Annotated in this window: 37 protein-coding genes; 30 read left to right on the top strand and 7 right to left on the bottom strand. The window is 33.4% G+C overall.

Annotation, left to right across the window (positions count from 1 at the left end; genetic code table 11):
- On the top strand, window positions 1-612 hold a 612-nt coding region (locus OS188_RS13895), incomplete at its 5' end, for a T9SS type A sorting domain-containing protein (protein WP_267149458.1).
- A 166-nt stretch (window positions 613-778) separates the two neighbouring features.
- Here the strand turns inward: OS188_RS13895 and OS188_RS13890 are convergent.
- Window positions 779-1,402 carry a hypothetical protein gene (locus tag OS188_RS13890; RefSeq protein WP_267149457.1) on the bottom strand — a complete coding sequence of 208 codons (624 nt, stop codon included), beginning with the start codon at window positions 1,400-1,402 and terminating at the stop codon, window positions 779-781.
- Window positions 1,403-1,494: 92 nt separating this feature from the next.
- Window positions 1,495-2,079, bottom strand: coding sequence for a hypothetical protein (locus OS188_RS13885; RefSeq protein WP_267149456.1), 585 nt, complete (start codon window positions 2,077-2,079; stop codon window positions 1,495-1,497).
- 239 nt (window positions 2,080-2,318) lie between these two features.
- Here OS188_RS13885 and OS188_RS13880 point away from each other — a divergent pair, with 239 nt between their 5' ends.
- The 5 genes from OS188_RS13880 to OS188_RS13860 all read left to right on the top strand — a co-directional run bounded on the left by OS188_RS13880 (window position 2,319) and on the right by OS188_RS13860 (window position 7,648).
- Window positions 2,319-2,972 carry a succinate dehydrogenase cytochrome b subunit gene (locus OS188_RS13880; protein ID WP_267149455.1) on the top strand — a complete coding sequence of 218 codons (654 nt, stop codon included), beginning with the start codon at window positions 2,319-2,321 and terminating at the stop codon, window positions 2,970-2,972.
- A gap of 7 nt (window positions 2,973-2,979) precedes the next feature.
- A complete protein-coding gene (locus OS188_RS13875; protein ID WP_267149454.1) occupies window positions 2,980-4,890 on the top strand; it encodes a fumarate reductase/succinate dehydrogenase flavoprotein subunit in 1,911 nt (636 codons plus the stop codon).
- Window positions 4,891-4,989: 99 nt separating this feature from the next.
- Complete coding sequence (locus tag OS188_RS13870; RefSeq protein WP_267149453.1) at window positions 4,990-5,733, top strand: succinate dehydrogenase/fumarate reductase iron-sulfur subunit; 744 nt, start codon at window positions 4,990-4,992, stop codon at window positions 5,731-5,733.
- A 178-nt stretch (window positions 5,734-5,911) separates the two neighbouring features.
- Window positions 5,912-6,745 carry a universal stress protein gene (locus OS188_RS13865; RefSeq protein ID WP_267149452.1) on the top strand — a complete coding sequence of 278 codons (834 nt, stop codon included), beginning with the start codon at window positions 5,912-5,914 and terminating at the stop codon, window positions 6,743-6,745.
- Window positions 6,746-6,808: 63 nt separating this feature from the next.
- Window positions 6,809-7,648, top strand: a complete 840-nt coding sequence (locus OS188_RS13860) for a universal stress protein (RefSeq protein WP_267149451.1) — start codon at window positions 6,809-6,811, stop codon at window positions 7,646-7,648.
- 142 nt (window positions 7,649-7,790) lie between these two features.
- Here OS188_RS13860 and OS188_RS13855 read toward each other — a convergent pair whose 3' ends face one another.
- On the bottom strand, window positions 7,791-9,935 hold the full coding sequence (locus OS188_RS13855) for a M3 family metallopeptidase (protein WP_267149450.1): 2,145 nt from the start codon (window positions 9,933-9,935) through the stop codon (window positions 7,791-7,793).
- 294 nt (window positions 9,936-10,229) lie between these two features.
- On the opposite strand from OS188_RS13855, the gene OS188_RS13850 reads away from it, so the two are divergent.
- From OS188_RS13850 to OS188_RS13765, 18 genes are all read left to right on the top strand, one after another.
- A complete protein-coding gene (locus OS188_RS13850) occupies window positions 10,230-11,702 on the top strand; it encodes a T9SS type A sorting domain-containing protein (RefSeq protein WP_267149449.1) in 1,473 nt (490 codons plus the stop codon).
- Window positions 11,703-11,955: 253 nt separating this feature from the next.
- Window positions 11,956-12,345, top strand: coding sequence for a hypothetical protein (locus OS188_RS13845; protein WP_267149448.1), 390 nt, complete (start codon window positions 11,956-11,958; stop codon window positions 12,343-12,345).
- A gap of 33 nt (window positions 12,346-12,378) precedes the next feature.
- The gene (locus tag OS188_RS13840; RefSeq protein ID WP_267149447.1) at window positions 12,379-14,040 is read left to right on the top strand and encodes a tetratricopeptide repeat-containing sensor histidine kinase; all 1,662 of its coding nucleotides are present in this window, start codon (window positions 12,379-12,381) and stop codon (window positions 14,038-14,040) included.
- A gap of 1 nt (window position 14,041) precedes the next feature.
- A complete protein-coding gene (locus OS188_RS13835) occupies window positions 14,042-14,707 on the top strand; it encodes a DNA-binding response regulator (RefSeq protein ID WP_267149446.1) in 666 nt (221 codons plus the stop codon).
- A 680-nt stretch (window positions 14,708-15,387) separates the two neighbouring features.
- Window positions 15,388-16,434, top strand: coding sequence for a serine hydrolase domain-containing protein (locus OS188_RS13830; RefSeq protein ID WP_267149445.1), 1,047 nt, complete (start codon window positions 15,388-15,390; stop codon window positions 16,432-16,434).
- A gap of 331 nt (window positions 16,435-16,765) precedes the next feature.
- Window positions 16,766-17,167, top strand: coding sequence for a YcxB family protein (locus tag OS188_RS13825; protein WP_267149444.1), 402 nt, complete (start codon window positions 16,766-16,768; stop codon window positions 17,165-17,167).
- 558 nt (window positions 17,168-17,725) lie between these two features.
- A complete protein-coding gene (locus OS188_RS13820) occupies window positions 17,726-18,337 on the top strand; it encodes a hypothetical protein (RefSeq protein ID WP_267149443.1) in 612 nt (203 codons plus the stop codon).
- A gap of 547 nt (window positions 18,338-18,884) precedes the next feature.
- Entirely contained in the window at window positions 18,885-19,565 is a 681-nt protein-coding gene (locus tag OS188_RS13815) for a hypothetical protein (protein WP_267149442.1), read from the top strand.
- Between the two features lie 11 nt (window positions 19,566-19,576).
- Complete coding sequence (locus tag OS188_RS13810) at window positions 19,577-19,951, top strand: hypothetical protein (RefSeq protein ID WP_267149441.1); 375 nt, start codon at window positions 19,577-19,579, stop codon at window positions 19,949-19,951.
- 106 nt (window positions 19,952-20,057) lie between these two features.
- The gene (locus OS188_RS13805; protein WP_267149440.1) at window positions 20,058-23,129 is read left to right on the top strand and encodes a type I restriction endonuclease subunit R; all 3,072 of its coding nucleotides are present in this window, start codon (window positions 20,058-20,060) and stop codon (window positions 23,127-23,129) included.
- A 7-nt stretch (window positions 23,130-23,136) separates the two neighbouring features.
- Window positions 23,137-24,768 carry an HsdM family class I SAM-dependent methyltransferase gene (locus tag OS188_RS13800; RefSeq protein ID WP_267149439.1) on the top strand — a complete coding sequence of 544 codons (1,632 nt, stop codon included), beginning with the start codon at window positions 23,137-23,139 and terminating at the stop codon, window positions 24,766-24,768.
- Window positions 24,761-26,056, top strand: coding sequence for a restriction endonuclease subunit S (locus OS188_RS13795; protein ID WP_267149438.1), 1,296 nt, complete (start codon window positions 24,761-24,763; stop codon window positions 26,054-26,056). The genes OS188_RS13800 and OS188_RS13795 overlap by 8 nt, the downstream gene beginning before the upstream one ends.
- Window positions 26,053-28,083 carry an OLD family protein gene (locus OS188_RS13790; protein ID WP_267149437.1) on the top strand — a complete coding sequence of 677 codons (2,031 nt, stop codon included), beginning with the start codon at window positions 26,053-26,055 and terminating at the stop codon, window positions 28,081-28,083. Before OS188_RS13795 ends, OS188_RS13790 begins: the two co-directional genes overlap by 4 nt.
- Complete coding sequence (locus OS188_RS13785) at window positions 28,067-29,071, top strand: hypothetical protein (RefSeq protein WP_267149436.1); 1,005 nt, start codon at window positions 28,067-28,069, stop codon at window positions 29,069-29,071. The genes OS188_RS13790 and OS188_RS13785 overlap by 17 nt, the downstream gene beginning before the upstream one ends.
- Before the next feature lie 3 nt (window positions 29,072-29,074).
- Window positions 29,075-31,726, top strand: coding sequence for an McrB family protein (locus OS188_RS13780; protein ID WP_267149435.1), 2,652 nt, complete (start codon window positions 29,075-29,077; stop codon window positions 31,724-31,726).
- Window positions 31,719-33,092: an McrC family protein gene (locus OS188_RS13775; protein ID WP_267149434.1), complete on the top strand. Its 1,374-nt coding sequence runs from the start codon at window positions 31,719-31,721 to the stop codon at window positions 33,090-33,092. Before OS188_RS13780 ends, OS188_RS13775 begins: the two co-directional genes overlap by 8 nt.
- Before the next feature lie 85 nt (window positions 33,093-33,177).
- Entirely contained in the window at window positions 33,178-35,121 is a 1,944-nt protein-coding gene (locus OS188_RS13770) for a hypothetical protein (protein ID WP_267149433.1), read from the top strand.
- 53 nt (window positions 35,122-35,174) lie between these two features.
- Window positions 35,175-36,050, top strand: coding sequence for a viperin family antiviral radical SAM protein (locus tag OS188_RS13765; protein WP_267149432.1), 876 nt, complete (start codon window positions 35,175-35,177; stop codon window positions 36,048-36,050).
- 221 nt (window positions 36,051-36,271) lie between these two features.
- On the opposite strand, the gene OS188_RS13760 is transcribed toward OS188_RS13765, so the two are convergent.
- Entirely contained in the window at window positions 36,272-37,417 is a 1,146-nt protein-coding gene (locus OS188_RS13760; protein WP_267149431.1) for a saccharopine dehydrogenase family protein, read from the bottom strand.
- A gap of 443 nt (window positions 37,418-37,860) precedes the next feature.
- Here OS188_RS13760 and OS188_RS13755 point away from each other — a divergent pair, with 443 nt between their 5' ends.
- The 6 genes from OS188_RS13755 to OS188_RS13730 all read left to right on the top strand — a co-directional run bounded on the left by OS188_RS13755 (window position 37,861) and on the right by OS188_RS13730 (window position 44,692).
- A complete protein-coding gene (locus OS188_RS13755) occupies window positions 37,861-38,505 on the top strand; it encodes an alpha/beta hydrolase (protein ID WP_267149430.1) in 645 nt (214 codons plus the stop codon).
- A gap of 185 nt (window positions 38,506-38,690) precedes the next feature.
- Window positions 38,691-40,436: an amidohydrolase family protein gene (locus OS188_RS13750; RefSeq protein ID WP_267149429.1), complete on the top strand. Its 1,746-nt coding sequence runs from the start codon at window positions 38,691-38,693 to the stop codon at window positions 40,434-40,436.
- A 92-nt stretch (window positions 40,437-40,528) separates the two neighbouring features.
- Window positions 40,529-41,830, top strand: coding sequence for an amidohydrolase family protein (locus tag OS188_RS13745; protein WP_267149428.1), 1,302 nt, complete (start codon window positions 40,529-40,531; stop codon window positions 41,828-41,830).
- A gap of 25 nt (window positions 41,831-41,855) precedes the next feature.
- Window positions 41,856-43,160 carry an alpha/beta hydrolase-fold protein gene (locus OS188_RS13740; RefSeq protein ID WP_267149427.1) on the top strand — a complete coding sequence of 435 codons (1,305 nt, stop codon included), beginning with the start codon at window positions 41,856-41,858 and terminating at the stop codon, window positions 43,158-43,160.
- Between the two features lie 86 nt (window positions 43,161-43,246).
- Window positions 43,247-43,882: a SanA/YdcF family protein gene (locus OS188_RS13735; protein ID WP_267149426.1), complete on the top strand. Its 636-nt coding sequence runs from the start codon at window positions 43,247-43,249 to the stop codon at window positions 43,880-43,882.
- A 171-nt stretch (window positions 43,883-44,053) separates the two neighbouring features.
- Window positions 44,054-44,692: a CPBP family intramembrane glutamic endopeptidase gene (locus OS188_RS13730; RefSeq protein WP_267149425.1), complete on the top strand. Its 639-nt coding sequence runs from the start codon at window positions 44,054-44,056 to the stop codon at window positions 44,690-44,692.
- A 609-nt stretch (window positions 44,693-45,301) separates the two neighbouring features.
- Here the strand turns inward: OS188_RS13730 and OS188_RS13725 are convergent.
- From OS188_RS13725 to OS188_RS13715, 3 genes are all read right to left on the bottom strand, one after another.
- On the bottom strand, window positions 45,302-45,925 hold the full coding sequence (locus OS188_RS13725; protein WP_267149424.1) for a MarC family NAAT transporter: 624 nt from the start codon (window positions 45,923-45,925) through the stop codon (window positions 45,302-45,304).
- Between the two features lie 282 nt (window positions 45,926-46,207).
- A complete protein-coding gene (locus tag OS188_RS13720; RefSeq protein WP_267149423.1) occupies window positions 46,208-46,672 on the bottom strand; it encodes a tetratricopeptide repeat protein in 465 nt (154 codons plus the stop codon).
- Window positions 46,672-47,271 carry a superoxide dismutase gene (locus OS188_RS13715; protein ID WP_323370473.1) on the bottom strand — a complete coding sequence of 200 codons (600 nt, stop codon included), beginning with the start codon at window positions 47,269-47,271 and terminating at the stop codon, window positions 46,672-46,674. The genes OS188_RS13720 and OS188_RS13715 overlap by 1 nt, the downstream gene beginning before the upstream one ends.
- Between the last annotated feature and the right edge of the window lie 975 nt (window positions 47,272-48,246).

Genomic DNA, 48,246 nt, shown 5'->3' with positions numbered 1-48,246 from the left:
CTGGATGTAGGAGAGACTTATACCGTTTCGGTTGAAGGCGATACCAAAGGACCTTTTGATAATGATATTGTAGCTTTTATAGATTGGAACCAGAACGGTGTTTTAGATGATGCTGGGGAAGTGTATGAAATTGGTACTCTATTTGATTCGGTGGGAGACGATGGCGTTTCTGTAACTATGGATATTACAGTGCCTATGGATGCTATTGAGGGAGAAACACGTATTAGATTAACAAAAACATATCAAGATCCAGATTCTCCTGCAGGAATAGACCCTTGTGCTATCGAGTTTTATCCGTTTGGATATGGTCCATATGCCGGTTACGGGCAAGCTTTAGATTTTACATTAAATATTGGGTCTTTAAGTGTGGATAGTTTTGAAGCGAATGCTTTTTCCGTGTATCCAAACCCTATAAAGGATGTTTTAAACATTAAGTATAAATCAGCTCTGGAATCTGTGAAAGTTTATAATCTTTTAGGACAGGAAGTGTATTCTCAAAATGTTAGTTCTTCTCATTTAAAATTAGATTTATCGTCACTTCATACGGGTGCTTATATTGTAAAAGTTTTTGCAAACGAAGCTATACATAGCTTCCGTGTTTTAAAACAGTAAACTTAGAGAAAGATATAAAAAGGCCTTAGAGTTATAGGTTAACTAAACTGAACAAGAAGAAATTCTTGCTCAGTTTTTTTTGTGTCATATTTTTGCTTGTTGCCCAATAAAATAAAATAGTAACAGACTGATTTTTGCTGTTTGCGCTATTCTCTAAAGCAATTTGTTAATGCTGTGTAGAAGCTGATTCCGACATGTCGTCATCACGTTGATTGACCATATCCATGATTTCTTCTGGCGACAAATAATACTTTTTAATCCGTTGTTTATAAGACGGTGTGATTTCTGAATTATTAAGAATAAAATTCTTAGTTTTTAGTATATAAGATTCCATTCCATGAGCAACCGCATAAGTGTCGGCTGTACGTTCAGCTTCAATAATATAATTATCCGAAAACAAATATTTAATACCAAAACCAATCATATTCATATTACTGCGTTGCTGATAGTCCATAATATGTCCAAACTCATGGCCAAGCCATCCCACTAAAATTTTCGATGGAATATCTTTCGTGGAAAAGTTTTTATCGGAAATCTTAAACTTCTCACTAATAAAAATCACATATTCCCGATTCTTTTTAGATTTGAAAAAGCTGTTAAACTTGGGTTGGGCCTGCATGGTCGATTTCTTGATGTTTTTCTTAAACTTAATTTCAATGTTTACATCCTGCAATTCTGGATAAAACTCAAGAGTTGTAATAACTTCCTTTTCAATAGATTTTGGAGTTTGTATTTGGGTGTAACCGTTTAAGGTTATAAAAAATAGAATTAGAAATACGAATCGTTTCATAGTTAATATAGTATAACGAATTTCTTTTAAGATGCCAACAAGTTTTAATACTAATTAATATGTGTTTTTTAGAGATAGCATATAGATTAAATCTATTTAGCGGGTGTAATCATGATATGCGAACGATGTGTGTTTGCATCCATTAACCAGGGCATTCCAGGCAATCCAGGTTGGGTAGGTAGACCGGTTTCTTCCCCTGTCATATATGGGCGGTATAAGACATATCTAATATTACTGTTTTTTAATTCTCCGGTTTCAAAATTATAATCTTTTTCACTTCCAGTAACTACATAAACTGCAGCTGGCTCTTTAGGCATAACCAAAGTTCCTGCATCGATTTCTATTTTACGGATGTCTCTTTTTTCTACTTCAGAGTTTCCCTCTGCAAGCAACTCACGACCTCTAGCCATATACGGCTCTAGCTTGTCGCTGTAACAAGCCACACTAATACCTTCTTTGTTTGGGTTATCGGCTATGCAAATCATTTCGTTTGTGCCATCGCGTAAGGTAATAAGTTCTCCTTTTTGGTTGTAACCTAGTATTTTAGCGTCCTCCTGATACATGTCCGGGCAAGCAAGAAGCGCTGTTTTTATCTGACTTTCTGCTGAAGGAATCTTCGACTGTCCCAGGGCAGATGTTATACAAATGAGTGTTGATAAAAGAAATAAAGTTTTCATAATAAATTTTTTAAATGGACTGCTTAAGATACAAAATTTATAGACATTGTTTGGTTGATTTAGTTTCTAAATTAATATTGCCTTGAGTACAGTTGACAAAATTCTTCTTATTTAGAAAGACTATACGGTTTTAGACCTATATAAATCTTTTTTTAATCCTTATATTAGACTTCTTTAATCGGTTGATCTTGTAAAAAAAAAATAATATAAATCAACTGACTCTGTAAATTGATATGAGTATGTTTTATAGAAAAAATATTATAGCTGTTACAGGGATGTTTCTATGTGTTTTTCTGATTGTTCATCTATCGGCAAATGCTATTTTATTATTCCCGGAAACTACTGCCCGAACATTGTATAATTCTTATTCCACAACTTTAAGAGAAAGTATAGTTATTAAAATAGTCGCTTATTTGCTATACCTATCTATTATTTTCCATGTGGTTTATGCGGCTATCGTCACCTATAAAAATAGAAGATCTAAAAAGGATAAGTATATCATGAATCATAAGCATGAAACAAGTTCCTGGGCCTCACAAAATATGGGCCTATTGGGAGTACTTATTTTGATTTTTATAGTGGTCCACCTCGTAAATTTTTGGGCGAGAGTGAAATTAGGAATCGGAGAGAAAGTAGGCTTAGATGCCTATGGAAATATAGATGTTTACGAAGTGACTTATAGCTTATTTCACAATATCTATTATGTACTTTTTTATTCAGTTTTAATGATTCCCTTGGGTTTTCATTTGCATCACGGATTACAATCGGCTTTTAAAACATTGGGCTTTTATCATAAAAAGGGATTAGCTGTACTAGCTAAAATATCGCTTATTTATGCGATTATTATGAGTATAGGTTTTGCAATTATTCCCGTAATCGTTTATTTCAAATAGCTAAAACATGACATTAGATTCAAAAATTCCAGCAGGCAGATTGGAGGATAAATGGACAAGTTATCAGGCAAAATCCCATTTAATTAATCCAGCCAATAAAAAGAAACTCAACATCCTTGTTGTAGGATCTGGATTGGCAGGAGCGGGGGCAGCTGCAACCTTGGCAGAACTGGGCTATGAGGTGCAATGTTTTTGCTATCAAGATTCTGCACGCAGAGCGCATTCTGTGGCCGCTCAAGGAGGGATAAATGCTGCAAAAAACTATCAGCATGATGGGGATAGCGTTTGGCGTATGTTTTACGACACCTTAAAAGGAGGAGATTTTAGATCCCGAGAAGCCAATACCTACCGACTGGCAGAACTATCTGCACCTTTAATAGATCATTTTGTGCAGCAAGGCGTTCCTTTTGCTCGGGAATATGGAGGCGTATTGGCCAATAGAAGTTTTGGTGGGGTACAAGTTCAGCGGACCTTTTATGCCAGAGGACAAACGGGACAACAATTATTATTGGCGGCTTACTCACAATTATCAAAAATGATTCGCGCTAAAAAAGTGGAGATGTTAGCCCGGCATGAAGTGCTGGATATTGTGGTTATTAAAGGCAAAGCCAAAGGCGTGATTGCGCGAGACCTGGCTACAGGAGAGATTAAACGTTTTGCAGCCGATGCCGTGGTACTTGCCACTGGCGGATATTCGCGTGTGTTTAGATTATCCACTTTAGCTATTGGTTGCAACGGGAGTGCTATTTGGAAAGCTCATAAAAGAGGGGCTTATTTTGCAGCGCCTAGCTTTACGCAAATTCACCCAACAGCTTTACCACAAACCAGTGAGTCGCAATCCAAACTGACATTAATGTCCGAGTCTCTTAGAAACGATGGACGTATTTGGGTTCCTAAGAAAGAAGACGATAACAGACAAGCAAAAGACATCCCCGAGGAAGAGCGGGATTATTATTTAGAAAGACGCTATCCGAGTTTTGGAAACCTGGCACCTAGAGATATTGCATCGCGTGCAGCCAAAGAACGTATAGATGCTGGTTATGGCGTAGGACAATTAAAAAATGCCGTGTACTTAGATTTTAAGCATGCCATTAAAAAACTAGGGAAAGATGTGATCCAAGATAAATATGGGAACCTGTTTAGCATGTACGAGAAAATTACTGGTATTAATGCTTATGAAGAGCCGATGAAGATTTCGCCAGCAGCACATTTCTCCATGGGAGGACTTTGGGTGGATTACGAATTAATGACCAGCATTCCAGGTTTATATGCTATAGGGGAATGTAATTACTCCGATCATGGGGCTAACCGATTAGGCGCAAACTCCTTACTGCAAACCAGTATCGATGGGTATTTTATTTTGCCTAATACCATCAATAACTATTTGGAAGGAGAATTGAAAGAAACCCGTCCAGACGTTAATCATCCAGAATTTGTAAAAGTGGAAGATGAGGTTAAGTCGCAAATCGGTAAAATACTAGCTATAAATGGACATCGCACTACAGACGATTTTCATCGGGAATTAGGAAAAGTGATGTGGCAGGAATGTGCCATGAGCAGAAATAAAAAAGGTTTGCAAAAAGCGATTCTTCAAATTAAAGAAATTAAAGACGCATTCTGGAAAGAGGTTAAGGTTACAGGATATGATAATGAAATGAATCCCGAATTAGAAAAAGCTTTACGGCTGGCAGATTTTATTGAATTAGCCATTCTTATGTGTACAGATGCCTTAGAGCGCAACGAATCTTGTGGGGCCCATTTTAGGGAAGAATATCAAACGGAAGACGGAGAAGCTATGCGTAATGATGAAGATTATAAGTATGTATCTGTTTGGGAATACGATGCCGGAGATTTTAAGTTGCACAAGGAAGTTTTAGAGTTTGAATATGTTCAGCCAACGGTAAGAAGTTATAAATGACAGGACGATGAAACGAGCGTGTTCAAATTAGTAATACCGCATGAGGTCGGGTGGGTAACGAATAGCATGTGACCATTAAAAAACAAGTAACAAAAACACATGAAAATAACATTTAAAATATGGAGACAGGAGGGAGCCAATAGCGAAGGCTCTCTCAAAACCTACGACATCGATGGGCTTACAGAAGATATGTCTTTTTTGGAAGCCTTAGATCATCTCAATGAAAGGCTGGTTTTAAAAGGTGAAAAAGTTGTGGCCTTCGATCACGATTGTCGCGAAGGTATTTGCGGCCAATGCGGGGTGTTTATTAATGGTCGCGCTCATGGGCCTCACGACCATATGACTACTTGCCAATTACATATGCGAAGCTTTAAAGATGGAGACATTATTGTGGTAGAGCCGTATCGAGCAGGAGCCTTTCCGGTGATAAAAGATTTAGTGGTAGATAGAACTGCTTTTGATAGAATTATAGAACAAGGTGCATATATTACTGCAAAAACGGGTACAGCTGCAGAAGCCAACGCCATTCTTATCCCAAAAGAAGTTGCTGATAGTTCTATGGATGTTGCAGCTTGTATAGGATGTGGAGCCTGTGTGGCTACATGTAAAAATGCCTCTGCTGCCTTATTTACTTCGGCAAAAATAAATCATTTGAACAAATTACCTCAAGGTCATCCAGAAGCACATAAACGTGTTTTGGATATGACAAATCAAATGGCAATAGAGAATTTTGGTAGCTGTACCTTTACAGCAGCCTGTGAAGTAGAATGTCCTGCCGGAATTTCCATCAGTAGTATTGCAGAAATGAATGCCCGATATATAAAAGCAAAACTGTTTGAGTAGATAGCTGGTTTTAAATTAAAGACCAAACAAAAAAAAGTTGTAATTTAAACCAATTAATTTTCCATAAAGATTTTTATTTTAAGCTATCCTTTTTTTTGCGGATACCATTAAATCTGTTATTTTTAACATAGAAAATTAGGGTTGCAAACTTTAGATTCTCAATATCAAAGACTTACAAATGAGCAAAAACATACTTTTACCAACAGATTTTTCCGACAACGCCTGGAATGCTGCTTTATATGCTTTCAATTTATATGCAGAGCAAACCTGTACATTCCACTTTTTACATTCTACCAAATTACCAGTTTCGGCTTCGTATAGTATGTCTAATAAATTGACTCGTACTTTGACTAAGAATGGGATGAAGGACCTTTCAGATTTGAAGCAAAAAGCAATAGAAAGCAATCCAAATCCGAAGCATTCGTATACTGTAACTTTAAGTTCTTCCGATTTAAAAATAGCTTTAGAAGCCGTTATAAAAAAACGCGATATAGATGTGGTTGTTATGGGATCCAGAGGGATTACAAATTCGGCAGAGTTTATTTTTGGAAGTAATACGGTAAGCATTATAGGACGGGTGAAAAGTTCTGCTATTTTGGTAGTACCAGATAGATATGAGTTTGAAGTACCAAAAAATATTGCATTTCCAACAGACTTTACCCGTAATTATGGAGATGAACTTATTCCATTAAAACAATTGACTGATTTTTATAATTCAAACATTGAAATTCTTCATATTATAAGTCAGGAAAACCTTTCTGAAGCTTATGTTAATAATTTGAATCAATTAAAGGCTTCGTTAGAAAACCATACTTACAGTTTCCGGTATATGCCAAATTATATTAGCAAAGAACAAGCTGTAAAGGATTTTATTGAACAATTTGATATCGATATTTTGGTAATGATAAATTATCAACATAGTTTTATCGACAGTCTTATAAATGAACCTCTAATAAGAAGATTAGGTTTTCAACCGAGCATTCCATTTTTGGTTATTCCTTGTTTGGCCTGATATAAGTCATTTTGTAGACCGAGATAAAACTTTAATTTTACACCAGAATATCAAATAAATATCATGAAGAGACATCACATTTTAATACCTACAGATTTTTCAGACAATGCATGGACTGCAGCGCTTTACGCTTTAAATTTATATGCAAACGAGCCATGTACATTTTATTTATCTCATGCTTGGACTTTTTTAAATACCGGTGCCAGAACACACGTGCCTGAAAGTTATTTAAAACCACTTAGAGAAGCAGCAAAAGATAAATTAGAAAGTCTTAAAAACTTAGCTGAAATTGAAAGCAATGGTAGAGATCATGAATTTGAAACCCTGTTTTGTATGGGATCTCTTATGGATTCTATAGAGTTGTCTATTAAAGAGAAGGAAATAGATCTTGTTGTTATGGGGACTAAAGGAGCCACAGGAACTCAAGAATTTTTATTTGGAAGTAATACGGTAGCTATTATTAATAAAATGAGGCTTCGTCCGGTGTTATTGGTTCCAAGTAAGGCGACGTATGTAACTCCGACTAGCTTAGTCTTTCCTACCGATTTCAATAGGTTTTACGGGGAAGAATTAAAGTCGATAAAACATATAGCAGACTTACATAAATCTAAAATTGAAATCCTTCATATTAATAAAAAAGAAGAGCTCAACGATACACAGAACGCTAATATGGAAATGTTAGACAGCTATTTAGAAGGCTATGAGCATCATTTTAATTGGGTAACGGATAAAAAGAAGAAAGAACGAGCCATTACCAGATTTATTAAGAAAAACGATATCAATATTCTGACTATGATTAATTACGAGCATAGTTTTGTTGAAAATTTAATTAAAGAGCCTGTTATTAAGAAAATGGGCTACCATTCCATAGTGCCATTTCTGGTAATTCCACGTGTAGATTAATACTAGTTAATGTATTCTTTGTAGTAGAATCTACAATATTTACCATAGAAAAAGTCCATTAGACAGCTCGTGTTTAATGGACTTTTTTTATGTGAATATACTTTCTAACTACTAGAAATACCGACTTATTGGACTTCTGTTATTATTTTTTGGTCACAGGAAACCCTCTGTCTCTCATTAAGGCATCAATTTCTGCATCGCGGCCTCTAAACTGTCTATACGCATCGGCTGGATCCATAGCATTTCTTGGCGCAAATAAATATTTAACTAGTTTATCTGCCATCTCCTGATCGTAAAAACCACCTGGAGCATCTCTAAAAGCTTCAGAAGCATCTGCTGTAAGCACATCTGCCCACATATAGCCATAATATGCAGTGGCATAACCTTCGCCAGAAAATACATGTCCAAATTGCGGAGTTCTGTGACGCATTGGCAATTCTTTAGGCATGCCTAATTCGTCTAAGGTTTCACGTTCAAATTTGGCAATGTCAATATCTGTAGGATCTGCTAAATGCAATTTCATATCTATTAAAGCAGAAGCTAAATATTCTGTGGTTCCAAACCCTTGATTAAAGGTAGAAGCCTTTTTAATCTTCTTAACTAATTCTGCAGGAATAGGTTCTCCAGTTTTATAATGAACTAGGTATTTATTGATAACCTGATCTGTAGATAACCAACGTTCTAATAACTGCGATTGGAACTCGGTATAATCTCTAACGCCACCATTTAGAGATGGGTATTTAACATTGGAAGAAAAGAAATGTAGCGCATGTCCAAACTCATGAAAGAAGGTTGTGGCATCATCCCAGGATACTAAGACCGCTTCTCCCGGAGCAGGTTTTACAAAGTTAGAATTGTTAGAAGCCAGGACGTTTGTTTCCCCTTCAAAAGAAGAATAACTTCTATAGGTAGTTGCCCAGGCTCCAGAGCGTTTTCCTTCACGAGAAAACGGATCTAAATACCATAAACCAATATTTTTTCCGGAGTCTTTGTCTGTAACTTCCCAAACTTTAACATCTTCATGAAACACAGGAACAGAACCTTCTGCCACTGCTGTGAATTTATAATTAAACAATTCGCCAGCCGTAAAGAACATTGCTTCAGTTAGTTTGTCTAATTGTAAGTACTGCTTAACTTCGTCGCTATCTAAATCGTAGGTTTTTTTGCGCACTTTCTCGGCATAATATCTATAATCCCAAGGTTCAATCGTTATCTTATCGTCAAGTTCGTTAGCTACTGTTTGCATATCGGCTACTTCCTCTTTAACACGAGCTGTGGCAGCTGGCCAAACAGCCATCATTAAATCCATAGCGTTTTCTGGGGTTTTTGCCATACGGTCTTGCAAGCGCCATTCCGCATAATTATCGTAGCCCATTAAGCCTACACGTTCTTTACGCAGTTTTAAAATCTCAGCAATAATTTCTTTATTGTCATACGCGTCGTTATTATCTCCTCTGGAATAGTAGTTTTCCCAAACTTGCTTACGCAATTCACGTTCCGTAGAATAGGTTAAAAACGGATCCATAGAAGAGCGTGTATTGGTAATGGCATATTTACCGTCTTGACCTTTGTCGGTAGCAATTTTAGCAGCCGATTTAATATAGCTATCAGATAGGCCACCTAGTTGCTCTTTGTTTAAATAGGTAATATAGTTCTCTTCGTCGTGCAAGACATTATTGGCAAAATCGGTATAAAGCGTCGAAAGTTCCTTGTTAATTTCGGCATAGCGCTTTTTCTTTTCGGCATCTAAATTGGCACCGTCCATTTCAAATTGCTTATAAGTTAATTCTACAACGCGTTGTGCTTGTGGTTCTAAAGGGTTTTCTTGGGAAGCCTGGTAAACAGTTTTTATACGTTGGAATAATTTCTCGTTCTGAGAGATCTTAGATCTAAAATCTGATAGTTTAGGAGCTAACTCAGCTTGTACCGCTCTAAATTCAGGCGAAGATACATTGCTGGACATGATACCGTAATAAGCAAAAACACGTTTAAGCGTTTTTCCAGAACTTTCCATAGCAGCCAAGGTGTTTTCGAAGGTAGGTGCTTCCGGGTTATTAGCAATGGCTTCAATTTCAGCAAGTTGTTCTATCATGCCTTCTTCTACAGCAGACTTTATATCATCTACGGACATCTTATCGAAAGCAGGAACACCTTCATAGGGTCCGGTCCATTCTTGAGTTAGTATGTTATCCTTCATTATTTTTTCAGGGGTTTTAGGGTCTTCTTTGCAGCTTGCAAATAAAACCAGACTACATAAAACGGTTGTTTTTATGCTTTTAGTGATCATAATTATACGTGTTTAATATTTTAGTGTTTGGATGTTTGAAAACAAGAGAGCAAGATAATGAAATTAAAAGGAAGTAAGTTTATTTTCCAAAGCAGAGGGTTTGTTTTAATATGCTAATATTATTAGTTACTGTTTTACTGAATACATAATAATATAAAAATTTCTTACTTGACAATGAACTTAAACAAAACAAATAAGGTGGTATAGGCACATCCAGAGAATGAGTTTATTCACTTTTTAATACGGTATAAACTCAATAATCCGTAATTTTGACTAAACCAAAACCAAAATTTCATGAAAAAACTATTACTCAACTTTATTACAACCATCTGCGTTATTGGGATGGTTTCAGCCCAGGGCTATACCACTCCAGATACGGGTGTGGTTTACTCTTTAGACGATCTTGTTGCGGCAAGTCCTGCTACCATTTCAGTATCGGGAACAACTTACACTTTGGTGGAAGATTTAATCATTTCGGAAACAGATACATTTCTTATAAACTCAGATGTGACTTTAGAGATAGAAGCGGATATACGCATCACCGTTTTTGGAAGCTTTAATGTGGATGCAGCTCAAGTAATTTTTACGGCTGTAGATCCAGCTGCGCCTTATGAGGGTTTTCGTTTTGAAGAATTCTCAGATATCAACATTCAAAATGCCACTATAGAGTATGGTGGTGGTTTGCGTGTGCTAACTGAAACCTTCACCATTAATAATAGTACTTTAACTAATAATGTCTCGGGAGTTTCTACGGGAGCTGTCATTTCACTTTCCAGAGGGATGGCTCAAATTACCAACAATACTTTTACGTTTAATCAAACGCCAGCCATTAGTTCTGGGGCGAATAGTGCTGTATCTCCTTATATTTTCAATAATTATATAGAGGGGAATAATCAAGCCAATTCCAACCGACCTCAAATAAACATGGGAACAACCATGGCAGCAAACCCAATTCAAATTATTCAGAACACCATCATTGGAGACAGATCTTTAGATATGGTTGGTGGTATTGCTGTAACTAATTTTGTAGGAGGCGATATCAACGCTATCATTGACGATAACATTATTAGAGACAACCGTTATGGACTTACTATTGTAGGGAATAACTCTTTTGCTTATGTAAGGAACAATGTTATTGAAGATAATGATACCCAAGGAAGTCCGAACTTGGGTGGCAGTGGTATTTCTTTAAATACCTCTGCAGCCGGTATGGAAGTTATTGCTAGCGGTAATCAGATTCGACGTAACCTGTGGGGAATTACTGTTATAGGTGAAGCCTCTATTAACTTAGGTGATGGTGCTGGAAATACTGGAGAAAATGTGTTTTCTGAAAACGGAAATGGCGGAGTTACTTATGCTCTTTACAATAATACAGGAAACGATTTAATGGCGATGAATAATTGCTGGGATGAAACTAATTTGCCTAATACGCTTGCAGATGCAGAAGACGTTATTGTACATCAAAGTGATATTTCAAATTTAGGCTTGGTTACTTTTGATCCTGTTAATTGCGGATTTTTAAGTGTTGAAGAAGCACATTTAACTGAAGTAGCAATTTATCCAAACCCTACTAACGGACATGTGACATTGACTAATAACACTTCGTTTCAGAAAATGAATGTTTATAGTATGGATGGAAAATTAGTCTTAGAGAAAAACCTTCAAAGTGGAACCCATGAGATGTATCTGGACTTGAGCGCTGGAATTTATATTTTAGAATTGCATGGAAACAACTCAAGAGCCATTAAAAAACTAGTAATTAAGTAGTATTTAACCACTTTTTATATTTAAAAGCTCCATCAGAAGATGGGGCTTTTTTGTTGGGGTTAGTCAAATGGCATGGGACAGATCTTAACACCTTGAAAATCAAATTTACAGGGGTAAAGTCTTCCATGCTGTAGAATAACATAGCCCAATACTTTCGCCTTTAATTCCAAGATTCCATAAAATGATTTATTGAGAGACGTTGTAATTTTTGATTAGATGATACATATATTTTTTATCTTTAAAAAAAAATATCATGGAACCTTCAGAACTAATCGATTCAATTGCTAAAAAGGATACCCTAAAATCTCATCTCATTCATATTCTTGAAGGATTTCAGCAGATGGATTATCATGCTTTAAACCAATTGTTGGACGAAGGTTATTACGAAGACTTAAAAAAAACATCATTTATATATCAGCAAATGCAAATTTTTAAAGCGTTTCAAAGGAAGGGAGATAGTCATTTAAATCTTTCAACTAATATTTGTACAGGCTGTTTATGTAGCGAGCCTGTTTTTGTGTTAACTGGTAATAATTCCGGTCACAAATACGCTATTTATGTTGAATTTACTCAAGATGATATAACCGATATCTATAGATGTGCGTTACAATCTGATTATTTTGAATGCTTATCTCCATTTTAATCAGTTCCAGCTGTTAACCTACCATCCGTACCTATGGCTTTCCCCTTAAAAATTTTATTAATAGTTGCCTGTCTCTTTTTTTCATATAGCTATGCTACCGTTGGAAAACCACTTCAGGAAGCTGTAGATAGTTCAGAATATTATCATAATAAGGTTATTAAGCCAGCTTCTAAATCTGATTTACTACAAGCTTTCGTGTATTATAGAAATAGAAAGGATGAAAGTTTAAAGGCGTCTGATACCATTAAGGCTATTTATAGCTTCAGGCAGATAGCAATTATTCAAAATAAACTAGGCATACTTTACGATAGTGAAACAACGGCCATAGAGGCTTTAAACTTGATAGAGAAACTTCCTTTAAATAAAGTTACTAGGGAGTCTAAAGTGGGAATATATAATCATTTAGGTCGGATTTACAGAGAGATGTACGATTACAGAAATGCTGTTTTGTACTATCAAAAGGCCCTTGATTTAGCAGAAAGTAAATTGCAGGATTTGGTGCTCAGGAATAATATAGCTTATGTACATCTTAAGCAAGATAGTTTACAGCTTGCTTTACAGGAGTTTACAGCTATTTATGCGGATAGCAAAATATACAAAGATTCGGTAATTATAGCCAGAAGCTTAAATAATCTGGGAATTGTAAAAGGGAAGCTGGAAGATGAATCCGCTATAAAAGACTTGAATGCCGCTCTGGAAATTAGATTAGCTCTTGGACATACATCTAATATTCTAGGAAGTTATTATACCTTATCTAAACATTATAAGCGAACCGGAGATATTGCTCAAGCCAAAGCATTTGCCAATAAGGCCTATAATCTGGCAAAACTATCTAATAACTCTAATCAGTTGACCCATGTTTTAAGTCTGTTAGTAGATTTAAAAGCAGATCCAGAAGTAAGTACATATAAGAAGCTTATGGATAGCATTCAAAAATCCAATCTTTTGGAAGAGGGAAAATACGCTTCTAAAAAGTATGCATTAGAAAAGCAGGAGAGATTAGCGGACGAGAGGCTTTTACTAATTGAAAAGGAAAAAAACCAGAAGCTTTTTTACGTGTTTCTATCTGTACTCCTAATCATTTTAGCTTTTGTTATTTTCTTTTACTTGGATTATAGACATAAAAAGCAAAAACAATTAGAAGTGTATCATACAGAGTTGCGAATATCTAAAAAGGTACACGATGAAGTGGCGAACGAAGTATATCATATCATGACTAAAATTCAACATCCTGAGCAGGATAATAGAGCAGTTTTAGACGATTTGGAAGTGGTTTATAACCGGACCAGAGATATTTCCAGAGAGCATCATGATATTAATGTCAATGAAGATTATAAAGAATTATTGTTGGATCTGGTGATGCATTATAAAACAGATGAAGTACATATTATCACCAAAGACATGTCTAAAGTAGATTGGCCTAAAATAAGCAGGAATAAAAAGATAGCTATTTATAGAGTAATTCAGGAGTTATTGATCAATATGAAAAAGCACAGTCAAGCCTCCATTGTGCTTTTAAGCTTTCAGCAGCATCAGCATAAAATACAAATAACATATAAAGATAATGGTGTAGGTTGTGAGATAAAAAAACAAAACGGACTTCAAAATACGGAAAACCGTATTCAAACATTAAATGGTTCTATTACCTTTAAATCGGAGAAAGATCATGGGTTTCATGTTTTAATTAAAGTTTAAAATGTTTAAAAAAGTAATAGTTTCAGACGATTTAGTGAGTATTAACTTAGGTATGCTCACTGTTTTAGATACCTTAAAGATAAAAGACCATGCGCAAGTTCAGTATTGCGATGATGCTTATCTTAGAATTAAAAGAGCAGCACAGGACAAAGAGCCCTTCGACTTATTAATTACAGATTTATCTTTTAAGAAAGACCATCGCGATCAAAAGTTTCCATCTGGAGAAGCACTTATAGAAGTTTTAAACCGGGAGTTTCCAGACTTAAAAATTATAGTTTATTCTATAGAAGATCGGATTCAAAGGGTGAGAAGACTGATTAATGAACATGGTGTAAAAGGCTATGTTTGCAAGGGTAGGAGAGGGTTAATAGAATTATCGGAAGCCATTAATAAGGTGTTTGGTAATGAGGTGTATTTATCGGAACAGGTCAATCAGGCTCTCAATAGTACCTCTAATTTAGAAATTGATGATTACGATGTTTTATTACTGAAACATTTATCCAATGGATTGTCTCAGGAGCAAATAAGCAAGTTATTTAAAGATGAGCATATCAGTCCAAACAGTTTAAGTACCATAGAAAAAAGATTAAATAAACTTCGGATTCAATTTAAGGCAAATAATGCCATTCATCTGGTGGCTATTGTTAAAGATTTAGGTCTCATTTAAAAATTTACAGGCTTTACGGGAAACAGTAATAAAGTTAAAACATATCCTTATATGTTTGTATCAGCTATTAATTATTCTTAGTAGTGTGGGAGAATTCAAAGGCGCATCTATAGTGGGTGCGCTTTTTTATTGCATATAGTTTTCTGTTACAGTCAGACCATAAACTTGCAAAAAATGTAATTAATTTATAGAAGGCAATAAGATTACACTTATCTTTAGACTGTAAAAATAAATATGGTGTGCCAGCCCTTCTATTGCGTGGATATGCTAAGCGCATATTTCTAACAGGTTTTACCTGGAACTATATTTTAGAGCAAGAAATTTTAAGTCATTAGATATTTAATACATGGGAAAAACCTCGATATTATTCATAGCAGTCCTACTTTTTTTACTAATTACCTTTCTATATTGGAAGCTAACTAAGGCTTATGCTGAAAAAGAATATGGTAAAAAAATGTTTAAACAATGGGGCACTCGGACCTTTTATTGGACAGGCGCATTTTTCTTTAGTGGGGGACTTACAGTACTTATAATTTACTTATTGAAATGGGGACATATTATAAACTTTTAGACGTATAAACTGTGAGATGTGAAATACGTAAAAAGACCCAGCAAGCACTTGAAAACTGATAAGAACACTTTTATGGGATTATTTTAAAATAGCATTAAATAGTTAGTAGATGGCTAAAACCAAATCAAAGCAGATACTAAGAATTCTATTAGGAATTGGAACTATAATATCTTTATACTTTGTTCCCTGGCCTATTGTAAAAGCCTGGATAGAGCCTCTTCCAGACACGGTACAACAACAAGTAGATAAAGCTGAAGCCTACGGATTTGATGGCATTATTGTTTGCGTAAATAAGAACAATAATTCGTCCGAATTTTATACTTCGGGTTATAAAAACACAGAAAACAAAATACCTGCAGATCCAAACTCTCTATTTAAAATAGCCAGTGTTAGCAAATTATATACAGCCTTAGCTGTTGTTAAATTAGCTTATGGTGGACAAGTCTCTTTAGACCATTCGCTTGCTGATTATTTTCCTGAACTTGTTGGGCGCATAGAACATGCGGATCAAATTACCTTAAGAATGCTGGTTCAACATCGCAGTGGGATTCCAGATTTCACCAGAATTAATACGTATTGGGCGCATCCGAAGCAAAGTGATAAAGAACGGTTAGAGTTGGTATTGGATTTACCAGCCCATTTTAAACCCAATGCGGAATATGAATATAGTAATACGAATTATTTATTGCTATCTGAACTTATAGAAAGAGTAACGGGAGACACAAAGTTTCAATTTATTAAAGAGAATATCTTAGAGCCTCTACATCTTAAAAACACCTATGGCTCTATAAACGATGTCCCTCTAGAGGATGTTATGAGTGGATATTATATTGGTTATAAAAATGACTTAAAGACAGATGATAATGGTTTAATGCTTGCCACAGCAGAGGACCTGGCCAAATTTATTAGAGCTTTAAATGATGGTTCAGCCTTTAAAGATACTAAGGAGCAAGAAATCTATTCCTCTGTTTATGAATATGAACATACAGGTCTTATTCCGGGGTATCAAACCATTGCCAAATATCACAAAGACATGGATGCCGTAGTTATTCAGTTTACAAATACGGTTAATTTTGAAGGTTATAACTGGAGTTTATCGGAAATCATGTATAACCGAATTGTCAAATTATTGCAAAAGAAAAACGAGTTGCAATAGGCTGTGTAGTTTGTGGGGTGTAGTTTACTTAGGGAACTCCATATTTATTTGAGGGAGGTGGTTTTATCCAGCACCATAAGTCTTTCTAAAAGGATCCGGTTTTAATTCTTAAATTAGGAGCTTAAACCCATAGCTTATTTTAAACACCTTGGAACATATGGTAAACAAAGGGCACACAAATATCACATATCGCTTAAATTCACAGGACTATTTACAACAGGTTTTATATGTAAATAGCAGGAGTGAACCGTCAAAAAAACAAAGAAAAAGAGCTTGGCTTTTTGTCGTCTTAATGATTTTAATTCTTAGTTTGCTGTTAGTCTATTTATTTATGGACAAGATTGAGCTAGGTCATTATTTAGGTGCTATTCCCGTATTAATTCTGGGGATATTCACGTTTCCTTTCTTTCATAAGAAAATACTTAAAAGACAATTTCTCGAATTTGTTAATGAAAGCTACAAAAATAGTTTTGACAAAGAAACCAAGCTTTCATTTTGTAATGACCATATAGAGATCCAAAACTCCACGGGAGAATCAAAAATACAGTATTCGTCCCTAGCTAAAATTATTGAAATATCCAGTCATTTCTTTATAGTTATAAAGGCAGGAGCCTATATCGTTTTGCCAAAATCTGAAATTCCAAATATGGTTGGTATTAGAACCACCTTACAATCTATAGCCAAGGAAAATGAGATTTCATATTCATCAGAATTAGATTGGAAATGGATTTGAATGTCTATTCGTTACTAAGTTGCTAGACAGAACGGAAGTTCCAGGTCCGTGTGTCACTCTAAAACATGATAAGGCTGTTTTTTAGAATGGGTATGGGTTTTTAGTACTGTTTAGTAAGACATTTACAGTCTGTTTCATTTGTTGGCTGTGCCCGTTTTTGTTTCCACTTTAGTCGTTTTTAATACAGAAGTACTTCTTGATTATATCGTTGGTTAATTCCCTTAGAGTTTTATTCGTATCTGCTTTTTTGAATGGGGGATTGGGAGGTGGTTTCTATGGGGTTGCCATTAGGTTGGCATGGGGTAAGTCTAAGGAATATACGCTATACATACGCTATATATACGCTATAGCTATTGTTTAATTGGTTCTTTTTCATTACTTTAGGGTTGGGTTTGATGGGATTATTAATTCATGATTATTATGGCACGACAAAAAGGTATTATTAAGATTATTGGCACTCTAGGAGGCGCTAATTTTTACGAAGACAGAGAGGCCGGTGCTTTGGCCAGAACTGCAGGAGGTGGTTTTGATGGGGATACCATACGTACGAGTCCGAGGATGGTTCGGGTGCGCGAAAACTCCAGTGAATTTGGAAATTGCAGTCGGGTGAAAAAGCAGTTTCGGTTGGCTTTGTTGCCCTTTTTTCAAGGGATTAAGAGCAGGGCTTTTCATTCCGATTTGGTGAGTTTGTTTATGCGTATTAAAGCTTTAGACCAGGTATCTGAGCGCGGTAAGAGACAGGTGTATTATGGGATGCAAACTGCTAAAGGCAGGCAGCTCATGAAACGGCATTCCTTTGTTCCAGAGAAAGATCTGGTGGCTGGTTTTTGCAGGCAGGCTACTTTTAATTGGACGACGCAGCAGCTGGATGTTAGCGATTTTAATCCAGGCCTTTATAAGGTACCAAAAACAGCCACTCATATAGGGGTGACTTTAGGGGTTTTGGATTTTGATTTTGAAACTTTAGAATATTCTTTAAGCCTTTCGTCCATTCATTTTGTGGCGTTGGGAGCCGGTGTTTCTTCCTTTAGTTTAACGCCTGAGCAGGTGCTTGTTCCAGCCCATGTGGGATTTGTGGTTTTAGGCTTGCGATACTACGAACTTATTGAAAACGAGGTGTATGCTTTTAAGAAGCCGTTGGGCGTTCGGGTTTTGGATGTTTTGGTTTAGAGTGAACACCCCCTAACCCTCTAAAGGGGGGACAGCTTCTAACTCCTAAATAGGGAATAGTCTCTAACCCCCTAACCCCCTAAAGGGGGAATAGCTTGTAACTCCTAAAGAGGGAATAGTCTCTAACCCCCTAAGGGGGGAACTGCTCCTAACTCCTAAAGGGGGAGTAGCCTCTAACACCCTAACCCCCTAAAGGGGGAATAGCTTCTAAGCTCTTGAAGGGGAATAGCTCCTGACCCCCTAACCCCCTAAAGGGGGAATAGCTTCTGACTTTCTATAGAGAGAGCTGTTCTTGAGTTTTGAACGCTGCGCTTAAAGGCGGATTATTGCATGAATTTTGGTTGTGTTTTTGAGGGCTTGTTTTTGAGGGTGGGTTATCTCTTTATGGGATATGAAGCGGGTGCGACTTATGATTATTTCATGTTTGATCTATTTATAAGGTAGACTTTATAATTTTAGGGGATCTTTTTTGGTTACGGTTTTCCGTAAGGTTACTATGTTAAAGCTTAGTAAGTTTGATTTAAACTAAAACTAAACTAAAAACCCAATGAAAAAAGTTGCCATTATTGTACTAGTCTTATTTACCTGTGGATGTGCCACAAAATATATTAAGTTTAAACCCTCGGAAAATGACATCTTTTCTACCGATAGGTTATCTACTTTTTTAGAGAGCAATCCATCTCCGAAGGTGGTTTTGAGAACACTAAATTTGTCATCTCAAGCAACCGAAGATGAGGATATTGGTTATTTGTATAGTGCCATAGAAAAAGAATTGTTAAGTAATGGTTTTATTGTGCGAGACAGAAACTTATTCAATCAAGTAGTTTCAAATGAGGAGAATACGGTTGATTATGCTAAATTAAAATCTAAAACTGATACAGATCTTATCATTGAATTAATTAAGCTAGATAGAAAAGTGATATACGAAACCAATAAGTATTATACAGATAAGGGAAAATCTGGATTATTGAGTGATCCTTACAAACAATATGGAGCAGTTGTAGAGTTTAAAGTGGTTCTTATTGATAATAATGAGTTTGCAGGCACTTATAAGTTTCATTATGCTCCTTGTGCTGAAGGAAAAGGTTGTGAAATTAGCGAATCATTTAAAAAACGCATGAAGCGAATAGAAAAGGAAAAAGAAGGCTATGTCATTGTTGAAAAGGACGTATTGGAAGAATTTATGCGTCATGCAACCTACCGTTTAATTGAAGATATGAGAAAGTAAGTAATACCTATATGAAATACCTAATATCCTTTATTATTGGAGCCCTTTTCTTATGTAGTTCTATAAACGCACATTCCCAAGAGGTTTCTTGCGATGACTTATTATCCTTTATTAAAACAAAAGGTTATAGCAAGGGCACTTTAAGCAGTTATACTTTAGATTCCAGTTGGCTATACGAAGTAAAAGCCTATTCATACGATTATAATATTTACGTGGTAGCTAAAATTAAGAAAAACGAATATAGTTACAGTACCAATACCTATATTTTTTGTGGGATTCCATCTATGAATTGGTCAAACTTTCAATATGGGGGTTATGGGGATTCTGATTCTTATGGCGAACGATTTCATAAGTATATTTTTAATTATAAGTGTGATTGTTATTAAAGGTCTTTTAGTGTTCTCTTTTTAATTGCAATTATCATTACTTTTAATATCTTTAAACTCTCCTTAAAAAAAAATAGTAAATAAGTTATTAAGCTAAAATTTTTCTATGTCCTTTAACGAAGATTCAAGAGTTAAATTACCTGCAATATTACACCTTACCCAGTTGGGATATAATTATATATCACTTAAGGATGCAGAATGGGATGAAGAAACCAATATTTTCAAAAACATATTTAAAGACTCGATTTCAAAAATTAACAAAGACATTTCAGAAGCAGATGTTAATCGTTTGTATTTAGATGTAAGTTTGGCATTAGAAAATGAAGATTTAGGAAAAGTTTTTTTTGAAATGCTCACCAATAGATCTGGTGTAAAGCTTATCGATTTTGAAGATTTTGAAAATAACGATTTTCATGTAGTTACAGAATTACCATATAAAAATGGAGAGGATAACTTCAGACCTGATGTTATTGCTTTAGTAAACGGAATGCCTTTGGTGTTTATCGAAGTAAAAAAACCAAACAATCGTAATGGTGTTATTGCTGAACGAACACGTATCAATTCACGTTTTCAGAATAAAAAATTTAGAAAGTTTGTCAATTTGACGCAGTTCATGATCTTTTCCAATAACATGGAATATGATGATAACGAAATTGAACCTTGGCAAGGTGCTTACTATGCTTCTCCATCCTATCACAAACCAATTTTCAATTATTTTAGGGAAGAAATAGGGTTTAACCTATCACAAGAACTAAAACCTTTAGACAAAGACGTTGAAGATTTCTTATTAAAAGACACCAACTATCAATCCATAAAAAACAGTGCAGAGTATATAACAAATAAGAATCCAGACTCACCAACCAATCGCATACTAACTTCTATGCTTTCCAAAGATAGATTGAAGTTTATTTTGCAATACAGTTTGGCTTATGTAAAAGAGCATAATGGCTTGGAAAAACATATCATGCGTTATCCTCAATTGTTTGCCACTAAAGCCATTGAAGAGAAATTGGATAAAGGTATTCGTAAAGGAATTATTTGGCATACACAAGGTAGTGGTAAAACAGCTTTAGCGTATTACAACACACATTTCTTAACTGATTACTATCAGAAACAACATATCATTCCAAAGTTTTATTTTATTGTAGACCGTTTGGATTTACTCACGCAAGCAAGAGATGAGTTTACAGCACGTGGATTAAAAGTGCATACTGTAAATTCTAGAGACGCCTTTGTAGCAGACTTAAAGAAAACTACTGCTGTTAATAATGATAAAGGTAAACGTGAAATAACAGTAGTTAACATTCAAAAGTTTCAAGATGATCCTAGTGTTAGTAATACTACAGATTACAACATAAACATTCAACGTGTTTACTTTTTAGATGAAGTACATCGTAGTTATAATCCTGAAGGAAGTTTTTTAGCCAATCTGGAACAATCTGATCGTAACGCCATAAAAATTGGCTTAACTGGAACACCTCTTATTGGAGACAGCTTAAAGTCAAAACATCTTTTTGGTGATTATATTCATAAATACTATTACAACAAATCGATTGCAGATGGTTACACTCTTAAACTAATTAGAGAGGAAATTGAAACAGAATATAAAGTCAAATTCAAGAAGATTCTTGACGATCTAGATATTAAAAAAGGTGATGCTAACAAAAAGCAAGTATATGCACATCCTTCATTTGTAGCACCAATGTTGGATTACATAGTTGAAGATTTTCAAGATTTCAGACAGCGTAATAGCGATGCATCCATAGGTGCCATGGTGATTTGTGATAGTAGTGAACAAGCTCAAGAGCTATTTAATATTTTCAATAAAGTTTATACTAGTCCAGAAATAGAAGAGTCATTACCAATGGCTGCTGAACCTGGTGATAAATACAAAAAAGTACTTAAAGAAGAATATCGCATTAAAAAAGCCGCGCTAATTCTTTATGATTCAGGAAGCAAAGAAGAACTTGGAACCTGGCGAGACGATTTTAAAGCAGGTAAAATAGATATTTTGTTTGTATATAATATGTTATTAACTGGTTTTGATGCCAAACGTTTAAAGAAGATCTATCTAGGTCGTGTCATTAAAGCACATAATTTATTACAAGCATTAACTCGTGTTAATCGTAAGTACAAGAATTATAAGTATGGTCATGTAGTAGATTTTGCAGATATTTCTAAAGAGTTTGATAAAACCAATCGTGCCTATTTTGAAGAGCTTCAAGATGTTTTAGGTGATGAAATGGAAAGCTATTCCAACTTGTTTATGTCTCGTGAAGAAATGGAAACATCTATTCGTGATATAAAAGAAGCTTTGGCGGATTTCGATTTAAAAAATGCCGAAAATTTTTCCTCTCAAATTTCTCAAATTAAAGATCAAGGAGAAATGCAACGTATTAAAAAAGCATTAGAAGATGCTCGTGCTTTGTATAACATTATCCGATTGGTTGGTGAATATGAATTACTAGAGCGTATCGACTTCAGAAAACTAGGAGAGCTTCGTATTGAGGCTACAAATCATTTAGCATTAATAAACGCTAAAGAAGCCTTAGAACAAAATGAAGAAGTTGGTAATCTTCTTAATATGGCTTTAGAAGATATAGTTTTCGGATTTAGAAAAATTGGTGAAAACGAATTGGTACTTGCTGGCGAATTAAAAGACATCTTAAAGAAAACCAGAGAAGCTTTAGGTGGTAATTTCGACCCGAAAGATCCAGAATGGATAAGCTTGTATGAAGAATTACGACGCTTATTTGATAATAAAAACTTAAATGAGGTGTCTCAAGATGAGATGCAAACCAATATCACTTCATTAAAAACAATTCATGAAAAAATTAAAGAATTAAATAGACGTAATGATTTATTGAAAGATAAATATGAAGGCGATGCTAAATATGCACGTGTTCAAAAACGATTAGTAGAAGCTGGCAGACCTTCGCAATTAAAAACTGCTATTATTGAAGCCTTACAAAAGATAAAAGAACAAACCGATATTGCTGTACTCGATAGAAACGATAGTTTAAATAACGAAAGTTATTTTGCACGTGTGGTTGCTAAACTAGTATTTAACGAGTTTCAAAAAACCATAGATACAGAAATGGATTTTGAAACAGTTGAATTTATACGCGACCTAATTGTAGAGGAATATCTTAACGAATACCACGGAAAAACCGCATAAAAAGCAAATGACAAAAGACATAAATAACCAACCCTTTGTTACCAAAACAAAAACACTTATAGACGAGCTTAAAGCTGTATGTGCAAGTTATGGATTAGGAAATGATGGGAACGAATTTAAAATTATAAGCCAAATCTTTTTATTTAAGTTTTTAAACGACAAGTTTGCTTATGAAGTAAAAAAGCTAAAACCAGAATTAGCAAAAAGTGATGAATGGGAAGCAGAACTTGCCAAAATGAAAGAGAGTGACTATAATATGTTGCAATTTCAACTGGGTGAAGCTACAGCTTTTTTAAAACCACATCATTTAATTGGGTATTTGTTTGACAGACAAAACGAACCCGATTTTGCCAAAATGGTAGATGATACTTTAATTGATATTGCGGTACTCAATAACGATTTATTTGCTGTAAAGACTGAAGATGGACAAAAAATAAAACTCTTTGATCGTTTAACGGAATATGTAAGTAGTAAACGTGACGGTTTTGCAGTTGCTTTATTTAATAAGCTGGTCATTTTTAATTTTGAAAATATTATGGGAGAAGGTTTTGACTTTTTCTCTACCATTTTTGAATACTTAATTAAAGACTACAATAGTGATGCTGGTGGAAAATACGCAGAGTATTACACACCACACGCTGTCTCTAAAATTATAGCTAACATTTTAGTGCCAGAACCAACCAGTAATGTTACCATTTACGACCCAAGTGCAGGATCTGGAACCTTGTTAATGAATTTAGCACACGCTATTGGTCCTGAAAAATGCACAGTCTATTCACAAGATATTTCACAAAAATCATCTAATCTCTTGCGTTTAAACTTAGTATTAAACAACTTGGTGCATAGTATTGAAAACGTGATACAAGGCAATACCATGACAGATCCTTACCATAAAAAGGATAACAAATTAAGACAGTTTGATTATATAGTAAGTAATCCACCATTTAAGCTCGATTTTAGTGACGATGTAGATACCCTAAACAAAAAAGAAAATAAAGCCCGTTTTTTTGCGGGCATACCAAATGTGCCAAAAAAATCAAAAGACAAAATGGCCATTTACACCTTGTTTTTACAACACATTATTTACTCACTAAAAGAAGGAAGTGGAAAAGCAGCAATTGTAGTACCAACAGGTTTTATAACTGCCCAATCTGGTATTGAGAAAAAGATACGCCAAAAAATAGTAGATAGTAAAATGTTAGCAGGAGTAGTAAGTATGCCTTCTAATATTTTTGCAACAACTGGCACAAACGTGTCTATTGTGTTTTTAGATGCTGCTAATAAAGGAGAGGTGGTTTTGATAGATGCTTCTAATTTGGGAACTACGGTTAAAGAAGATAAAAACCAAAAGACGTTATTGTCTGATACTGAAGAAACTCAAATCATCAACACCTTTACAAACAAAGAAGTTAAAGACGATTTTTCGGTAGTGGTTTCTTATGACGATTTAATAGCCAAAAACTACAGCTTAAGTGCAGGACAATATTTTGAAGTAAAAATTGAGTATATAGATATTACTGCAGAAGAGTTTGCTACAAAAATGGAAAATTTTGAAACTAATTTAGAAGCACTTTTTGGGGAGAGTAAAACTTTAGAAAAAGAGATTCAAAACAATTTGAAGAGTTTGAAATATGAATAAGTGGAAAATGATGCCAATTGGCAAAGTAATTAAATTTAATCCGCCAGAAAGAATACCCAAAGGAAGTATTGCAAAAAAAATTCCGATGGGTAGTTTAACTGAATTTCAAAGAAAAATAAATGGTTTTGAGTTAGCTGAATTTAAAAGCGGGCCAAAATTTAGAAATAATGATACACTTTTAGCAAAAATTACGCCTTGTTTAGAGAATGGAAAGACCGCTTATGTTGATATTTTAGAAGATAATGAAGTAGCCTTTGGATCTTCTGAATTTATTGTTTTAAGAGAAACAAATTTCATAAACAGAGAATTTATTTACTATTTGGCTATAAGTCCGACTTTTAGATATAGAGCTATAAGTTGCATGGAAGGAACTTCTGGAAGACAAAGAGTTAATGAAAATACTTTAAAAAACTTTGAGCTACCTATTCCTTCAATAATTGAACAAAAACAAATCGCCAAAGTCCTTTCCGATTTAGACGCCAAAATAGAAGTCAACAACAACATCAACCAAGAGCTGGAAGCAATGGCAAAAACGCTTTACGATTATTGGTTTGTACAGTTCGATTTTCCAGATGCTAATGGCAAACCTTATAAATCGTCTGGAGGTAAGATGTTATATAATGAGGAGTTGAAACGTGGGATTCCAGAGGGTTGGGAAGATGGAGTATTATCCGATATTGCAAATATAACAATGGGACAATCGCCATCTGGAAGCTCTTATAATGAAGAAGGAATTGGAACTGTATTTTATCAAGGCTCTACTGATTTTGGGTTAAGGTTTCCAACGGTTAGAAAATATACCACCGAACCATCCAGAATAGCAGAAGAGGGTGATATACTATTATCTGTGAGAGCTCCAGTCGGAACACTAAATCAAGCAATGGAAAGTTGTTGTATTGGACGTGGATTAGCTGCTTTGAGAGAAAAGGAAGGTTCAATATCTTTTCTATGGAGTCAGATGGAATATTTTAAACAAGTTTTTGACCGTAGAAATACTTCGGGTACTACTTTCGGTTCAATTAATAAAGATGACCTTTTTGGTTTAGAACTTTGTATTCCAGATAAAGCCGTATTAAAAAAGTTTAAAAAAATAGTGGACCCATTTCATAATCAGATAATTGTTAACTCAAAACAAAACCAAAAACTCGCCGAGTTACGTGATTGGTTGTTACCTATGCTTATGAATGGGCAGGTTACGGTGGGAGAGGTTGAGAATGTCCTTCGACAAGCTCAGGATGACAAGTTGGGTATGGTTGCGGAGGAGAATGGTAAATATGGGAAGGGATGAGGTTAGTTGCTATTTTTATAAAAGAACATGAATTTTTATTTAATGATCCAGTTACCTTAAATTTTGGTGGTGAATATAATTATGATTTTAGTTCTGTAGGAAAAAAAGTTTATGTTCAAAGAAGCAAAAACGAAAATTATATAAGTGGTTTTTTTGATCAAACAAACTTAAAATCTCGAATAGAATCAATTTCATCAGTTGTAGGTAAAAATGGAACTGGAAAATCCAGTATTTTAGATGTTGTTCGTAGTTTTTTTATAAGAAACCAATACGGATTGCCATATTCTTGGACAGTTGCAATATTTGAAAAAAATGGTGTGGATTTGCCTTTTGTTTTGCATAGTGATTTTGAAAATGTAGAATATAGATTCAATATATATGAATTAGAAAAATTAGGGAATTATCATGTTCTTACTAAAGAATTAGATAGAATTAATAAAAATGATGTGCAGTCGATATATTATTCACCTCATTTTGATTATAAATACAATTTAAATTTTGATGAAATAGATATTTATGATATCTCTTTTGATAAAATTTTAGAACAGGATTTAGAAGATTTAGAAAACAAAGATGCAAACGCAAATGGATGGAGCTATTCACCATCACAAGAATTGATTTTTAAAAATTCTATAAGACAACTAATGTTCTTGTCCTCTAGTTTGGTTAGAGAAAACCAAATATTCAAAAATATTTTTGAATTACCAGAGCATGGTGAAGCTAAACTGTTTTTTAGAGGGCATGTTAAGAAAGATCCGTGGAATACACCAAATGCATTTAGATGGCCACTAAAAGCAATTAAAGAGAAATTAGAAGACGAATTAAATAAATGGCATGAAATTAGACTTTTTGATAAAGAACACAATGTTACAAATCAAATTGAAATTAATAAGTATCTAGTAAAGCGTTATTTAATAAGAGATATAATTAGTGTATTAGAAAGACAGATGGAAAAGAATAATTCTTATCTATCTGAAGGTAAGATTAGTATTGAGGGCTTAGATAAAAAGATAGAAGAATCTGATGTTTTCAATTCATTTTTATTTTTTATTGAGCATTGTATTATTAAATATGGGAAATCTTCATGGAATGCATTTGATTTTAAGTCAATTAGTTCTTTGTTAAATGCGTTATACAAAGATATTGATGAAATAGAAACTGAAAAATTAGTGCAAAATGACAATATTCAAATTGCACCCTCTAAAGTAGTAAACATATTAAATTTACATCGTAATTTTTTATTAAATCTATTTAATTATTATCCCAAAATAAAATCTAAAAATAAAGAAGAAGAGTTGTTTGATAAATCGAATAGAATAGAAGGGTTTATTAATTATATTCCAACTTCAAAAAAGTTAAGTTCTGGTGAAAATGCTATGTTAAATTTATTTTCAAGGTTTTATGATTTTATTAATAATAATCTCGTTGAAAGTTCAAAATTTTTATCAAAAAAGAATCATTATATTATTTTACTAGATGAGGCTGATTTAGCTTTTCATCCTTCATGGAAAAGAAAATTTGTGAAATCAATCATATCTACAATTCCATACTTTTTTAGTGATTTGTTAGGGTCACCATCGTTGCAGGTTATTTTTACAACACACGACCCATTAACCTTGTCAGATATTCCTCAAAGTAATGTTATTTATTTAGACAAAGACGAAGAGGGTAATACATTTGTCAATCATAATAAAGTACAATCTTTTGGAGCAAATGTTCACGATCTTTTAGCCAATAGTTTTTTCTTGGAAAATGGCTTTATGGGAGAGTTCGCTGAGGGAATGATAAAGAGTTTAATAAACCATCTTACAAATGAAGAATTAGGCGATACAAATTCTGCTATATCATTTGATTGGAACAAAAAAACTATTCAGAAATTTATTAATACTGTTGATGAACCTTTTATAAAAGAGCGATTAACTAATCTATTTGATGAAAAGTATTTATTAAATGATAAACAGGCACTTCTGGATAAAAGAGATGAAATCGACGCACGATTAAAAGAATTGAATGATGAGGAAGATTAAGATTACAAAGCAATTTAAGAAAGAAGTTGAAGATTTTAATAAGGATCTGTTTAAGAAAAGGGATGCTAGATTTGAGTTACCTCTAAAAGGACTAAAAGATTTAAAATCTAAACTAAAAGGGAATCGCTTAAAAAAACATAGGAAATATGTAGATCTTATTATTTCACGTTATTCTGAAATATTAAACGCTGATCCATCTACAATGAAATCTTTGATTAAAGATTTTAATAAAATCCTTTCACCTACTATTGTTTCTTCTAAATATCCTAATAGTAAAAGATATTTTTATAAAGAAATCGTGAAAGTTTTAAGGTATGATGCTTTAAGGGATAAAGAGTTTTTGGAATATTTAAAAAGAACTGAGATTAGGACATGTGTTTATTGTAATTCACAAAATACCTTAGTAATAGAAAAACTTTATTTTGATAAAAAAAAGCGAAGAGTAATCGATACGCAGGCTAAATTGGAATTAGATCATTTTCATTCTAAATCTAAATACCCATTTTTAGCTACATCATTTTTTAATTTATATCCAACTTGTGGAAATTGTAATAAAGCGAAATCAGACAAGGATGCATTATTTGAGCTTTATACTTATAGTAACCAACTGGACATCTTTAAATTTAAAATTGATGATAAATCAATTTTGAATTATTGGATGAACCTTGATAGAGAAGAACTGCAAATAGAATTAAAACCAGTTTTTTACAAAGATAAAAAGGTACTTATAAATCATAACAATCTTTTTCAAGTTCAAGCTATTTACGACAAACAAAAAGATTTTGGAGAAGAAATTGTATGGAAGGCAAAAGTAAACCCTAAGATTTATAGAGAGACAATGTATAGAATGTTTAATTCTCTTTTTCCAGATAAGACATATATTGATAGAGCCATAATAGGTAACTATACTAAGCCAGAAGAAACCTTTAAAAGACCTATGGCAAAGTACACGCAAGATATTGCTAGGCAATTAAAGTTAATAAAATAAAACATGGAGGAACAATTAAAGCAACTAGTAGTAGACTACAAAAACTATATCTTAAAAAAAGGAAATCAAGATGAAGTTTATAAATGGAATGCTATAGTCCATTTTCAAGAGCATTGGGATTTTGATGCACCAGATTTTTACGAGATGTTTAAAGAGGCTTTTAGAAAAAAAGAAAATTTAATGTTTCAAAATTCTTATGGTTTTTTAGATAAATTGGGAAAACAATTTCCTGATAAGTTAAAAAGGTTATTCTCAGTGCTTTTAAATAAGAACTCAAGTTTTAATGCTATATATAAAACGTCTAGACAGTTTGCAGATGAGTATTTATTGGATTTAAAACAAGCTTTAAATAGAGATAATTTATCCCATCAACTAGACGAAAGAGCAATCTCTTTTATTTGTGTACTAAATAATCCAGAAAAATTTTATTTATATAAAGCCAATGTTTACGATGAGCTTTGTTCATATTTTGAAATAAATAAAGTTAATACGGCTGGAGAAAAATATGATCATTTTGTTGAACTTGGAGATCAATTTGTTTCTTATATACAAAAAGACGAAGAGTTATTGCAATTATGTAATAATTATATACCTGAAACATTTGGTTTTAATTCAGAAAAACTCATTTTTCAGGACATAGTTTATAACATGCTAGTTTCACTGCCGGCAAGTATAGATAACAAAAAATTCTTAGACCGTTTATTTTACGATATAAAAGAAGAACTGGAAAGTGAAGAACATCCTTTAATACATCATAAGTGGTTAGAAAATGATTCAGAAAGTTACAGACAAGTTTCAATAATCCCAGATACATCTCGCGTTTCAACGAGTGAGTTACATTATGAACTGTATAGATATTCAAATAAAATATGTTTTGAAGTCCACCCAGAAGGTGATCTTGAGCAAAAAAGATTAATTCAATCTTTCATTAATGAGTTTCCTAACTCAAAAAATGGTCTTAAGTTATCGAAATGGCACACAGGAATTGGTAATAAAGATATAGATAAGGGAGAACATTTTAAACTGGTGCCTAAGACAAAAATATCCTATAGTCTAAAGCAAGAGGAATATGAGGAATTGAAATCTGCATTAATTGATCAGTTTAAGTCATTATATGATGATTTTAATGACTCTTTTTTAGAATATTTAGAAACTAATAATGATATTATGGAAGATGTGAAAGAAGAATTTATTAATTGGTATATTGACAATCCTAGATCTAGCTACTTTAATAATGAACCAGATAAAATCAGAGATTATTTAACAAAATCGTTAGAAAATTTTTCAAAAAACATTTTTTTAGTAAACTACACTACTTATAGAGAAATGATTGATTTTATAGAAGAGACAATCAATAATGATAAGCCTAAATTTCTAAAAAATCATGGTGCATCCGACTCAGGGAAACTTGCAGCTATTATAGGTAAAAGGAATTATCAGAAATTTTTAAAAGAATATTTTAATAAAAAGGATGGAGTTAATATTAATAATATGACAGAATATAAAGCTCCACTAAACCAAATCTTTTATGGTCCTCCAGGAACAGGAAAAACTTATAATACCATTTTAGAAGCAGCTAAAATAATTACTCAGGATGAAAACATAAGTTATAATGATGCGCAGATGGTTTTTAATAATCATCTAGGAGATAGAATAGAGTTTATAACTTTTCATCAAAATTACAGCTATGAAGATTTTATACAAGGCTTGAGACCAGACACAGAATTAAGTGGCGAATTATCGTTTTTTACAAGTGATGGTGTTTTTAAAAAAATTGCAGATAAAGCATTAAAAAACTTACGGGATGCTGAAAATCCAGATTCTGCTAAAAAAGAATTCATAGACGTTTTTGGTGAACTTATAAAACCTCTTAATGAAGGAGATGTTGGTGAAGTAGAAATTAAGATGAAGCAAACTTCTTTTTATGTTACAGAAGTTGGAGAAAAATCTATTGAATTCAGAAAAAATCAAGGAGATTCTAAACATACACTTAGTATTGCTACTTTAAAAAAGATGTATGATAAAGGTGAAAATGATATAATTCTAGGAGGCTTACAGCCTTATTATAATCCAATCTTAAAGCAGCTTATAGAACTAGGAAAAAGAAATGTAGAGCAGGTTGAAAAACAAAATTACGTTATCATTATTGACGAAATTAACAGAGCTAATATTTCAAGAGTTTTTGGAGAGCTTATTACATTAATTGAAAAGGATAAACGTTCACATGGTAAAATACCTCTAACTGCAACGCTGCCTTCCGGAGAGTCGTTTATTGTACCTTCTAATCTATATCTTATTGGTACTATGAATACAGCAGATAAATCTATAGCGTTATTAGACATTGCACTACGTAGACGTTTTGAATTTGTACCCATGTATCCAGATTACAATTCTACAGCAGATAAAGTTATAAATGATGCAAACATTTTAGAAGCCATTAATAAGGAGATTATTTCTAGAAAAGGACATGATTTTACAATTGGACATTCATATTTTATGGGAGAAGATTATGATTTAAAAAACACTATTGATAATAAGGTTATTCCTTTATTACTAGAGTACTTTATGAATGATTTTGAAGAAGTTAAAAAAATACTAAGTGCAGCAAATATATTTGTTGATGGTTGGCCAATGCAATATTTAACTAATGATTAATCTGTTTGAATACCAAAATAAAAAGGAGTTTCCAGAACATCATTTTGATAATTTGGAGGTTTTCTTAGATGATATTTGGGTAAAAAGAGAAAAGTCTAGTTTTTATAATAATGAAGAAGATAATAGAGTAGAACAACAACGTTTTATTCAGTTTTTACATAAAACAAAAACATTAAAATCTAATAAATATGTTGGCGTTATTCATTTTGAAGGCGAGACCATAAACTTACTACCAAAGATTTTTTATAGAGGAGAGGAACCTTTAGAACACGAAGTCATTGCCATAAACAAACACATATTGTGGTGGTTGAGTTATTGCAGGAAATTAAAATTCCCTAATTATCTCTCTGGATTAAACAGTGAAAAAGCAGATTTTTTTGAAATCTTAATTTATTTGTTTAGTAAAAACACGCGAGAGTTGTTAAACTCTTCCATTTATCAAAAATATACAGAAGTCAATAAGGAGTTATCTTTTGTAAAGGGACGCATAGATTTTAATGCCTACATAAACAACAACCTATCTAGAGGTAGAAATCACAAAATTAGTTGTCAGTTTGATGCTTTTGAAATGGACAACGACTTTAACAGATGCGTGAAGTATGTTTCTAAGTTGCTGTTGTCAATAACCAAAGAAGATCAAAGCAAACGATTTTTAGCAGATATTTTGTTTATTCTCGATGAGGTAAAAGACATCAATGTTTCAGCTGATAAAATGCAGCGTATGACGTTTAATCCTATGTTTTCTGATTTTGAAACCATTAGAGATTATTGTGTTTTGTTCTTGAATAACAGTGTGTCTTTTAATTATAAAAACTCCTTAAAATTATTCGCATTTCTTTTACCAATGGAGTATGTATTCGAGGATTTTATTTTTGGTTTTATAGATAAAGAAATAGAAAGTATTAAAACAAAAGCTCAGGACACTTCAAAATATCTAGCAGAAGGCAATAAATTTCAATTAAAACCAGATTTGTTATTAGAATTTGATAACAGAAAAATAATTGCAGATACCAAGTATAAAATTATTTATGAGGATGTAACGGATTCAAAAAATGGAATCTCACAGTCTGATTTGTATCAAATGTTAGCGTATGCTGTGCGTTTTAAAGTTAATGAAATTGTTTTGTTTTATCCTAATACAATTAATGTGGAAATGCCAAATGATTCAGAACTGACAATTGTTGATGAATTAGCTGAAGATGAAAGAGTTTATATTAAAACTGCACAGTTACCAATAATAAATTTTGAGTTGTTTGAGGAAGGATATAAGAGTGCAAAAACGATACTCTTAGATTTTGAGAGTTTAAAAGAAAGGTTAAAATCGAGATTAACTGATTTATTATTAATTGATAATTTTAATAAATAATTTGGAAGAAAGAAACATACGATCTATTTTTACAATTCAGATAAACAAGAACTATTACTTATAGTTAAATTTAAACTTGTTTATTATGAATATTGCAGACTACAAAAATGAAGCGCATAACCTGTATAGAGATGACAAACTTATAGAGGCTTATAAATGTGCATGGAATTTACCTTTTACAGATTTTGTGTCATGGTACACAGATGTAAAAGGAAAAAGAAAACAAAGTAAAGGTATCTCTCTTTTTAATGACTCCTTTTTTTACAATTCATTCTTAATTTCTCAATCTACTGAATGGCTTAATCATAAAGAAGCTAATTTGTTATGGGAATATTATTTAAATACTCAAAAAGAAATATTACTTGAGTTTGAATTGTACGTTGCACATAATAATCCATGTCTTTTCATTGAAGGTTATAAAAACAGGTTAATCTTTTTAAATGATAAGCGAATAAAACAATTACAAGAACATCATCTGCCACTTTCTATTGAAAACGAACTTATAATCTGGAACAGATTCAATAAGTTGTTAAATACAAAATGGAAGGAAGTTACAGAGTTAATTGATGAAATCGAGTTGCAACCTCATGAATTTCTTATGGCATTATGTGCTACTTTTGAGGCTTTTATTTATAAAAACCCAGCCGATAAATTACGATGGCATTATGCTGTTGAGGCGTTGAGTTTACTTATAGCATATATTCAAAATAATTTTATTTTATCTAATCTTGAAGTAGATGAAAATGATCTTGTCAAAGCGTATTGTAATGGTGCAATTGATTTTAAATGTGAAGCTGTTTTTAGTAATGTTTTTGATTATGTATTATTAAAGGAAAAAACGCAAAGGTATGCTTATGAGCCTGGTCTCACTATTGTTATTGATAATAACGATATTTTACGTTTTAATGGAAGCGAAGCATTTAATAAGCAATGGAATACTGATGAGCTTAGATATACTGTTAACGAGCAACACTACTATGCGATTAGTGAACAATTATTTAGCGAATTGAAAGCAAAGAATAAAATCAAATATATAAACAATAATAAGGATCCAAATAACCAATTAGGTAATATAAGACAGTTAGGGGTTAAGCTAACAGTAACCGATTTAGGAATATGTGATGAAGATTTAAAGAATAAAAAATTACCAAATCTTGATTTTATGATTTCATTTCTGCATGGAATAGCATGGCGTAAGTTTGAAACTTCTGAAAAGCCCTTGCATGAAATAGCTCGAATTAGAAAAAATGAATATGCTAAAGGGATGGCAGAATTAATTTATAAAAATGAAGTTTCAGAATTTATACTAATAAGTGATAATAGTATATTAAAAAATGCAGCAAAAGCTTCAGGATTAAATTGTACCACAGAAGAGTTTGATCAATTTATTAATGCGTTCTCTTTCAGCTGGAAGAAGAAAACATTCGATCCTTTCAAACTACCTCTTAGTTTATGGAAAAAACCATTTCTTCAAATTGGTAAGCACATAATTTCACCAATTAGTGTTCTTACTGGATTTACTGGGGTTTACACGATTTCTGAGTCTATCCTAAAAAACTTTAGTCCACGTGGGGGCGAAAGAATAGAGAGTTTATTAAAACACACATATGAAAATGCGGGATGGAAGACATCTGTAATTACAAATAATCAAGAGTATGGAGATGTAGATGTAATGATGGAGGATGAAGATAATATTATATTTATGCAGCTTAAAAGAACAACGCAAAAAACAAATATGCTTGAACTGCATAATCAATTGGCTCAAGATAGAAAGGCTATAAAACAACTTCTTGAAGCAAAAGCTGAGTATACGAGCAGCAAAAACATCCACTTGTGGTATGTAACAACAGCATTTGAAAAAGTAAGTACTTGGGAAAAAGAAGTTTATCGTGTAAGTTATCAAGATTTAATTCATGTAAAGAGATTATTAGATTCAGATGGATTGCGATTTAATAATCTTAATGATTTTATTGAAATGATAGAGTCTGATACACCATATAAGATTGGAAAGGAACATATTTTAAATTAAAAGTTAGCTAAGAGATAGAAGCTTTAAGTAAGCTTAATTTTAAACTATCTTTTATGAAAACTAATGAATTTATCCCAAGCATCAATTTCCATTTATGGGAACCATGCAACATGCGTTGTAACTTTTGCTTTGCAACGTTTCAAGATGTAAAACAAACTATTTTACCTAAAGGGCATTTGCCTGCGAAAGAAGCGTTAGAAGTAGTCACGAAAATTGCAGAAGCTGGATTTGAAAAAATAACCTTTGCAGGAGGAGAACCTTTACTTTGCAAGTGGTTGCCAAAACTAATTAAAACTGCAAAGCAATCGGGAATGACAACCATGATTGTTACTAATGGCAGTAAATTAACAGAGGAGTTTTTAAAAGAGAACAAACCCTATTTAGATTGGATTGCTGTGAGTGTAGACAGCTTAGAAGAAGAAAATAATATTAGGATTGGTAGAGCCATAACAGGGAAAAGACCCCTAAGCAAAGCGTTTTATTATGATTTAGTGGATACTATTAGAAAGTATGGATATGGCTTAAAGATTAATACTGTAGTCAATAAAATAAATTATAAAGACAACTTAACGGAATTTATAGAATACGCTAATCCACAACGTTGGAAAGTACTACAGGTATTACCGATAGTGGGGCAAAATGATATTAAAATAGATGCCTTTAAAATTACTGATAAAGAGTATAATTATTTTTTAAACACACATAAAGATGTTAGATCTATTGTGCCAGAATCAAATGATGAAATTAAAGGCAGTTATGTGATGATAGATCCTGCAGGACGTTTTTTTGATAATGCACAAGGCAAACATAATTACAGTAAACCTATCTTGGAAGTAGGCGTTAACCATGCTTTACAGACTATGAATTATAATCTGGAAAAGTTTTTAAATAGAGGAGGGGTTTATGATTGGGTCGTTGAAACGCATTAATATAGAATTGAATATGATAATCTAATTCATTTAATAGCCCAAAAAACACATACTGTTCAAATACTGCGCCTCCTAATAGTTAATAGGAGGTGCTATGTAAAAAACAATTAGCCTCCTAGATTATAATCAGTTTCCAAAGTTTGGGATTCAAAAAATTAAAACCAATTCATGAATTACATTTGGTGTCACTTTTTAATGCATTATGTTTAGCTCTACAACCATCACTCCACCTCCCCATAAACCCGTTTTATAAAGTCGCCTTTTAAAAAAGCAGCTGCATCCAATTGACTTTGAAGGACGATGCCTTTGGTTTTAGTTTCCAGTAACCAGCTAATTGCCTGGATTAAGGGGGTGGCCGTACTGGTTTGGATGGCTCTTAGGGTGTGTTTTCCTACCTGTTGCGGGTGTATGCGTTTGGCAATTTCCTGTCTGCGTAAGGTGCCCGAGGCATCTTTCCCTTCCACAGCCGCATAGATAACAATTTGATCGTCTTGGATATGTGGGATTTCTGTTTGCATGATTTGTTGCAAGTCTGAAATAAGGGTTTCGCTCTGTTTTAAACTTTTTAATTGGTTCTCTACCCACCCGTAATGTCCAGGATGTCTTAGGGTTTTATAATCCAGACGTTTTACTTTGCCACTAAGGGCATCGGGTAAATCGGCAGCCCCACCCGAAGTGAGGTCCTCTTCGTAAGGAATGCCATCGATAATAAGTTGTCTTCTTTCGGAAAGTGCCGGGAGGGTGGTTTTTTTATAATCGCGGATGACGATGCAGTCTTTTAAATACTCAGTAGCCACGCCCACAGGACTCCAGGTAAAACCATAATAATGTGGTGGGATGGCGTGATTGGTGAGGGCGCCCACTTTTAATTCCAGGGTGTCCACTTGTTCGACTTCATATTGCTTACAAAAATTTTGAAACATATAGTTTGCCAGAACATCTATATAACCAGGAGCTAAGCCCGTTTGTAGTACGAATCCGGTTTGGGCGTCTTTAGCCAGGTTGATAATCTGATTGGTTTCAGCCACATACTCCGTAAGGTTGGCATAATACAATTGATGGTCCTTGGCCATTTGCGCCATATTTGGAGCCAGGCTACCCGGTAAGCAATCGAGTAGGGCATCGCCTTTTTCAAAAACGCTGTGCATGTTGCTATTAATGGTCTTGGCATCCAGGAAGAAGGCATGCACCTGGCAGGGCTTGGTGGAACCGTTTTTAATCCAATCTGCCACACTTTGGGCTTTAGTTAGATCTTGGTCGCCAATATATATGGTAGGTGTTACGGCACTCCACTCTGCCAAAATAAGACCTACAGCTTCTGCAATACCACCTGCACCAGCAATAATGATGTGATAGGGATTTTTCATAGTAATTGTTTAAAGATTAAAACAAGTTAAGAAGAATTCGGTGAAAAAAATAGGACTCTAGTTAAGAATTCCGAGGGAAGGGCGTGATTTAGCAAAAGCGCCTAGTTAAGACGAAATGGTTGAGGTAGGACTGATGGCATTCGATGATAGGTCTTGACGCTATAAGCCATCCGTTTAGGTTTTCTGTGCTCTCTTCGGGGTATATGGGAATGGAGAGAAGGTAAAGCAACTAAGCTAGGAAAACGGTTTAGAGTGCGCTAAACGGTGATTTTAAAAAGCTTATATTAAATAAAAGAAATACTCAGGTAGTCAACCTATATGCGCTTATTCGGAATATATTTTATAAATTTAAATTCTGTTATGAAGCGAAAAACTAATTTGCAAGCTCTGGTACTTTTTATATGGGATGAGATTGTCCGCAATTTGATAAATACCGTCACTAAATGAAAACAAGAATATTAATTGGCCTTCTTTTTTGCTCAATTATATTTGGGTGTAGCAAGCAAAGTGATGATCCCATTGTTTTCTTCCTTCACAACCGATTTTTAGAAGCGCACGCATTAAATGATTTGCATCCTGAATTTGGGCGAACTGAATACCAAGAAATTATTGCTGCATTAAAAAAGGGAGGGCTTCGCGTACGAAGCGAAAAACGGAGTGGACATGTTAATGCACGCGCATACGCCATTGGAATTGTACAGCAAATTGACAGTTTGTTACAACAGGGAACAGAAGCTAATAAAATAACAGTAGTAGGAACTTCAAAAGGAGGGTATATTGCTCAATACGTTTCGACTTTAGCAAATAATTCAGATTTGAATTTTGTATTTATTGCTAGTTTTAGAGATAGCGATATTCAAAATATACCTGAAATCAATTTTTGTGGAAATATTTTAACGATTTACGAAAAGTCCGACCCATTTGGAGTTTCTTCCTTGGAGCGAAGGAACATCTCGAACTGCGACATTAAACACTTTAAAGAAATTGAATTATATACAGGAATGAGACACGGGTTTTTATTTAAACCTTTAAAAGAATGGATTGATCCTACCATAAAATGGGCGCATGGCCATTATGAGGTGGAATAAAGACTATGTTAACCCTGTACAGAATTAATTGCTTGTTTTAGTTTACTTATGAATCCTGATAGTTGTCGTGACTGGCATCTGCCCGTTGGGAGAAAGGGACTTTCGTGCTACGTTTTTATTTACTAAATTAGGTGCTTGAAGGGGCATTAAAATCATCCAGAAACCTGTTATAATCAATAAAAAAAATGAATACACTTATAAAAAATGGTCTCTTTTTTTCTGGAGATAGAAATGAAAAAACAAGTGAGAAAGATTTATTAATAAATGAACATGGTGAAATAATAGAAATTGGGTCCATAGATTTAGCAGAAGATGCTAGCACCCAGATTATTGATGCAAAAGGCAAATGGGTTTTGCCGGGCTTTATAGATTCGCACACCCATTATGATGCTGAAATCTTGGCATCGCCAGGGCTTAAAGAGTCGGCCAGGCACGGAGTTACCTCTATTATACTGGGCAGTTGTTCCGTTTCGGCTATTTACAACACACCGGAAGACACTTCAGACTCTTTTACACGAGTAGAAGCGATACCAAGAGAAGTGATGCTTCCTTTGCTTCAAAAGGTAAAAACCTGGAACTCGCCTAGAGCGTGGAAAAAGCACATTAACCAATTAGCCCTAGGTATTAATGTGGCTTCGTTTGTAGGTCATTCAGATATGCGTATGAAAGTGATGGGGATAGATCGCTCACTTTCTCATTCTGAAAAAGCTAGCAAACAAGAAAAAGAAACTATGAATCTGATGCTTAACGAAGCATTAGACGAAGGCTTTTTAGGTTTGTCTACTATGGATAATCCGTGGGATAAAATGGATGGCGATAGGTACTGGTCTCACAAAACCCCATCTTTTTATTCGTCCTGGTCTGAAAGAAAAAACTTAATAGACACCCTTAGAAAAAGAGACGCCGTTTTTCAGGGAGCTCCAAACCTTGTAACCAGAGTAAATGCTTTTCAATATATGCTATCAAGTACTGGTTGGTTTAGGAAGCCACTAAAAACGACTATGATAGCCATGATGGATATGATTGGTGACAGATATCTTTATCCTTTAATTGCGTTCGGAACCAGATTCATAAATATAGTTGGCAGAGGAAATTTTAGAATGCAATCTCCACCTTGTCCTTTTACGGTATATTATGATGGTGTAGACTCTGTTATGTTTGAAGAATTCCCCAGTGGCGAAGCACTAAGACATTTAGCCAAAGAAATAGATACAAGAAATGAACTTATAAACGATGCGCAGTTTAGAGCAAATTTTAAAAAGGAAATCAAGAACAAATTTGCACCTAAAGTTTGGCATAAAGATTTAAGTAAATCTATAGTATTAGAATGTCCGGATAAAAGTTTTATAGGGAAAAATTTTTATGACATAGCTGAAGAAAAGAACGAGCATCCAGTAGATGTTTTTCTAGACAGTATAATTACATACGACAAACAAATACGGTGGACAACCACAGTAGCCAATGATAGAAAAGAAAAATATAAAGGTTTATACAACTTTCCTTATAACCTAATCAGTTTTTCGGATGCAGGAGCACACCTCAATAATATGGCATTTTATAATTTTCCTTTACAAATGATAAAAAATGTACAAGAGTCTATTGATAATGGAACTCCGATGATGACTATGGAAAAGTGCATTTGGCGGCTTACAAAAGAGCAAGCCGATTGGTTTGGTATAGACTGTGGGCATTTAGCAAAAAACAAAATTGCTGATTTAGTTATTATAGACCCGACGAAATTTGATTGTATTAAAAATGAAGTAGAAGAAGATGTCATTAAAGAGTTTGAAAACTATAAAAGGTTGGTTAATAGAAATGAAGGAGTTGTTAGCCAAGTAATGGTAGGTGGGAAAATAATTTTTGAACATGAGAACTTTGTTGAATCCTATGGGGAATCAATTAAGTATGGCCGGTTTTTGTCGAAAATTTAATTATAAGCTTGTTTCTGAAATTATAGCAGCCCGGGGGATGTTATCCTATATATGTTAAGCGTTGGCATGTATTTAAAAAAACATACAAACAGATGTTTAGAACCTTTATTTATTTAGTTATAATTCTTATTTCCTCGCAAGAGCGGTTAATAGGGCAGGAGAATAGTATTTATATTAAGGCAGGCTTATTATATGATAGTAAAGAAAATAAGTTGCTAAAAAATAAGCTTATCCATGTTCAAGATACAAAAATACGATCTGTTGGAGCGTTCGAATCTTTACCTAAAAACAGTCAAGTCGTTGATTTAACCGAGTATACTGTTCTTCCCGGATTAATAGATGCGCATACACATGTTCTTTTTTCTCAAGAAGCGAGCGAAGATTTTTCAGCACACAGTATCCAATCTCTAACCATGGAAAGCGATGCTTTACGAGTTCTTCGAGGTTCTAAAAGAGCTAAAAGTTATTTAGCCCAAGGAATAACGAGTATTAAGGATTTAGGAAACTCAGGTTTATATCTAGATGTCGCCCTTAGAAACGCCATTAACGAAGGAACGATTGAAGGGCCACGTATTTTTGCTTCTGGACCTATTTTGGCTGCACATGGAGGACAAATTTACGATGTACTACCTGAGCATCAGAATATAATAGATTTAGAATATCGAATAATTACTAGTCCTGAAGACGCCAAGAATGCTGTGCGTGAACATGTGAACCAACATGTGGATTTAATTAAAATATGTGCTGATAATCTTCCAAATAATACATTTTTAACCACAGATGAACTAAAAGCTATTGTAGAGACAGCACACTCATATCATCTTAAAGTAACAGCTCATTGTGTTACAAATCAATCAGCGTGGAATGCTGTAGAAGCTGGGGTTGACGGTATTGAACATGGGTTCAATTTAGCTGATAGCACATTGATAAAAATGGCAGAGAAACACATTTATCTTGTGCCCACAGAAAATAGTAGAGATTATATGAATACTTATGTTAAACTAGCTGGTTATAATGTGAATGACAGGGAATGGATTGGTAGTTATCTGGACAAAATGAAGTCTAGGCTAAACAGGGCAATTAATAGAGGAGTACCAATTGTAGCCGGTTCTGATAATTATACAGATATACAAGTATCGAGGGGAGCATCGTCAACAGATATGTTTCGCTCTTATTTTGAAGCAGGAATGAACCCTTTAGACATACTTCAGTCCAGCACCTATATTTCAGCTTTTCATTTAAATAAAGAAAATGAGATTGGCTATATTCATCCTCAAGCTAATGCGGATATTATAGCTGTAAAAGGAGATATTATTAATGATTTTATTTCTACGATAGAAAACGTTGAGTTTATAATGAAAGATGGGAAGATTTATGAAAATACAAGTGATTAAGGTTTAGTCTGAATCAAAAAAAAGGATGGCAACAGCGTATATGTTTTATGTTGGAATTAGTACCAAATGCAAAGTTTTTTATATTTTTAAAGACGTAAAAGCTCAACCTAAACATCCTGCATTTTTATCCGAAACAAACCATGTACTTAGACTGCTACCAACCATTAATAGAATTAAGCGAATGAAGATTTTAAGTGTTCTCGTATTATGTGTCATTTCTTCTATAACCTATGGACAAGAGACCGATACCTTGTCTTTCTACTCAGAAGCATTTAAAGAAGAAAGAACAGTCTATATTCACAAACCAGAACTTTACAACTATAAATCGGATTCTTTAAAATTTCCTGTAATCTATTTACTGGATGGGCAACACGAATGGTTTGTTAACCCACTACTTTCTGATATACACTATTTACAATATACACACGAAATTCCCAATGCGATTGTTGTGGTTATTCCACATAAAAACCGAAATAAAGAATGTCGTATTCCAGACCTGAAAACCGAATTGCCACTTGATATTTTTATTACGAAAGAGTTAGACCACGAATTATCTAAATATGGGCTAAGTGATTTCAAAGTCCTTATTGGACACTCCTTTTCAGCATCCTTTTCACTCTATTCCTATTACAATCACCCAAACTATTATTCTTCTGTAATAGCAAATACACCACTTGATAAAATGGGGTTATTAGTCGATAGTTTTCAGAAGCACATTGAGATTGATACCAATAAGATTTCCATAAGTATAGGTGGAATTGCCGATAGCAAAGATTCGCATCACAGAAAAAAATATAATCAACTAAAGGAAAAACATCCTGACTTTTTTAATTCAATAAACGTCTTTGAAGCCGATTATTCTGCGCACAACGCAGTACCAATTGTATCGACACCAACTCTTTTAACAAGAGTATTTGAGAGCTTTAGTACTAGATACACAGCCATTGCAAAAGTTAATGATGAGTATGAATTAATTGATGCACCCCAAGCGCCAGAAAAAGAAGTAGAAAAAGTAATATTAGCATCGAAAATTGGCGCTTCATTTTATCCACCTGAAATTGCCGAAATAAACGGAATAGCCTCGAGGTACTCATATAGTAACTATAAGGATTATGCCATTGAAATTTATAAATTGGGAATAGAATATTATCCACACTATTATGAATTTTATTTATCGCTGTATGAATTAACACTTAATACAGATAAAGTAGCATCGAGAGAACACTTGGAAATGGCTGAATTGCTTTTAAAAACAGTAGAGAACAATTGGAAAGGGAAAAGTGAGATTTTTGACGAAATAAAAACTGAAAAATTAAAGAACGGTTGGTAAAGGCCGTGTTTAATTGTGGACTTGTTCAAGTCCGGCAGGCTCAACTAATTTTACACAAAACCGTGGTATATATTTGACTAAACCAAATGAAAAGAAAAACAATACTATTATTCATACTGATTTTTATACTTCCCATTGTTTTAGTTTTTACTGCAAACTATGCCATAGAAAAAAATGCTAAAAACAAAACATTTTCAAGCACATCTGAAATCAAAAAAAACAAAGTTGGGGTGGTACTGGGAACTTCAAAACATTTAAAAAATGGTAGCATAAATTTATATTTTACATATCGGATAAATGCAACTGTTGCACTTTATAAAAAAGGAAAAATTGATTTTGTTCTAGTCAGTGGAGATAATGGAAGTGAACATTATGATGAACCTACCGATTTTAAAAATGAGTTAGTAAAAAATGGCATTCCTGAAAATCGCATTTTTCTTGATTATGCTGGTTTTCGGACCTTAGATTCTGTTGTGCGAGCTAAAGAAATTTTTGGACAAACTAGTATAACTATTATTTCGCAAAAGTTCCATAATGAACGTGCCATTTATCTTGCTGAAAAAAATGGAATTTCTGCCATTGGATTTAATGCAAGGGATTTGAGTGGGAAATATGGTTTAAAAACTCGAATCCGGGAGTACTTTGCCAGAACAAAAGCTTTTTTAGATATCATGTTTGGCGTTGCGCCCAAATTTTTAGGAGAGAAAATTGAAATAAAATAAAAGCGCCATGTCGGCAGTGAATAAAATTAATTGTAAGTGCAAGCCTATTTACTTGCCTGCCGGTGGGGCAGGGGGGCTAAAATCTATTATTGAAGCAGCTATCAACTAACAGGCAGGTGCCACTAATTTTATACAAAAATAGTTGGCCCATATTTGAAAAAACTAATCAGAATGAAATTATCAACACAAAACATTGTTCTTGCATCACCTTTTTTGATTATCGGAATTAGTTTCGGAACTGCATTTCTGTTTGGTAGTATTATTGGGAAATGGGCTTTTATTCCAATAATTTTAGTTCATTGGTGTCTTTTTCTGTTCTTCACTCTTAGATATACCGAAAAGGAAACAAGAAAAAAATGGCTACAAAAACCAAGAGGTCCATTCGGTTGGAACATTTTAGCAATATTTATTGGAATACTTCCACTTCCTTTATTTTTAATGCATTACGAAACATTAGGAATATGGCAAGTTTGGTTGCCTTGGATTTTATTAGCTCTAATTAATCCTTGGATAGAGGAATTTTATTGGCGTGGACTACTTTTGGAATACACAAAAAACTGGTCGACATGGACTGCCATATTATTTACAAGTTTAGTATTTGCGTTAAGTCACGCTGTTTTTGGTGTAAATTCAGAATTGAATAGTGGATTAACAGTTATGGTTTCGACACTTGTTATGGGAATAATTTGGGGGCTTGTATTTAAGAAAACAAATAGTTTGAGGTGGATTATATTTGCTCACTTTTTGGTTGACTTTTTTAATCTATCTGCATCTTCATTTTTGGATTTATATGAAAAAGGAAATTGGTAGTGAAGAGCGTAATGAAAAAACGATTTGGTAATACCCTGTATAATTAATAGCTGGTTTAGAGCTAGCTTATGAAAACCTTCACAATAAACCATATACAAAGCGGGTGTAATTATTTTAGCATACAGTCTCAAAAATAAAGATTTGTAAAAACAAACTAATTTAAGAAAAAACTAAATTTAAATATAGTTCATGATAGACTTTATAATAAGCTATTTTATAATAGTAGTTTTAGCTATTCAATATCTAATTTATTGGAAAAAAATAGAAATGCAAAAACTAGGATATGACTTCCCTTTATTTAACTCTAGTTTTAAAATGCTATCGGAATTTGATCAAAGAATTACTTACGATAAAAAGCTGAACTCTAAATATAAAAAACGACTGGTTATAATAAAATTATTACTCGTAATTATATTAATAAGTTTTTTGATATATTATTATAAGTGATTTATAAATAAAAAACTAGGTACAACACTGTATTTATAAAATAAGCGCTTTTCATATTAAAACCGGTTCTTGCTTATTTACCTGCCGGTGGGGCAGGGGGAAATTATTAGCTTGATCCCGATAGCTATCGGGGCAATTTTAACTTGTAGTTGTATTTTAGGGCTAGATATTATATATGGTTTTAGATGCCGAAACAATAAATTCAACACCTATTGAAATAACAATGAAACCTATAATTCTAGATAAAGCATTTATTCCAGAAGCCCCTAATAATTTGACTATTAGAAAAGAACTTCTCAAGGTGAAAAATATTATAAGGGCAGAACAAACTATGGCTCCTAAAATTATAAGAACATTTTCCATCTCTGGATATTCTTGGTTATAAGTAATTAATAATGATATTGTTCCAGGTCCAGCAATCATTGGTAGCGCTAATGGAGTCAAAGAAATATCTGAACGAGTTTTAATATCTTTCTTCACCTTTTCTTTTTTCATTCCTTTATGCTTTGCAAATTCACCTGATAATAAAGAAAATCCAGATAATGTAATAATTAATCCTCCAGCGATTTTTAAGGAATTTAAAGTAATTCCGAAAAAAACAAGCATAAACTTTCCTAAAAAAAAGGAAATAATCAAAATAATAAAGACATTAAAAGATGTCCAAAATGCAGTTCTATTTCTATCGCGAACTATATGTTCTTTAGTTAACCCAACAAAAACTGGAACAGTACCTAATGGGTTCATTACTGAGATTAAAGCAGCTAACGTTGTTAAAAGTAATTCCATTTTTTCTTAACAAAGAAAGACTCTATTTTAAACAAGAATATAAATTAAATATAAAGTTTAGGTTAAATCATTTTATATGAATGTTGCCTAAAGGCGGATATAAAAAATGCGTAGTTTAGAGCTTAATCCAAATACGCATTTTTGAAATACTAAACCGTTTTAAGATATTGAAAAACTGAGGTTTAATGGAGTATGTGTTAACAAACAAGTCTTTGTTTTTTTTATTTTAAAGCAAAATAATAGCGTATAGTCTTTGCTAAAAATAAATTGCCAAGCATAAATTTATTCAATCTTTATTAAATCATTTTGTACTAGTTGTTCTTTTAATGCGGTAAAGAGTTTTTCTTGTTTGCTTTTTAGAATATTATTTTTTTCTGTAAAGTCGACATAAGCTAAGGTAGCTTGTTTGAGTTCTGAATGTAATTCATCCATATTCATCTTTTTATTAGCTGCTAAATGTAACAGATAATATACCACTCTTTTAAGCATGTTTTCTGCTTGTTCTTTTTCGCCTAGTTCCTGATAGGTATTTGCCAGATTATTACAAGAAATTATATATACTTGTACAAAAGGAATTTTTAAACGGATACAATCCGAAACGTTGTTATTTAAGACTTCTGACCTATACAAAGCATCTTTATATCCAGATAATGCTTTTTTATACTTTCTTTTATTAAAAAGTTCATTACTTGAGACAGTTAATGCTTGCCAATGTTTTTCTATATGATTCATACAAGTATCACTCATTATATTTTTAAATTTTTGTTTGCAAAATCCCAGTTTACGACGTCCCAAAAACCTTCTACGAATTTGGGTCTTGCATTTCTATAATCTATATAGTAAGCATGTTCCCATACATCTAATGTGAGAATCGGTTTTTTATTCTCTGTTAATGGCGTATGAGCATCTTTCATTGGAAGGATTTCAAGCTTTCCTTTTTCATCTTGAGCCAACCAAGCCCAACCAGCACCAAATAACTTTATTGCTGTAGATGAAAATTGTTCTTTGAATTGCTCGAAATCACCAAAATCACGAACTATTAATTCAGCTATTTTTCCTTTAGGAGCCTTTCCTCCGTTTGGAGAAAGGCAGTGCCCGAAAAAAGAATGATTCCAATGCTGTGCTGCGTTATTGAATAAAGCAGCATTTTTTTCAGCATATCCTTTTTGGATAATTTCTTCGATACTGAAATCAACTAATTCAGTATCTTTTACTAGTCCAGAAAGATTATTTACGTAAGATGCATGGTGCTTTCCATAGTGGTAATCAAACGTTTCCTCTGTGATAATTGGATTGAGTGCATTTTTGTTATAAGGAAACTCTGGCAGTGTTTGTGTAATCTTCATTGTTTTCTATTTTTTATTTTTAATATTTTAATAGCTCTTTTTAATTCGCTTATCTTTTTCAATTCTCTTGTTGCTTTTTGCATGTTGTCTTGCATTAGATTTGTTTTTGTGACATTTCTTTTCAAGAACTTTTTGTTTTCTTCTAATAGCTCTATAACATATTTCACAATCAACCCTTTTAGCTTTACAGAAATAATATTTTAGACAAGACTAAAAAATAAATTAACTAGAAAAATTTTAATACACATTAACAAGTAAGAATTGTGCATGAAGTTTATTGAAAGTGCGTGTTTGCTAAAATCTATTATTGAAACAATGCCCAGTCCTGAATAAAGGCTACATAATTATAAACAAGATGTATAAAATGACAAAGAAATTAGACGTTATAGCGAACTTTTCAAATTAGAAATTTAAGCCGAACTTACAACTGGAAAACACACAAAAGCGAACTTTGTAAACTCTATTCTATAGCACCAACAACTGTCAATGGATGGATTAAAAAGTAGAATGATACTGACTTCATGAGCAGCAGAGTAGACGAACCCCAAAAGAAGAATATTATCTGGATCAAACCTTTGATAATGTAATCTGCACAAAATAAGCCGTATAAAATGCAATTAATTGATACAATGAAGTAAAATTACGTTTATCTTTAGATTTTAAAACACCAAATATGGTCTTCCTGCCCGACTGGCAGGTGGGTAGAAATTTTAATTTGTAGTCCTATTTCAGGACAGGACATGCCAAAAAAAACAAAATAGAGAGACATACAGAAGTGAAGAGTTATTAATCAAAAAAAGAAATTATCATGAAACAATCAATTAGTATTTTAGCCGTCCTATTTTTAATAATTGTCGCCTATACGCCTAAATCGGAAGCATGTACAAGAATAGTTTATAAGGGGCCAAACAATACTGTTTTAACAGGCAGAACGATGGATTTTTCAATTGAAATTCCAGCAAACCAATGGATTTT

This window comes from Xanthomarina sp. F1114 (assembly GCF_026410255.1).
In the GTDB taxonomy this organism is placed as follows: Bacteria; Bacteroidota; Bacteroidia; order Flavobacteriales; family Flavobacteriaceae; genus Xanthomarina.
This window is presented reverse-complemented; position numbering and strand designations above follow the sequence as displayed.

Coding starts and splice junctions, on each gene's coding strand:
- OS188_RS13890 (WP_267149457.1), bottom strand. CDS start 1,402: ATGAAACGATTCGTATTTCTAATTCTATTTTTTATAACCTTAAACGGT.
- OS188_RS13885 (WP_267149456.1), bottom strand. CDS start 2,079: ATGAAAACTTTATTTCTTTTATCAACACTCATTTGTATAACATCTGCC.
- OS188_RS13880 (WP_267149455.1), top strand. CDS start 2,319: ATGTTTTATAGAAAAAATATTATAGCTGTTACAGGGATGTTTCTATGT.
- OS188_RS13875 (WP_267149454.1), top strand. CDS start 2,980: ATGACATTAGATTCAAAAATTCCAGCAGGCAGATTGGAGGATAAATGG.
- OS188_RS13870 (WP_267149453.1), top strand. CDS start 4,990: ATGAAAATAACATTTAAAATATGGAGACAGGAGGGAGCCAATAGCGAA.
- OS188_RS13865 (WP_267149452.1), top strand. CDS start 5,912: ATGAGCAAAAACATACTTTTACCAACAGATTTTTCCGACAACGCCTGG.
- OS188_RS13860 (WP_267149451.1), top strand. CDS start 6,809: ATGAAGAGACATCACATTTTAATACCTACAGATTTTTCAGACAATGCA.
- OS188_RS13855 (WP_267149450.1), bottom strand. CDS start 9,935: ATGATCACTAAAAGCATAAAAACAACCGTTTTATGTAGTCTGGTTTTA.
- OS188_RS13850 (WP_267149449.1), top strand. CDS start 10,230: ATGAAAAAACTATTACTCAACTTTATTACAACCATCTGCGTTATTGGG.
- OS188_RS13845 (WP_267149448.1), top strand. CDS start 11,956: ATGGAACCTTCAGAACTAATCGATTCAATTGCTAAAAAGGATACCCTA.
- OS188_RS13840 (WP_267149447.1), top strand. CDS start 12,379: ATGGCTTTCCCCTTAAAAATTTTATTAATAGTTGCCTGTCTCTTTTTT.
- OS188_RS13835 (WP_267149446.1), top strand. CDS start 14,042: ATGTTTAAAAAAGTAATAGTTTCAGACGATTTAGTGAGTATTAACTTA.
- OS188_RS13830 (WP_267149445.1), top strand. CDS start 15,388: ATGGCTAAAACCAAATCAAAGCAGATACTAAGAATTCTATTAGGAATT.
- OS188_RS13825 (WP_267149444.1), top strand. CDS start 16,766: ATGGACAAGATTGAGCTAGGTCATTATTTAGGTGCTATTCCCGTATTA.
- OS188_RS13820 (WP_267149443.1), top strand. CDS start 17,726: ATGGTTCGGGTGCGCGAAAACTCCAGTGAATTTGGAAATTGCAGTCGG.
- OS188_RS13815 (WP_267149442.1), top strand. CDS start 18,885: ATGAAAAAAGTTGCCATTATTGTACTAGTCTTATTTACCTGTGGATGT.
- OS188_RS13810 (WP_267149441.1), top strand. CDS start 19,577: ATGAAATACCTAATATCCTTTATTATTGGAGCCCTTTTCTTATGTAGT.
- OS188_RS13805 (WP_267149440.1), top strand. CDS start 20,058: ATGTCCTTTAACGAAGATTCAAGAGTTAAATTACCTGCAATATTACAC.
- OS188_RS13800 (WP_267149439.1), top strand. CDS start 23,137: ATGACAAAAGACATAAATAACCAACCCTTTGTTACCAAAACAAAAACA.
- OS188_RS13795 (WP_267149438.1), top strand. CDS start 24,761: ATGAATAAGTGGAAAATGATGCCAATTGGCAAAGTAATTAAATTTAAT.
- OS188_RS13790 (WP_267149437.1), top strand. CDS start 26,053: ATGAGGTTAGTTGCTATTTTTATAAAAGAACATGAATTTTTATTTAAT.
- OS188_RS13785 (WP_267149436.1), top strand. CDS start 28,067: ATGATGAGGAAGATTAAGATTACAAAGCAATTTAAGAAAGAAGTTGAA.
- OS188_RS13780 (WP_267149435.1), top strand. CDS start 29,075: ATGGAGGAACAATTAAAGCAACTAGTAGTAGACTACAAAAACTATATC.
- OS188_RS13775 (WP_267149434.1), top strand. CDS start 31,719: ATGATTAATCTGTTTGAATACCAAAATAAAAAGGAGTTTCCAGAACAT.
- OS188_RS13770 (WP_267149433.1), top strand. CDS start 33,178: ATGAATATTGCAGACTACAAAAATGAAGCGCATAACCTGTATAGAGAT.
- OS188_RS13765 (WP_267149432.1), top strand. CDS start 35,175: ATGAAAACTAATGAATTTATCCCAAGCATCAATTTCCATTTATGGGAA.
- OS188_RS13760 (WP_267149431.1), bottom strand. CDS start 37,417: ATGAAAAATCCCTATCACATCATTATTGCTGGTGCAGGTGGTATTGCA.
- OS188_RS13755 (WP_267149430.1), top strand. CDS start 37,861: ATGAAAACAAGAATATTAATTGGCCTTCTTTTTTGCTCAATTATATTT.
- OS188_RS13750 (WP_267149429.1), top strand. CDS start 38,691: ATGAATACACTTATAAAAAATGGTCTCTTTTTTTCTGGAGATAGAAAT.
- OS188_RS13745 (WP_267149428.1), top strand. CDS start 40,529: ATGTTTAGAACCTTTATTTATTTAGTTATAATTCTTATTTCCTCGCAA.
- OS188_RS13740 (WP_267149427.1), top strand. CDS start 41,856: ATGGCAACAGCGTATATGTTTTATGTTGGAATTAGTACCAAATGCAAA.
- OS188_RS13735 (WP_267149426.1), top strand. CDS start 43,247: ATGAAAAGAAAAACAATACTATTATTCATACTGATTTTTATACTTCCC.
- OS188_RS13730 (WP_267149425.1), top strand. CDS start 44,054: ATGAAATTATCAACACAAAACATTGTTCTTGCATCACCTTTTTTGATT.
- OS188_RS13725 (WP_267149424.1), bottom strand. CDS start 45,925: ATGGAATTACTTTTAACAACGTTAGCTGCTTTAATCTCAGTAATGAAC.
- OS188_RS13720 (WP_267149423.1), bottom strand. CDS start 46,672: ATGAGTGATACTTGTATGAATCATATAGAAAAACATTGGCAAGCATTA.
- OS188_RS13715 (WP_323370473.1), bottom strand. CDS start 47,271: ATGAAGATTACACAAACACTGCCAGAGTTTCCTTATAACAAAAATGCA.